The sequence below is a fragment of the Burkholderia sp. PU8-34 genome (assembly GCF_053427725.1).
The window spans coordinates 228,121-284,442 of the sequence record NZ_JBSAXC010000002.1 but is presented as its reverse complement, the minus strand read 5'-3'; the positions used below and the strand labels follow the sequence as shown (position 1 = coordinate 284,442).

At 67.5% G+C, this 56,322-nt stretch carries 54 protein-coding genes (2 of these 54 cut by a window edge); 13 read left to right on the top strand and 41 right to left on the bottom strand.

All coding sequences use genetic code 11. The features are described from left to right. Positions 1-976 carry the 5' portion of a type VI secretion system Vgr family protein gene (locus ACV22Z_RS05995; RefSeq protein WP_448075405.1) on the bottom strand. It extends 1,880 nt beyond the left edge of the window, so the window shows 976 of its 2,856 coding nt (coding positions 1-976); it begins with the start codon at positions 974-976; its stop codon lies off the left edge, out of view. Between the two features lie 625 nt (positions 977-1,601). On the opposite strand from ACV22Z_RS05995, the gene ACV22Z_RS05990 reads away from it, so the two are divergent. Further along, positions 1,602-2,033: a hypothetical protein gene (locus tag ACV22Z_RS05990; protein WP_448075404.1), complete on the top strand. Its 432-nt coding sequence runs from the start codon at positions 1,602-1,604 to the stop codon at positions 2,031-2,033. Between the two features lie 64 nt (positions 2,034-2,097). Here ACV22Z_RS05990 and ppx read toward each other — a convergent pair whose 3' ends face one another. After that, positions 2,098-3,612 (bottom strand): exopolyphosphatase, encoded by a 1,515-nt coding sequence (gene ppx / locus ACV22Z_RS05985; RefSeq protein WP_448075403.1) that lies wholly within the window; start codon positions 3,610-3,612, stop codon positions 2,098-2,100. 275 nt (positions 3,613-3,887) lie between these two features. Here ppx and ppk1 point away from each other — a divergent pair, with 275 nt between their 5' ends. Next, entirely contained in the window at positions 3,888-5,951 is a 2,064-nt protein-coding gene (gene ppk1 / locus ACV22Z_RS05980) for a polyphosphate kinase 1 (RefSeq protein ID WP_448075402.1), read from the top strand. Positions 5,952-6,179: 228 nt separating this feature from the next. Here the strand turns inward: ppk1 and phoR are convergent, their stop codons facing one another. The 11 genes from phoR to ACV22Z_RS05925 all read right to left on the bottom strand — a co-directional run bounded on the left by phoR (position 6,180) and on the right by ACV22Z_RS05925 (position 18,458). Then, on the bottom strand, positions 6,180-7,499 hold the full coding sequence (gene phoR, locus ACV22Z_RS05975) for a phosphate regulon sensor histidine kinase PhoR (protein WP_448075401.1): 1,320 nt from the start codon (positions 7,497-7,499) through the stop codon (positions 6,180-6,182). Between the two features lie 85 nt (positions 7,500-7,584). Then, the gene (phoB, locus tag ACV22Z_RS05970) at positions 7,585-8,286 is read right to left on the bottom strand and encodes a phosphate regulon transcriptional regulator PhoB (protein ID WP_059566937.1); all 702 of its coding nucleotides are present in this window, start codon (positions 8,284-8,286) and stop codon (positions 7,585-7,587) included. 32 nt (positions 8,287-8,318) lie between these two features. Then, positions 8,319-9,023, bottom strand: a complete 705-nt coding sequence (gene phoU, locus ACV22Z_RS05965) for a phosphate signaling complex protein PhoU (RefSeq protein WP_448075400.1) — start codon at positions 9,021-9,023, stop codon at positions 8,319-8,321. An 18-nt stretch (positions 9,024-9,041) separates the two neighbouring features. Continuing rightward, positions 9,042-9,890, bottom strand: coding sequence for a phosphate ABC transporter ATP-binding protein PstB (gene pstB, locus ACV22Z_RS05960; RefSeq protein WP_448075399.1), 849 nt, complete (start codon positions 9,888-9,890; stop codon positions 9,042-9,044). A 15-nt stretch (positions 9,891-9,905) separates the two neighbouring features. Next, entirely contained in the window at positions 9,906-10,799 is an 894-nt protein-coding gene (pstA, locus tag ACV22Z_RS05955; RefSeq protein WP_448075398.1) for a phosphate ABC transporter permease PstA, read from the bottom strand. Beyond that, entirely contained in the window at positions 10,796-11,782 is a 987-nt protein-coding gene (gene pstC / locus ACV22Z_RS05950; protein WP_448075397.1) for a phosphate ABC transporter permease PstC, read from the bottom strand. The genes pstA and pstC overlap by 4 nt, the downstream gene beginning before the upstream one ends. Positions 11,783-11,876: 94 nt before the next feature. Further along, on the bottom strand, positions 11,877-12,908 hold the full coding sequence (gene pstS / locus ACV22Z_RS05945) for a phosphate ABC transporter substrate-binding protein PstS (protein ID WP_448075396.1): 1,032 nt from the start codon (positions 12,906-12,908) through the stop codon (positions 11,877-11,879). Positions 12,909-13,384: 476 nt separating this feature from the next. After that, a complete protein-coding gene (glmM, locus tag ACV22Z_RS05940; protein WP_448075395.1) occupies positions 13,385-14,740 on the bottom strand; it encodes a phosphoglucosamine mutase in 1,356 nt (451 codons plus the stop codon). A 25-nt stretch (positions 14,741-14,765) separates the two neighbouring features. Then, a complete protein-coding gene (gene folP, locus ACV22Z_RS05935) occupies positions 14,766-15,665 on the bottom strand; it encodes a dihydropteroate synthase (RefSeq protein WP_448075394.1) in 900 nt (299 codons plus the stop codon). Between the two features lie 71 nt (positions 15,666-15,736). Beyond that, complete coding sequence (ftsH, locus tag ACV22Z_RS05930; protein ID WP_448075393.1) at positions 15,737-17,632, bottom strand: ATP-dependent zinc metalloprotease FtsH; 1,896 nt, start codon at positions 17,630-17,632, stop codon at positions 15,737-15,739. Between the two features lie 163 nt (positions 17,633-17,795). Beyond that, on the bottom strand, positions 17,796-18,458 hold the full coding sequence (locus ACV22Z_RS05925; protein ID WP_448075392.1) for an RlmE family RNA methyltransferase: 663 nt from the start codon (positions 18,456-18,458) through the stop codon (positions 17,796-17,798). 178 nt (positions 18,459-18,636) lie between these two features. On the opposite strand from ACV22Z_RS05925, the gene ACV22Z_RS05920 reads away from it, so the two are divergent. Next, entirely contained in the window at positions 18,637-19,164 is a 528-nt protein-coding gene (locus ACV22Z_RS05920) for a YhbY family RNA-binding protein (protein WP_448075391.1), read from the top strand. 60 nt (positions 19,165-19,224) lie between these two features. Here ACV22Z_RS05920 and ACV22Z_RS05915 read toward each other — a convergent pair whose 3' ends face one another. The 8 genes from ACV22Z_RS05915 to gloB all read right to left on the bottom strand — a co-directional run bounded on the left by ACV22Z_RS05915 (position 19,225) and on the right by gloB (position 29,905). Beyond that, positions 19,225-19,683: a DUF4149 domain-containing protein gene (locus ACV22Z_RS05915; protein WP_448075390.1), complete on the bottom strand. Its 459-nt coding sequence runs from the start codon at positions 19,681-19,683 to the stop codon at positions 19,225-19,227. Between the two features lie 14 nt (positions 19,684-19,697). After that, positions 19,698-20,174, bottom strand: a complete 477-nt coding sequence (gene greA, locus ACV22Z_RS05910; protein WP_448075389.1) for a transcription elongation factor GreA — start codon at positions 20,172-20,174, stop codon at positions 19,698-19,700. 118 nt (positions 20,175-20,292) lie between these two features. After that, positions 20,293-23,547 carry a carbamoyl-phosphate synthase large subunit gene (gene carB, locus ACV22Z_RS05905; protein ID WP_448075388.1) on the bottom strand — a complete coding sequence of 1,085 codons (3,255 nt, stop codon included), beginning with the start codon at positions 23,545-23,547 and terminating at the stop codon, positions 20,293-20,295. Positions 23,548-23,596: 49 nt separating this feature from the next. Then, positions 23,597-24,265: a leucine efflux protein LeuE gene (leuE, locus tag ACV22Z_RS05900; RefSeq protein WP_448075387.1), complete on the bottom strand. Its 669-nt coding sequence runs from the start codon at positions 24,263-24,265 to the stop codon at positions 23,597-23,599. A gap of 27 nt (positions 24,266-24,292) precedes the next feature. Continuing rightward, positions 24,293-25,438: a glutamine-hydrolyzing carbamoyl-phosphate synthase small subunit gene (gene carA / locus ACV22Z_RS05895; RefSeq protein ID WP_448075386.1), complete on the bottom strand. Its 1,146-nt coding sequence runs from the start codon at positions 25,436-25,438 to the stop codon at positions 24,293-24,295. A 541-nt stretch (positions 25,439-25,979) separates the two neighbouring features. Then, positions 25,980-27,206, bottom strand: a complete 1,227-nt coding sequence (locus ACV22Z_RS05890) for an MFS transporter (protein ID WP_448075385.1) — start codon at positions 27,204-27,206, stop codon at positions 25,980-25,982. A gap of 129 nt (positions 27,207-27,335) precedes the next feature. Further along, complete coding sequence (locus ACV22Z_RS05885) at positions 27,336-28,901, bottom strand: transglycosylase SLT domain-containing protein (protein WP_448075384.1); 1,566 nt, start codon at positions 28,899-28,901, stop codon at positions 27,336-27,338. Positions 28,902-29,053: 152 nt separating this feature from the next. Further along, entirely contained in the window at positions 29,054-29,905 is an 852-nt protein-coding gene (gene gloB / locus ACV22Z_RS05880) for a hydroxyacylglutathione hydrolase (protein ID WP_448075383.1), read from the bottom strand. A gap of 18 nt (positions 29,906-29,923) precedes the next feature. On the opposite strand from gloB, the gene ACV22Z_RS05875 reads away from it, so the two are divergent. The 3 genes from ACV22Z_RS05875 to dnaQ are packed head-to-tail and all read left to right on the top strand — an operon-like array spanning position 29,924 to position 31,933. Further along, positions 29,924-30,736, top strand: a complete 813-nt coding sequence (locus ACV22Z_RS05875) for a class I SAM-dependent methyltransferase (RefSeq protein WP_448075382.1) — start codon at positions 29,924-29,926, stop codon at positions 30,734-30,736. After that, positions 30,733-31,176, top strand: a complete 444-nt coding sequence (rnhA, locus tag ACV22Z_RS05870; RefSeq protein ID WP_448075381.1) for a ribonuclease HI — start codon at positions 30,733-30,735, stop codon at positions 31,174-31,176. Before ACV22Z_RS05875 ends, rnhA begins: the two co-directional genes overlap by 4 nt. 28 nt (positions 31,177-31,204) lie before the next feature. After that, positions 31,205-31,933: a DNA polymerase III subunit epsilon gene (dnaQ, locus tag ACV22Z_RS05865; RefSeq protein WP_448075380.1), complete on the top strand. Its 729-nt coding sequence runs from the start codon at positions 31,205-31,207 to the stop codon at positions 31,931-31,933. A gap of 24 nt (positions 31,934-31,957) precedes the next feature. Here dnaQ and ACV22Z_RS05860 read toward each other — a convergent pair whose 3' ends face one another. Beyond that, positions 31,958-32,290, bottom strand: a complete 333-nt coding sequence (locus ACV22Z_RS05860; protein ID WP_448075379.1) for a YnfA family protein — start codon at positions 32,288-32,290, stop codon at positions 31,958-31,960. 567 nt (positions 32,291-32,857) lie between these two features. On the opposite strand from ACV22Z_RS05860, the gene proP reads away from it, so the two are divergent. Then, the gene (gene proP, locus ACV22Z_RS05855) at positions 32,858-34,336 is read left to right on the top strand and encodes a glycine betaine/L-proline transporter ProP (RefSeq protein ID WP_448075378.1); all 1,479 of its coding nucleotides are present in this window, start codon (positions 32,858-32,860) and stop codon (positions 34,334-34,336) included. Between the two features lie 253 nt (positions 34,337-34,589). Here the strand turns inward: proP and ACV22Z_RS05850 are convergent, their stop codons facing one another. After that, positions 34,590-34,796 (bottom strand): hypothetical protein, encoded by a 207-nt coding sequence (locus ACV22Z_RS05850; RefSeq protein ID WP_448075377.1) that lies wholly within the window; start codon positions 34,794-34,796, stop codon positions 34,590-34,592. A 229-nt stretch (positions 34,797-35,025) separates the two neighbouring features. Then, the gene (locus ACV22Z_RS05845) at positions 35,026-35,655 is read right to left on the bottom strand and encodes a glutathione S-transferase family protein (RefSeq protein ID WP_448075376.1); all 630 of its coding nucleotides are present in this window, start codon (positions 35,653-35,655) and stop codon (positions 35,026-35,028) included. A 223-nt stretch (positions 35,656-35,878) separates the two neighbouring features. Between ACV22Z_RS05845 and phaZ the strand changes: the two genes are divergently transcribed. After that, on the top strand, positions 35,879-37,102 hold the full coding sequence (gene phaZ, locus ACV22Z_RS05840) for a polyhydroxyalkanoate depolymerase (protein WP_448075375.1): 1,224 nt from the start codon (positions 35,879-35,881) through the stop codon (positions 37,100-37,102). Between the two features lie 29 nt (positions 37,103-37,131). On the opposite strand, the gene ACV22Z_RS05835 is transcribed toward phaZ, so the two are convergent. The 11 genes from ACV22Z_RS05835 to madL form a co-directional block, all read right to left on the bottom strand. Next, complete coding sequence (locus ACV22Z_RS05835) at positions 37,132-37,800, bottom strand: phosphoribosyltransferase (RefSeq protein WP_448075374.1); 669 nt, start codon at positions 37,798-37,800, stop codon at positions 37,132-37,134. A gap of 226 nt (positions 37,801-38,026) precedes the next feature. Further along, positions 38,027-38,566 (bottom strand): phospholipase D-like domain-containing protein, encoded by a 540-nt coding sequence (locus tag ACV22Z_RS05830; protein ID WP_448075373.1) that lies wholly within the window; start codon positions 38,564-38,566, stop codon positions 38,027-38,029. A 114-nt stretch (positions 38,567-38,680) separates the two neighbouring features. Continuing rightward, positions 38,681-39,613, bottom strand: a complete 933-nt coding sequence (gene mdcH, locus ACV22Z_RS05825; protein WP_448075372.1) for a malonate decarboxylase subunit epsilon — start codon at positions 39,611-39,613, stop codon at positions 38,681-38,683. Continuing rightward, on the bottom strand, positions 39,610-40,485 hold the full coding sequence (mdcB, locus tag ACV22Z_RS05820) for a triphosphoribosyl-dephospho-CoA synthase MdcB (RefSeq protein ID WP_448075822.1): 876 nt from the start codon (positions 40,483-40,485) through the stop codon (positions 39,610-39,612). The genes mdcH and mdcB overlap by 4 nt, the downstream gene beginning before the upstream one ends. An 11-nt stretch (positions 40,486-40,496) precedes the next feature. Further along, positions 40,497-41,159: a malonate decarboxylase holo-[acyl-carrier-protein] synthase gene (gene mdcG / locus ACV22Z_RS05815; protein ID WP_448075371.1), complete on the bottom strand. Its 663-nt coding sequence runs from the start codon at positions 41,157-41,159 to the stop codon at positions 40,497-40,499. Further along, positions 41,146-41,853, bottom strand: coding sequence for a biotin-independent malonate decarboxylase subunit gamma (mdcE, locus tag ACV22Z_RS05810; RefSeq protein ID WP_448075370.1), 708 nt, complete (start codon positions 41,851-41,853; stop codon positions 41,146-41,148). Before mdcE ends, mdcG begins: the two co-directional genes overlap by 14 nt. Then, positions 41,840-42,829: a biotin-independent malonate decarboxylase subunit beta gene (locus tag ACV22Z_RS05805; protein WP_448075369.1), complete on the bottom strand. Its 990-nt coding sequence runs from the start codon at positions 42,827-42,829 to the stop codon at positions 41,840-41,842. The genes mdcE and ACV22Z_RS05805 overlap by 14 nt, the downstream gene beginning before the upstream one ends. Further along, positions 42,826-43,143 carry a malonate decarboxylase acyl carrier protein gene (gene mdcC, locus ACV22Z_RS05800; RefSeq protein ID WP_448075368.1) on the bottom strand — a complete coding sequence of 106 codons (318 nt, stop codon included), beginning with the start codon at positions 43,141-43,143 and terminating at the stop codon, positions 42,826-42,828. The genes ACV22Z_RS05805 and mdcC overlap by 4 nt, the downstream gene beginning before the upstream one ends. A gap of 11 nt (positions 43,144-43,154) precedes the next feature. Continuing rightward, positions 43,155-44,801, bottom strand: a complete 1,647-nt coding sequence (gene mdcA / locus ACV22Z_RS05795) for a malonate decarboxylase subunit alpha (RefSeq protein WP_448075367.1) — start codon at positions 44,799-44,801, stop codon at positions 43,155-43,157. A gap of 223 nt (positions 44,802-45,024) precedes the next feature. Next, positions 45,025-45,792: a malonate transporter subunit MadM gene (gene madM / locus ACV22Z_RS05790; protein ID WP_448075366.1), complete on the bottom strand. Its 768-nt coding sequence runs from the start codon at positions 45,790-45,792 to the stop codon at positions 45,025-45,027. 12 nt (positions 45,793-45,804) lie between these two features. Then, positions 45,805-46,200 carry a malonate transporter subunit MadL gene (gene madL / locus ACV22Z_RS05785; RefSeq protein WP_448075365.1) on the bottom strand — a complete coding sequence of 132 codons (396 nt, stop codon included), beginning with the start codon at positions 46,198-46,200 and terminating at the stop codon, positions 45,805-45,807. 200 nt (positions 46,201-46,400) lie between these two features. On the opposite strand from madL, the gene ACV22Z_RS05780 reads away from it, so the two are divergent. Beyond that, positions 46,401-47,249, top strand: coding sequence for a LysR substrate-binding domain-containing protein (locus ACV22Z_RS05780; RefSeq protein ID WP_448075364.1), 849 nt, complete (start codon positions 46,401-46,403; stop codon positions 47,247-47,249). Positions 47,250-47,308: 59 nt separating this feature from the next. Here the strand turns inward: ACV22Z_RS05780 and ACV22Z_RS05775 are convergent, their stop codons facing one another. The 3 genes from ACV22Z_RS05775 to ACV22Z_RS05765 all read right to left on the bottom strand — a co-directional run bounded on the left by ACV22Z_RS05775 (position 47,309) and on the right by ACV22Z_RS05765 (position 49,554). Beyond that, positions 47,309-48,298, bottom strand: coding sequence for a 3-hydroxyacyl-CoA dehydrogenase NAD-binding domain-containing protein (locus ACV22Z_RS05775; protein WP_448075363.1), 990 nt, complete (start codon positions 48,296-48,298; stop codon positions 47,309-47,311). Positions 48,299-48,394: 96 nt separating this feature from the next. Next, positions 48,395-48,739 carry a TFIIB-type zinc ribbon-containing protein gene (locus ACV22Z_RS05770; RefSeq protein WP_448075362.1) on the bottom strand — a complete coding sequence of 115 codons (345 nt, stop codon included), beginning with the start codon at positions 48,737-48,739 and terminating at the stop codon, positions 48,395-48,397. A gap of 56 nt (positions 48,740-48,795) precedes the next feature. Continuing rightward, positions 48,796-49,554 (bottom strand): TerC family protein, encoded by a 759-nt coding sequence (locus tag ACV22Z_RS05765; protein WP_448075361.1) that lies wholly within the window; start codon positions 49,552-49,554, stop codon positions 48,796-48,798. 118 nt (positions 49,555-49,672) lie between these two features. Here ACV22Z_RS05765 and ACV22Z_RS05760 point away from each other — a divergent pair, with 118 nt between their 5' ends. Then, positions 49,673-50,557, top strand: a complete 885-nt coding sequence (locus ACV22Z_RS05760) for a LysR family transcriptional regulator (protein ID WP_448075360.1) — start codon at positions 49,673-49,675, stop codon at positions 50,555-50,557. A 207-nt stretch (positions 50,558-50,764) separates the two neighbouring features. Further along, positions 50,765-51,946, top strand: a complete 1,182-nt coding sequence (locus ACV22Z_RS05755; protein WP_448075359.1) for a DUF2242 domain-containing protein — start codon at positions 50,765-50,767, stop codon at positions 51,944-51,946. Positions 51,947-52,061: 115 nt separating this feature from the next. Here ACV22Z_RS05755 and ACV22Z_RS05750 read toward each other — a convergent pair whose 3' ends face one another. Beyond that, positions 52,062-52,982 carry a pyridoxal-phosphate dependent enzyme gene (locus ACV22Z_RS05750; RefSeq protein WP_448075358.1) on the bottom strand — a complete coding sequence of 307 codons (921 nt, stop codon included), beginning with the start codon at positions 52,980-52,982 and terminating at the stop codon, positions 52,062-52,064. A gap of 155 nt (positions 52,983-53,137) precedes the next feature. On the opposite strand from ACV22Z_RS05750, the gene ACV22Z_RS05745 reads away from it, so the two are divergent. Continuing rightward, positions 53,138-54,037 (top strand): LysR family transcriptional regulator, encoded by a 900-nt coding sequence (locus tag ACV22Z_RS05745; protein WP_448075357.1) that lies wholly within the window; start codon positions 53,138-53,140, stop codon positions 54,035-54,037. 40 nt (positions 54,038-54,077) lie between these two features. Here ACV22Z_RS05745 and ACV22Z_RS05740 read toward each other — a convergent pair whose 3' ends face one another. Next, positions 54,078-54,215: a hypothetical protein gene (locus tag ACV22Z_RS05740; RefSeq protein ID WP_448075356.1), complete on the bottom strand. Its 138-nt coding sequence runs from the start codon at positions 54,213-54,215 to the stop codon at positions 54,078-54,080. Between the two features lie 723 nt (positions 54,216-54,938). Here ACV22Z_RS05740 and ACV22Z_RS05735 point away from each other — a divergent pair. Continuing rightward, positions 54,939-55,844, top strand: coding sequence for a LysR family transcriptional regulator (locus ACV22Z_RS05735; RefSeq protein ID WP_448075355.1), 906 nt, complete (start codon positions 54,939-54,941; stop codon positions 55,842-55,844). Positions 55,845-56,181: 337 nt separating this feature from the next. Here the strand turns inward: ACV22Z_RS05735 and ACV22Z_RS05730 are convergent, their stop codons facing one another. Next, positions 56,182-56,322, bottom strand: partial view of a histone deacetylase family protein gene (locus ACV22Z_RS05730; RefSeq protein ID WP_448075354.1) — the 3' portion only. The gene runs 882 nt beyond the window's last position; only the last 141 of its 1,023 coding nucleotides appear in the window; its start codon lies off the right edge, out of view; it ends in the stop codon at positions 56,182-56,184.

The window sequence follows — 56,322 nt, the reverse complement described above, 5'->3', positions numbered from 1 at the left end:
GCACGAAGCGGCGGCCGGCGTCGATAGGGCGAACCCCGCCCACGCCGAAGAATCGCTTCGCTCGTGACTCCCATTCCTCCAGGTGTACCTTCGACAGATGCTCACCACGGTTGTGGTCCAAAAACGTATAGGCGCCGGTGTATTCGTAGACTTCAGCCTGTTCCGGCAGATTCCCTTGACCAGACATCGTCGGTAAGGTCGTGCCTTTGGGATCGACAAGGGGCGCTGGCGCCTTGTAGTCGAACGTGCGCGTCGTATGAACGGTACTCTGCAATGTCCGCGAACCCACCCACTGCGTAAATGCATCCGTTTCGCTACGCGCACCTGCCCTGGAGAAGCCGACCGGATTGGGCGACATCTCATCGAGCGCGTAAATGTCGTCGGTCACGACGAGCCTGTGCGACTTCCCGTCCTCGTCGTGTCGCCAGAAGCCGAACAGCCCCTCCTCCTCCATCAATCGATGGACAAAATTCCAGTCGGTCTCACTCTGGCGACAGTACGAGCGCGGCGGCAATGGCTTCAGCAACGCGAATTCGAACTGCCCTCGCGCTTGCGGATGCGCATTGAATACGTCTGCAATGATGGCGTCGACGCTCTTGTCCTGCCAATACCGCATGTCGCTGCGGAATTTGAGGAAATGCATCCATGAAGCGAAAGCCAATTGATAGCTTGAAAGACTACCGTCAGCGCCAAGCCTGCGAGCCGTGTGAATGTATCCGTTGATCGGCAAATAGGACTTGTTCGCTTGCTGAATCCAGAGCGTTATCGGTTGGGCGATCAGCGTCTTGAGTTCAATATCGCCTGCCGTGGACACCATGTCGAGCGTGACACTGAAGTCACGGCCGAGCTCGGAACAGGTCACGGCCCGGCGTGGCACGAGCGCGTTCTCAGGCAACGACGGGATGCTCGCCTTGAGCAGGCGGTCTTGCTGGATCAGGCCGCCACGAATCGCCTGAGCCACTTCGGTCATGTTCATTCGTTATTCATCTTCTTCTTTTTTTGCGAGCCTGCTGCGGCCCGCACTCTCCCGGGAACGGCCCCCGGTTATATCGCCGCAATTCCAGCGGCGTCGCCAATTCATCAGAATGTACCTTGATCGTGAAAACAACAATATGGTCTGACAAAAATTGATACACAAATCTTCATGAAAGCGCGCCCGGCATCCGTTGATTTTATTAATATTCGATTTACCAAACATTTATCTTTCCAATTCATTTCATGAAATCGGAAGTGGCGTAAGGTTTTAACCCAGGCGGGAATCAAATTGCGTGACGACTCCGTGAAGAGCTGCGCGCTTCATTAATGGACGAAGCGACGATGCGCACAAGCCTGGACGACGCCATCGAACGATCGACGGCGAAACGCAAGCGCGCTGCCGGGGAATCCAACGGATGCGAAGGAACAGTACGAGCGACAGATGAAGGAACTGCAGCAGGCGTAGGGCGAAGCGATGCTGGCGCTACGCGCAAGGAAAATCAGGTTCCGCCGGGTCATTTCACATACGGTGACCGGCAGCCCCTCGGCTCCGGACCGAACATTCCCCCACCGCGAAATACCGCGCAACACGCGATAATATCCGGCAACAAGACCATCACCACCGCATGAAGAACCTTCTTCTGTCCGCCCTCTTCAGCGCGCTGCTGGCACTGGCGGCACCGGGCATCGCGTCCGCCAAGTCGCTCGATGCGGCGCTCGACTGCCATTCGAACGGCCACGCGTTCGTGGCGCCGTTGCTCGCCGCCGGCGACATTCAGTCAGAGCCGATGCACGTCGAAGCGAATTCGGTCAATGCATTCCACACCGAACACCCGCTGACGGCCTACGGTTTCGGCGTCTACGTCGTGCTCGGCTTTCAGGCGAACGACCCGATTTTCCGCCAGGGCAGCGGCACGCCGATCGGCGATTGGGCTTACGGCGTCGTGGTGAAGGGCACGAAGAGCGCCGTCGAGGCGGCCGTGCGCAAGGCTGGCAGCGACGCGACCGTCAAGCAGGCGTTCCCGTTTCTCACCGCGATCGTCTGCGCGTCGGACTGACCGGTTCGACGCAGGCGGGCCGGACGCCGGTCGCGCCTGACCGGCCCTGCCATCGTGTCCTCGCTCATGCCCCCGTATAGACGACTCGATACGGAATACCGACCTTCTCCCATTCCGCCGCCTCCTGGCTGAGGCTGTAATCGGTCAGCGGATTCTGCTCGACCCATGCGCTCGGCAGGCGCACTTCATACCCGCCCTTTTTCATCTGCGAAACCGAGATGTCCGGCAGCCCCGCATCGGTACGGCGCCGGCACAGCAGCGCGGCCAGGCGCAGACAGAACAGCAGCGGCCACTCGACCTCGCGCGCCTGCGACAGCTTGCCGAGCTTGCCCGCGTGGCCGAGCACGAGCGCAGCAAGCCGCGCCTGGTCGGTACGCGAGAAACCCGGCATGTCCGCATTGCTCGCGATGTACGCGGAATGCTTGTGATACGCGCTGTGCGAAATCGACAGGCCGATCTCGTGCAACGCTGCGGCCCAGCCGAGGAACATCCTGCTTTCGATGCGGCGTTCTTCGTCGGGCTCCTCGAGCTGGTCGTAGAACCGCACCGCCAATCCGGCGATCCGTTCGGCCTGCGCACGATCGACGCCATAGCGGCGCGAGAAGCCCTCGACGGTCACCGCCCGCATGTCCTCGTGCTGCGCCCGGCCGAGCAGGTCGTACAGCACGCCGAGACGCAGCGCGCCGTCGGTCGTGTCGACATAATCGATGCCGAGCTCCTCGAACACCGCGAGCATGATCGCAAGGCCGCCCGCCAGCACCGGTATGCGGTCGGGCTTCAGCGCGACGAGCTTCAGCCGGTTGACGTTCTCGGACTTGATCAGCGCACGCTTCAGCCGCTCGAGGCCGCCGCGGGAAATCCCGTGCGAAATGCCGGGATCGTTGAAGCCGTTCGCCTCGACGAGCTCCGCGAGCGCGCGCGCGGTGCCCGACGAACCGATCGCCTGGTCCCAGCCCGCCTTCTTGTAGTCGCTCGAGATGATCTGGATCTCGCGCTTCGCGGCGAGTTCGGCCTGCCGCATCGTGTATTCGTCGACGTTGCCGGCCGGGAAGAATGCGCGGCTGTGGCTCACGCAGCCGATGTACAGGCTTTCCATGACGAGCGGCGTGTAGTGCGAGCCGATGATGAATTCGGTCGAGCCGCCGCCGATGTCGACGACGAGCCGCTTGCCCGCGCTCGCCGGCACCGAGTGCGCGGCACCCGCATAGATCAGGCGGGCCTCTTCGCGACCCGCGATCACTTCGATCGGAAACCCGAGCGCCGCCTCCGCCTCGCCGAGGAATTCGCCCGCGTTTTTCGCGACACGCAGCGTGTTGGTCGCCACCGCGCGCACGTGATCCGGATGGAAATCGCGCAGCCGTTCGCCGAACCGCTTGAGCGCCTCCCAGCCACGCTCCTGCGACGCGCGATCGAGCATCTTGTCGCGCGACAGGCCCGCGGCCAGCCGCACCGGCTCGCGCAGCGCGTCGACAGGATAGATCTGGCTGCCCGCAGGCGTCTCCTCGATGCGTCCGACGATAAGCCGGAAGCTGTTCGAGCCGAGATCCACGGCAGCCAGCAAGTGGGGGGTTGTAACCATCAGAAGGGGGCTCCGTGCGCGGTCACGCGCGGCAGTCTGCAGCCGCGCGGCAGTCATTCAAAGGCGACATTTTAAGCGTGGAACGCTTGCCGGTGTCACGTTCGCCGGGCATGCAGACAGCAGAATTGTATATAGGCGAAACATTTATGAGACGAAAGGTTTCCAGCGTAGAATTTGCCGGACCATAACGATTATTGTCATTTGCACGTCATCGCACCGTGAGAGTTTCCGAGCGTCCTTTCGAGTCCTTGCCCGACCAGCCCCCTTCTCTGCCGATGTCCGTTCGTTACCCGCTTCTCAATCGTGAACTCGGCATCCTGGGATTCAACGAGCGCGTCCTCGCACAAGCGGCCGACCCGCATGTGCCGCTGCTCGAGCGCCTGCGCTTCATCTGCATCACGAGCAGCAACCTCGACGAGTTTTTCGAAGTCCGGATGGCCGGCCTGCAGGAGCAGATCCGCGACAATCCCGGCGCGCTGACGCCGGACGGCATGTCGTTACAGCACGCTTACGATCTCGTCGTCGAGCGCGCGCAGCGTCTCGTGCATCGTCAATACACGATGCTGCACGACACGGTGCTGCCGGCGCTCGAGCACGAAGGCATCTACTTCCACAGCAGCGACACGTGGAACGACGAGCAGACCGAATGGGCTCGGCGCTACTTCTTCGACGAACTGCTGCCGGTGCTGACGCCGATCGGCCTCGATCCCGCGCACCCGTTCCCGCGCGTGCTGAACAAGAGCCTGAACTTCGTCGTCGAGCTCGAGGGCCGCGACGCATTCGGCCGCCAGGCCGTGATGGGCATCGTGCAGGCGCCGCGCGCGCTGCCGCGCGTGGTGCGCATGCCGCATGCGCTGTCCGGCTTCGAGCACGGCTTCGTGCTGCTGAGCTCGTTCATGCAGCGCTTCGTCGGCGAGCTGTTTCCGCAGCTCACCGTGAAGAGCTGCAACCAGTTCCGCATCACGCGCAACAGCGAACTGTTCGTCGACGAAGACGAAATCACCAACCTGCGCGTCGCGCTGCAGGGCGAACTGCCCGCGCGCCACCTCGGCAATGCGGTGCGCCTCGAAGTGTCCGCCGACACGCCGGCGCACATCGTTCGGCGCCTGCTCGAGGAAAGCGGGCTCGACGAGAAGGATTGCTATCGCGTGATCGGTTCGGTGAACCTCGTGCGGCTGATGCAGATCCCCGATCTCGTCGACCGGCCGGACCTGAAGTTCGCGCCGTTCACCGCATCGATTCCGCCGGCGATCGCGAATGCGGCGACGTTGTTCGATGCGATCGACGATGGCGACATCCTGCTGCATCACCCGTACGAAAGCTTCCAGCCTGTGCTCGAATTGCTGCAGCAGGCGGCGAAGGACCCGAGCGTCGTCGCGATCAAGCAGACGATCTATCGCACGGGCACCGATTCGCCGCTGATGGACGCGCTGATGGAAGCGGCACGCAACGGCAAGGAAGTGACGGTCGTCGTCGAGCTGCTCGCGCGCTTCGACGAGGAAACCAACATCAACTGGGCGTCGCAGCTCGAAGCGGTGGGCGCGCATGTCGTGTACGGCGTCGTCGGGCACAAGTGCCACGCGAAGATGATGCTGATCGTGCGGCGCGTCGTGCAAGCCGGCAAGGCGTCGCTGCGCCGCTACGTGCACCTCGGCACCGGCAACTACCATCCGCGCACCGCGCGCCTCTATACGGACTTCGGGCTGATGACGGCCGACCAGAAGATCTGCGAGGACGTGCATCACGTGTTCCAGCAGCTCACCGGCATCGGCGGCGAGCTGACGCTGAACGAGCTGTGGCAGTCGCCGTTCACGCTGCATCCGCGCATCATCGACGCGATCCGCGCCGAGACCGACAACGCGCGTGCGGGCAAGCGCGCGCGCATCGTCGCGAAGATGAACGCGCTGCTCGAGCCGTCGGTGATCGCGGCGCTGTACGAAGCATCGCAGGCCGGCGTGAAGGTCGACCTGATCGTGCGCGGCGTCTGCGCGCTGAAGCCGGGCGTGCCGGGGCTGTCGGAGAACATCACCGTGCGCTCGATCGTCGGCCGCTTCCTCGAGCATCACCGGATCTACTATTTCCATGCGAACGGCGCCGAGGACGTCTACCTGTCGAGCGCGGACTGGATGGACCGCAACCTGTTCCGCCGCGTCGAAGTCGCATTCCCGATTCGCGAGCGCAAGCTGAAGCGCCGCGTGATCGCGGAAGGCCTGTCGGTGTTCCTCGCGGACAACCAGTCGTCGTGGTCGATGCACAGCGACGGCCACTACCGGCGCCGCCGCGTGGGCAAGGCGACGCGCAACGCGCAGCTCGGGCTGCTCGCGAAGTTCTGTTCGTGACGCCCCAAGCCGCGATAACGCCGCCGTAATGCATGGCGCGCGGCGACGCGCCACCATGAAAAAAGCACAGCCATAATTGAAAGGGCTGAGTCCCGTGCAATACAGAACTCAGCCCTTGGGCGCCTGGCTTTTAACTGTCCAACTTCGCGGGGCACAGTTCATCGAGCTGTGCTTTTTTGTGCACAGACGGACGCGCACCGGCATCCGGCGCACGCCCCTGCCATCTCATCAGGCTTCGTACGCCGCCGGCTTCACGGTGACGGTCCGCAACGCGGGAAAGCGCGCGGTGAACGTGCTGCCGCGCCCTTCCTCGCTCTGGATGTACAGATGCGCGTCGTGCCGCTGCAGCACATGCTTGACGATCGCGAGCCCGAGCCCCGTGCCGCCCGTATCGCGCGAACGGCTGCGGTCGACGCGATAGAAGCGCTCGGTCAGCCGCGGCAGATCGGCGGCCGGGATGCCGAACCCGCTGTCCGTCACCGAGAACACGGCCTGCGAACCCTCGCGGCGCCACGACACCAGAATCTTGCCGCCCTCCGGCGTATAGCGGATCGCATTCGTGACGAGATTCGCGAACGCGCTGAAGACTTCCGTCTGCGCGCCGGCAACCGCAAGCGTGTCGTCGACCGAAAACCCGATATCGTGATGCCCGTTCGACAGCGATTGCGCGTCTTCCTTCAGATGGTCGAACACGGAGCGCATGTCGATCGCGTGATCGGCCGCCGGCTTGCTCTCGCCTTCGAGCTTCGCGAGCACCAGCAGGTCGGTGACGATATGGCGCATCCGCGACGCCTGCTGCTCCATCAGGTCGAGATAGCGCGCGCGGTCTTCCTCGTTGAGCGGCAGCTCGCGCATCGTTTCGAGAAAACCCGACAGCACGGTGAGCGGCGTCTTCAGCTCGTGCGACACGTTCGCGACGAAGTCGCGCCGCATCGCGTCGGTACGCTCGAGCTCGGTGATGTCCTGCGTCAGCAGCAGCTTGCGGTTCTCGCCGTACGGGAACACCTGCACGGCGAGTACGTTCTGCCGCGCATCGCCCATCCCGTGCATCACGAGCATCTCGTCGTAGTGCTGAGAATTCAGGTAGCGGACGAAATCCGGATGCCGGACCAGGTTGGTGATGTGCTGGCGCAGGTCGCGCTTGGCGTCGAGGCCGAAATGCACTTCGGCAATCGCGTTGCACCACTCGATCTGGTCGTGGTCGTCGAGCATCGCGACGCCGTTCGGCGACGCCTGGATCGCCTGGATGAAGCGCGAATGCTGCTGCTCGACCTGCCGTACCTGCGCGTGCCATTGCTTCGCGAGCTTGTGCAGCCGGTAGTAGATTTCGCCCCAGATGCCCGGCGCGCTCGGCACTTCGCCATACACCGGCGCGTCGAGCAGGCGCCACAGGCGCTGCGTGTGGAAGGTGCTGAAAAAGCCCTGGGTGACCAGCATCACGACCGCGAACGCGAGCCCCGCGGTCGGGCCGGCAATGAAGCCGACCAGTACGCTGATCAGCACGAGCAACACGAGCGACACGATGAAGCGCGCCCAGATGATGTTCATGATTCAGCGTCCGAAAAGTTGAAAAGCCTGCTGCGGCGCGCGATGCGCCGCCCTTGCACAACGTACGTTAAGTACCTGACGCGTATTATGCGTGCTTCGCAAGCCGGTAACCGCTGCCGCGGACCGTTTCGATCATCGCGTCGCAACCGGCCGGCTTCAGGGCCGCGCGCAAGCGCTTGATATGCACGTCGACGGTGCGTTCTTCGACGAACACGTGATCGCCCCATACCTGGTCGAGCAGTTGCGTTCGGCTGTGCACGCGCTCCGGATGCGTCATGAAGAAGTGCAGCAGGCGGAACTCGGTCGGGCCGAGATCGAGCTTGATCTCGCTGCCTTCCGCGTGCGCGGCGACCCGATGCGTCGCCGGGTCGAGACGCAGCCCGTTGATCGACACGACGTCCTCGGTCAGCTGCGGCGCACGGCGGCGCAGCACGGCCTTGATGCGTGCCATCAGTTCCTTCGGCGAGAACGGCTTCGTCACATAGTCGTCCGCGCCGATCTCGAGGCCGAGCACCTTGTCCTGCTCGTCACCGCGCGCGGTCAGCATGATGATCGGGATGTGCTTGGTGCGCTCGTTGTTGCGCAGGTCGCGCGCGAACGCGATGCCGGACTTGCCCGGCAGCATCCAGTCGAGCAGCACGAGATCGGGCAGCACGTCGCTGATCAGGTTCGCCGCCTGCTCCGCGTTGTACGCGCGGATCGGGCAGTGTCCGGCATGCTGGAGATTCACCGAGATCAACTCGGATATCGCGGGTTCGTCTTCGATGACGAGAATGTTGCTGGGCATCGGCACCTCTGTTCCTTGGAGCGAAGTTCGCTTTAACTGTTGGCTTCGCGATCGAGCGTGTCGCGCGGCTGGTGCCGCACATCGGTGCCCTTCACGATGTAGATGATGAACTCGGCGATGTTCTTCGCGTGGTCACCGATCCGTTCGATCGCCTTCGCGATGAACAGGTATTCGAGGCCGACCGAGATCGTGCGCGGATCTTCCTGCATGTACGACACGAGCTTGCGCACGAACGCGCGGAATTCCTGGTCGATCTCCTTGTCGTCCTTGACGATCTGCGCGGCGGCGACCGTGTCGAGACGCGCGAACGCGTCGAGCGCGCGGCGCAGGATCGTCACGGCCATCTCGCCGGACACCTTGATCTCGGCGATGTTGACCGCGCGCGCGGCCGGCTCGTCGACCAGGCGGCGCACGCGTTTCGCGATCTTCTCCGCCTCGTCGCCGGCGCGCTCGAGGTTCGTAATCGTTTTCGAAATCGACATCAAAAGACGCAGGTCGCGCGCGGCAGGCTGGCGCAGCGCGATGATGTTGCCGCATTCCTGGTCGATGTCGACTTCCATCGTGTTCAGGATCTCTTCGTTCGCGATCACCTTTTCGGCCGCGTTGCGGTCGAATTCGTTGAGCGCGTGCATCGCGCCGATGATCTGCGCCTCGACGAGCCCGCCCATCTCCAGCACCTTCGACGACACGGCATTGAGATCGGCGTCGAACTGACTCGACAAATGTTTATCCGACATGGCTGTTGTTCTCCGTCATCAACCGAAACGGCCGGTGATGTAGTCTTCCGTTTCCTTGCGTACCGGCTTGATGAAGATCTTCTCGGTTTCGCCGAACTCGATCAGTTCGCCCAGGTACATGTAGGCCGTGTAATCCGAGCAGCGCGCCGCCTGCTGCATGTTGTGCGTGACGATCACGACCGTGTAGTCGCTCTTCAGCTCCGCGATCAGTTCCTCGATGCGGCCCGTCGAAATCGGGTCGAGCGCCGAGCACGGTTCGTCGAGCAGCAGCACTTCCGGACGGATCGCGATGCCGCGCGCGATGCACAGACGCTGCTGCTGGCCGCCCGACAGGCCGTAGCCGCTCTGGCCGAGCTTGTCCTTCACTTCGGTCCACAGCGCGGCCTTCGTCAGCGCCCACTCGACGCGGTCGTCCATTTCCGAGCGCGTGAGCTTCTCGAACATCTTCACGCCGAACGCGATGTTGTCGTAGATCGACATCGGGAACGGCGTCGGCTTCTGGAACACCATGCCGACCCGCGCGCGCAACAGCGAGATGTCGCGCTTCGTGGTCAGCAGGTTCTCGCCGTCCATCAGGATCTCGCCTTCGGCGCGCTGCTCCGGATAGAGCGCATACATCTTGTTGAACGTGCGCAGCAGCGTCGACTTGCCGCAACCCGACGGGCCGATGAACGCGGTCACCTTGCCTTCCGGAATGCGCATGTTGATGTTCTTCAGCGCATGGAACTTGTTGTAGAAGAAGTTGAGGTTGTTGACCTCGATCTTCGCGTTCAGCGGCTCGAGCGGACGGCCGTCCGCGGCGCCGTGCGTACCGGCCGGTGCAGCGACGCGTTCGATGGGATTCAGGTGGCTTTCTGCCATATTCATCGGATTGCTCCGCCGTTACTGTTTCGAAAAGATCGAGCGCGCCAGGATGTTCAGTCCGAGCACTCCGAGCGTAATCAGGAACACGCCCGCCCAAGCGAGCGACTGCCATTCCGCGAACGGGCTCATCGCGAACTTGAAGATCGTGACGGGCAGGTTCGCCATCGGCTGGCTCATGTTCCACGAGAAGAACTGGTTCGACAGCGCGGTGAACAGCAGCGGCGCCGTTTCACCGGCGATCCGCGCGACTGCGAGCAGCACGCCGGTCATGATCCCGCCGAGCGACGCGCGCAGCGTGATCTTGATCACCATCCGCCATTTCGGCGTGCCGAGCGCGAACGCCGCTTCGCGCAGTGCGTTCGGCACGAGCTTCAGCATGTTCTCGGTCGTGCGGATCACGATCGGAATCTGCAGCAGCGCGAGCGCGATGACGCCCGCCCAGCCGCTGAAACGGCCGGACTTCGCGACGACGAGCGCGTAGACGAACAGGCCCACGACGATCGACGGTGCCGACAGCAGGATGTCGTTGATGAAGCGGATCGTGCTCGCGAGCGGGTTCTTCTTGCCGTACTCGGCGAGGTAGACGCCCGCCATGACGCCGATCGGCGTGCCGACCAGCGTGCCGAAGCCGACCAGCAGCAGGCTGCCGACGATCGCATTCGCAAGGCCGCCACCCTCGGTGTTCGGCGGCGGAGTCGATTCGGTGAACAGTTGCAGCGACAGCCCGCCGATGCCGAGGCGCAACGTCGTGTAGAGGATCCACACGAGCCACATCAGGCCGAACACCATCGCGCCGAGCGACGCGGTGAGCGCGATCGCGTTGGTGATCTTGCGCTTGCGCTGCAGCCGCGCACGCATCGCGTCGAGGACGGCGCCATCGGGGCCCGGGAAGTTCATGACGGGCTGGCTCATTTCGCACCCTCACCTTTTTCGAGACGCAGCAGCAGCAGCTTGGAAATCGCCAGCACGATGAACGTGATCACGAACAGGATCAGACCCAGCTCCATCAGCGCCGACGTGTGCAGGCCGGGCGACGCCTCGGCGAACTCGTTTGCGAGCGCCGACGTGATGCTGTTGCCCGGAGAGAACAGCGACACGTTGTCCAGCAGGTTCGTGTTGCCGATCACGAACGTGACCGCCATCGTTTCGCCGAGCGCGCGGCCGAGGCCGAGCATCACGCCGCCGATCACGCCGGTCTTCGTATAGGGCAGCACGATCTTCCACATCACTTCCCACGTCGTGCAGCCGATCCCGTACGCCGATTCCTTCAGCAGCACGGGCGTGACTTCGAACACATCGCGCATCACCGACGCGATGTACGGGATGATCATGATCGCGAGGATCACGCCGGCGGCGAGAATGCCGATGCCGATCGGCGGGCCGGCGAACAGCGCGCCGAGCACCGGCACGCCGTCGAACAGGCGGCCGATCGGCTTCTGGAAATAGGTGGCGAAGATCGGTGCGAACACGAGCAGGCCCCACATCCCGTAGACGATCGACGGAATCGCGGCGAGCAGCTCGATCGCAATGCCGAGCGGGCGACGCAGCCACACGGGCGACAGCTCGGTGAGGAACAGCGCAATGCCGAAGCTGACGGGCACGGCAATCAGCAGCGCGATGAGCGACGTCACGATGGTGCCGTAGATCGGCACGAGTGCGCCGTAGACATCCGAATTGGGATCCCATTCGGATTGCCACAGAAAGGCGAAGCCGAACTTCTGGATGGTCGGCATCGACGAGATGATCAGCGAGACGATGATGCCGCCGAGCAGCAGCAGCGTCACGATCGCGGCGAGCCGCGCGAGGCCGCCGAACAGGACGTCCCCGGTGCGGCTCGGCGCGCGTTGCTGCGCGCCCTCGGAGGACCGGGAAGACACGTATGGGATATCAGACATGGTTGCCTGTTTTTGAACGCCGGGCGCCGTAACGCCCGGCCTTACTGCACACGCTGCCCGGCCGGCTCGGCCGGACAGCGAACCGCTGCAACGCTTACTCGGCGATCGGCTTGCCTGCCGAGTCCGTCACCTTCGCCTTCCACTGCTTGCGGATCTCGGCCGTGACTGCCGGCGGCAGCGAGATGTAGTCGAGGCTGTCAGCAGCCTTCTCGCCGTTCTTGAACGCCCAGTCGAAGAACTTCAGCGTTTCCGCGCCCTGCGCCGGCTTGTCCTGCTTCGCGTGCAGCAGCACGAACGTCGCGCCGACGACCGGCCATGCGTCCTTGCCCGGCTCGTCCGTCAGGATCTGGTAGAACGACTTCGACCAGTTCGCGCTCGCGGCTGCCGCCTTGAACGTTTCGGTCTTCGGTTCGACGACCGCGCCCGACGTGTTCTTCAGGGCCGTGTAGACCATGCCGTTCTTCTTCGCGTACGCCCACTCGACGTAGCCGATCGCGCCCGGCAGACGCTGCACGAATGCCGCGACGCCGTCGTTGCCCTTGCCGCCCGTGCCCGTCGGCCAGTTGACCGTCGTGCCTTCGCCGACCTTCGACTTCCACTCGCCGTTGACCTTCGACAGGTAGTTCGTCCAGATGAAGCTCGTGCCCGAGCCGTCAGCACGGCGCACGACTGCGATGTCGGTATCCGGCAGCTTGACCTTCGGGTTCAGCGCGGCGATCGCCGGGTCGTTCCACTTCTTGATCTTGCCGAGGTAGATGTCGCCGAGCACCTGGCCCGACAGCGTCAGTTCACCGGCCTTCACGCCCGGCACGTTGACGACCGGCACGATGCCGCCGACTACCGTCGGGAACTGGAACAGGCCTTCCTTCGCGAGTTCGTCGTCCTTCAGCGGCGCGTCCGAACCGGCAAAATCGACCGTCTTCGCGATGATCTGCTTCATGCCACCCGACGAGCCGATGCCTTGGTAGTTGATCTTCGCGCCGCCGGCCTGCTGATAATCGGCAGCCCATTTCGTATACATCGGCATGGCGAAGGTGCTGCCTGCGCCCGTGATGTCGGCGGCGTGCGCAGCGACGGCGAAAAGCGCGCCAGCCAGGCCAGCAATCGCGGTTTGCATCAATTTCATGAGACCTCCAGAGTGTGAGCGGATGACTACGGCACCGCGAAGGTTAGGGGCTCCTCATGACGGTAATGTGACAATCGATGAAACTGGCGTGACAGTAACATGACTGGTTGAAAGGCAACAGCGGAGGGGAGAATGCGCGTGCCGGGAATGCGCTGGCACGGTCAGAGTCGGCAAGAATTGCCGGGAAGGGAAAGGCGGAAACAGCGCCGCTGCGGCAAGCGCGGGCAAATTGTACCTGATCGGCGTGCGCGCGATGCCATCCGCTATGGCGCTGGAACAGCGGGCCGGCGGTCAGTCTGGCGGGGTCGGAAGCGATCTCCGCGTCGTGCGGCGCCGCGCATACTCGAAGCGGCAATGCGGAGCCGGGGCCGGGGCCGGCGCCGGCGCGCCGCGTGGCGCCCGCCGGGACCGCTCCCCGGTTGCAGCAAGCCTGGGCGGCGCGGCAACGGGATACGCCGCCCCACCCCATGCCCGGATCAGGCCGTCGCAGCGCGCACCGCGTCGGCGATCGCCTCGGCATGGCGGTTCGCGTCCGCGCCCTGCTGCGCCTCGACCATCACGCGCAGCACGGGCTCCGTGCCCGACGCGCGAATCAGCACGCGGCCGCTGCCGGCCAGCGCCTTTTCCGCGTCGTCGATCGCCGCGCGGATCGATGCGTTGCCCTTCCAGTCCGCGCCGGGCTTCATCCGCACGTTGATCAGCTTTTGCGGGAACAGCGTCACGCCTTCCAGCATCTGCGCGAGCGTGCGGCCGCTGCGCTTCAGCGCGGCCAGTACCAGCAGCGCCGACACGATGCCGTCGCCGGTCGTGTGCCGGTCGAGCGACAGGATGTGGCCCGACCCTTCCGCGCCCAGTTGCCAGCCGCGTTCGCGCAGCTGCTCCAGCACGTAGCGGTCGCCGACCGCCGCCCGGACGAACTGCACGCCCTCGCGCTGCAGCGCGACTTCAACGGCGAGATTCGTCATCAGCGTTCCCACCGCCCCTTCGACTCGACCGTTAGTTGCAACTCGATCCTTGACGAGGACGTACAGCAGCTCGTCGCCGTTGAACAGCCGCCCGGACGCATCGACGACCTGCAGGCGGTCCGCATCGCCGTCGAGCGCGATCCCGAGATCGGCATGGTTCGCGCGCACCGCGCGCACGAGCGCATCGGGCGCGGTCGCGCCGACGCCGTCGTTGATGTTGAAGCCGTTCGGCGCCACGCCGATCGGAATCACGTCCGCGCCCAGCTCGTGGAACACGTGCGGTGCGACCTGGTAAGCGGCGCCATGCGCGCAGTCGACGACGAGCTTCATCCCGCGCAGGTCGAATGCCGCCGGGAACGTGCTCTTGCAGAACTCGATGTAGCGGCCGGCCGCATCGTCGAGACGACGCGCCTTGCCGAGTCCGTCGGACGGGGCGCATTCGAGCGGCTTGGCGAGCCACGCCTCGATCGCGGCTTCGGTCTCGTCCGGCAGCTTGTTGCCGTCCGCCGAGAAGAACTTGATGCCGTTGTCGTGATACGGGTTGTGCGACGCACTGATCACGACACCCGCCGACAGGCGCAGTGCGCGCGTCAGGTACGCGACGCCCGGCGTCGGCATCGGGCCGGCCAGCATCACGTCGACGCCCGCTGCCGAAAAGCCCGCCTCCAGCGCAGCCTCGAGCATGTAGCCCGACACGCGCGTGTCCTTGCCGATCAGCACCGTCGGGCGCGTTCCCGCTGCGACGTCGGCCGAGCCGGCCAGCACCTTGCCCGCCGCGTAGCCGAGCCGCAATACGAAATCGGGCGTGATCGGCGCTTCACCGACCGTGCCGCGAATGCCGTCCGTGCCGAAATATCGACGTCCCATAACGATTCTTCCTCCCAGTTTTGACTTATTGATGCCGCGCGGCCCCCCGCACGGCCTCCCATATTTTCAGTGCATCGACAGTCTGCGCGACGTCGTGCACGCGCACGATCGCGGCGCCCCGCTCCACCGCGCACAGCGCGGCCGCGACGCTCGCCGCGACACGCTCCGTCGGCGGCTTGCCGCCGATCACCGCGCCGAGCATCGATTTGCGCGACATCCCCGCGAGAATCGGATATGGCCGACCGTCGGGCCGCACGGGCGCCGTCTCCGGCAACGCCGCGAGCAGCGCATAGTTGTGTTCGACGACGGCCTTGCCGAACCCGAAGCCGGGATCGACGCAGATCCGTTCCGCCGCAATGCCCGCGTCCGTCAGCGCGTGTGCACGCGCGGCGAGGAAGTCCCGCACGTCGGTGACCACGTCGCGATAATCGGGCTCGTGCACCTGCATCGTCTGCGGCTCGCCGAGCATGTGCATCGCACAGAGGCCGCTGTTGCCGTCGCGCACGGCCTCGATCGCACCGCGCTGGCGAAAGCCCCAGATGTCGTTGATCAGGTCCGCGCCGGCGGCCAGCGCCGCGCGCATCACGGCCGGCTTGTATGTATCGATCGACAGCGGCACGTTCAACGGCCGCAATGCGTCGATCAGCGGAATCACGCGCGCGAGTTCTTCGTCGAGCGGCACCGGCGGCGCGCCCGGACGGGTCGATTCGCCGCCGATGTCGAGGATGTCGGCGCCTTCGGCGAGCATCCGCTCGGCCTGGCGCAGCGCATCGTCGCGAGCCAGGAAGCGGCCGCCGTCGGAAAATGAATCGGGTGTCGCGTTCAGGATGCCCATCACGAGCGGGCGCCCGAACGTCAGCGTGAAGCGGCCGCACTGGAGCGGCGCAGGAATGAATGCGGGAGAAACGGAGTCGGACACGAGCAACCAGCGTGTAAGGAATGCAAAACGGGCCGGTGTGAAGCCACACCAGCCCGTGAACGGCACTACTGCGAAAATTATGCCGGCGATGCGGGCGCCGTGGCGCTGCCCGGCTTGACCTCGGCGCCGCTGCCGCCCGACGACGGATCGCCGCCAATGGTCGGCGAGCTCTTCGGCGAGCGCGGCGGACGCCCTTCCATGATGTCGTTGATCTGATCGGCGTCGATCGTCTCCCACTCCATCAGCGCGGCCGTCATCGCTTCGACCTTGTCGCGGTTCTCTTCGAGCAGGCGGCGTGCGAGGCCGTACTGCTCGTCGAGCACGCGGCGGATTTCCGCATCGACCTTCTGCTGCGTCGCTTCCGAGATCGTCCGCGTGAAGCCGCGGCCGAACGGGCTGGCTTCGTTCTCGTCGTCGACGTAGACCATCGGCCCGAGCGCGTCGGTCATGCCGAACCGGGCAACCATCGCGCGCGCCGTCTGCGTCGCCTTGTTGAAGTCGTCCGATGCGCCGGTGCTGATCAGGTTCAGGAACAGCTCCTCGGCCACGCGGCCGCCGAACAGGATCGCGAGGCGGTCGAGCAGGTAATCCTTCGAATACGTCTCGTTGTCATGCTCCGGCAGCTGCCACGTGACGCCCAGCGCACGGCCGCGCGGGATGATCGTGACCTTGTGCACCGGATCGGCCTTCGGCAGCAGCTTCGCGATCACCGCATGGCCCGACTCGTGGTACGCCGTCGCGCGCTTCGCTTCCTCGCGGATCACCGCCGACTTGCGCTCCGGACCCATGAAGATCTTGTCCTTCGCGTCCTCGAAGTCCTGCATCTCGACGATCCGCTTGCCGCGGCGGGCGGCGAACAGCGCGGCCTCGTTGACGAGGTTCGCGAGATCCGCACCCGAGAAGCCCGGCGTGCCGCGTGCGATCACTGCCGCGTCGACGTCGTTCGCGATCGGCACCTTGCGCAGGTGGACGCGCATGATCTGCTCGCGGCCGCGGATGTCCGGCAGGCCGACATAGACCTGACGGTCGAAACGGCCCGGACGCAGCAGCGCCTTGTCGAGCACGTCGGAACGGTTGGTCGCGGCGATCACGATCACGCCCGAATTCGCCTCGAAGCCGTCCATCTCGACGAGCATCTGGTTCAGCGTCTGTTCGCGCTCGTCGTTTCCGCCGCCCATGCCGGCGCCGCGATGACGGCCGACCGCGTCGATTTCGTCGATGAACACGATGCACGGCGCATGCTTCTTCGCCTGCTCGAACATGTCGCGCACGCGGGCCGCGCCGACGCCGACGAACATTTCGACGAAGTCCGAACCCGAGATGCTGAAGAACGGCACCTTCGCTTCACCCGCGATCGCACGAGCCAGCAGCGTCTTGCCGGTACCCGGAGGCCCGACCAGCAGCACGCCGCGCGGAATGCGGCCGCCGAGTTTCTGGAATTTCTGCGGATCGCGCAGGAAGTCGACGAGCTCGGACACTTCTTCCTTCGCTTCGTCGCAGCCCGCGACGTCGGAGAAGTTGACCGCGTTGGTGTTCTCGTCGATCAGCCGCGCACGCGATTTGCCGAACGAGAACGCGCCGCCTTTGCCGCCCCCCTGCATCTGCCGCATCATGTAGAACCAGAAACCGATGATCAGGATCGTCGGCCCGAGGTAATACAGCGCGGACATCAGCGCGTTCGGCTCGTCGTCGGCCTTGCCGCTGACCTGCACGCCATACTTCATCAGGTCGCCGACCATCCAAATGTCGCCGGGCGACACGATCTGGTATTTCTGGCCATCGGCCGGAGTGACGGTGAGGTTGCGCCCCTGCACGACGACATTCTTGACCTTGCCGTTCTTGGCGTCGTCCATGAACTGCGAATAGGACACGCCTTCCTGGACGCGGGGCTTGTCGAACTGCTTGAACACGGTAAACAGCACCAGTGCGATCACCAGCCACACTGCTGCTTTCGAAAACATGTTGTTGTTCAAAGCACCACTCCTTCACTCGTAGACGAGCGCCTACATCTTCCTTGCGGCGCTCCTCAGGCATTCTAATCCAGTCCGACCACCCCCGCCATAAGCATTGACAACCGCCGCGATAGCGAATGGCTTGCCTGGCAAGGGCCGGAGCCCGTTTGCGGTCCCTGGTCCGTCAGCGCGGATGCTTCAGGTGCCGCCCCAAAATGAACGTCTCGGACGATTTGTCGCGGGACGCCTTGGGCTTGCGCGGCGCGACCGTCTTGAACTGCTGTTTGAATTTCTCGACAATCTGGCTGTAGCCGCTGCCGTGGAAGCACTTCACCAGCAGCGCGCCTTCCGGCTTCAGGTGATTCTGCGCGAAATCGAGCGCGAGATCACACACGTGCTCGATGCGCGCCGCGTCCGCGGAGGCGACCCCCGACAGGTTGGGGGCCATGTCGGAAATTACAAGGTCCACCTCGCGCCCTTCGAGGACGGCCTCCAGTTGATGCAGCACCTCGTCCTCGCGGAAGTCGCCCTGGATGAAGTGCACGTCGGCGATCGGCTCCATCGGCAGCATGTCGAGCGCGACGATCGTGCCGTCGATCCCGCCCTCGCGCGCCATGTCGCGCTTCTTGCCCTGCGCGAGCTTGTTGCGCGCGTACTGGCTCCAGCTGCCTGGCGCCGCGCCGAGATCGACGATCACCTGGCCCGGACGGATCAGCTTGTCCTGCTCGTCGATTTCCTTCAGCTTGTACGCGGCGCGCGCGCGATAGCCTTCCCGCTGCGCCATTTTGACGTACGGGTCGTTGATGTGGTCATGCAGCCAGTGCTGGTTGAAGCGGTTCTTTGCCATTCGAGAGAGAGATTACTGCCATTTGCTTCGTGAAGCCGCGCTTTTGGCGGATAATACGCGTCTTCTTCGCGCGGCTGCGGCCTCAATCAGGCCCACGCCGCGATTTTACGTGGTTTCGGCGCGCGGCTGATGCGGCATATGCCCGTGTTGCGCGCCCCTATTTTGAATTCGACATTCCATGCCCGCCCTTTCGCTTTCTCCCGCCGAGCGCTCCGCGCTGCGCTCCCAGGCCCATGCGCTCAAGCCGGTCGTGCTGATCGGCGCCGAAGGGCTCACCGACGCCGTGCTGAAGGAAATCAAGGTGCACCTCGACGCGCACCAGCTGATCAAGATCCGCGTGTTCGGCGACGAGCGCGACGCGCGCATCGCGATCTACGACGAGATCTGCGACCGGCTGAGCGCCGCGCCGATCCAGCATATCGGCAAGCTGCTCGTGATCTGGAAGCCCGAGGCAGTTGCCCCGGCGCCGGCCCGCGGCCGTCGTGCCGGCACGCTGCCGAGCGCGGCCGAAGCCGCCGACGACAAGAAAGGCCGCGCACCGCGCACCGTCAAGGTCGTCAAGGTGTCGCCGAACGCGAGCCCGGTGCGCCGTCCGAAGCCGCAGAAGGTGACGGTGCGCGGCAACGAGCGCGTGACCGCCGGCGGCACCGTCAAGCGCGCGAAAAAGCGTCAGGCGAGCACGAAGCGCCCGTTCCAGGACAAGTAAGCCGTCGATGTGCCGGGCCGGCGCTCCGCGCCGCCCGGTGTCCGCCGGCCCGCGCGGCGCTCACGCGTCGCGCGCCGGCAGCCTCCAGATCAGCATCAGTCCCAGCACGCTCTCGACCAGGTAGAACAGGCTCGAGACGCCGTGCAACATGCCGAAGCGCTTCGCGTACGGCGAGTTCGCGATATCGGTGCCAGCATCCATCGCGGCCACCCGCAGCGCATTCATGAACGGCTGCAGCGCGAAATACCCGATCAGCACGCAAGCGACCATCGCCGCGAGAATCCAGCGCACGCGGCGGTATTCGTCGACGCCGCGCCGCACCTGCTGGTTCGACAGCGCGAGCAGCAGCACGCCGCACACCGCACCGAGAATCGCCTCGATGCGAAACAGCTGCGCGGCGACCGAGCCGGCCGTCATCCGCTCGAGCGTATTGAACAGCACGGGCGCGACTGCATACCCGATCGTCAGCAGGCTGCCGACCCACACGGCCGACAGCAGGCGGAACACGCGATGCGGCATCGTGTCGCCCCGCTTCAGATGTAGCTGACCGAGATGATTTCGTACTCGCGCACGCCGCTCGGCGCCTGCACGGCCGCGACGTCGCCTTCGGACTTGCCGATCAGCGCGCGTGCGATCGGCGAGCTGACCGAGATCAGGCCATGATCGATGTCGGCTTCGTCGTCGCCGACGATCTGGTACTTGACGGTGTCGCCCGATTCGAGATCTTCCAGTTCAACCGTTGCCGCGAACACCACGCGGCCGTCCGCGTCCACCGCGGTCGGGTCGATGATCTGCGCGGCCGACAGCTTCGATTCGAGTTCCGCGATACGACCCTCGATGAAACCCTGCTTTTCCTTCGCGGCATCGTATTCGGCGTTTTCAGACAGGTCGCCCTGCGCGCGAGCCTCCGCAATCGCATTGATCACGGCAGGCCGCTCGACGGACTTGAGACGCTGCAATTCATCGCGCAGTTGTTCTGCGCCACGCTTTGTCAACGGAATGGTGCTCATAAACGGCTCAATCGCTAAAAACGGCTATAAAAAAAATCACCGCGATTAAGCGCATTCCCGGCTGACCGGGAACGCCGCTTAATCGCGGCACGTATTGCTTCGACAGGTAACTGACTGCTTAGTTTAGGCGAGCGTGAAGACCTTGTAAATCATAGACTTCCAGGTCCTTCAGGTAGCGCAAGCCTTCGACCGCCGCGCGCGCGCCGGACATCGTCGTGTAGTACGTGACCTTGTGCGCCTGCGCGCTCATGCGGATCGAACGCGAGTCGGCAATCGCCTGGCGCGTCTCGTCGACCGTCGTGAACACGAGCGCGATCTCGCCGTTCCTGATCATGTCGACGATGTGCGGACGACCTTCCTTCACCTTGTTGACGACCTTCACCGGCACGCCGGCCGCTTCGATCGCGGCAGCCGTGCCCTTGGTCGCGACGATCGGATAGCCGAGGTCATGCAGCATGCGCGCGACTTCGACCGCCTTCGGCTTGTCCGCATCCATCACGGTCAGCAGCACCGTGCCCGATTCCGGCAGGCGCGAACCTGCCGCGAGCTGCGACTTGAACAGCGCCTCGCCGAACGTCTGGCCGACACCCATCACTTCGCCGGTCGAACGCATCTCCGGCCCGAGCACCGGGTCGACGGTCGGGAACTTCACGAACGGGAACACCGCTTCCTTCACGCTGAAGTACGGCGGCTCGACTTCCTTCGTCACGCCCTGCTGCGCGAGCTTCTGGCCGACCATCGCGCGCGCCGCGATCTTCGCGAGCGGCAGGCTGGTTGCCTTCGACACGTACGGCACCGTGCGCGATGCGCGCGGGTTCACTTCCAGCACGTAGATGATGTCCTGCTTCGAACCGTCCGCCTGCGGCACCTGCTGGATCGCGAACTGCACGTTCATCAGGCCGACCACGTTCAGCGCCTTCGCCATCGCGCCCGTCTGGCGCTTCAGCTCGGCGACGGTTTCCTTCGACAGCGAGTACGGCGGCAGCGAGCATGCCGAGTCGCCCGAGTGGACGCCCGCCTGCTCGATGTGCTCCATCACGCCGCCGATGAACACGGCGTCGCCGTCGCAGATGCAGTCGACGTCGCATTCGATCGCGTCGTTCAGGAAGCGGTCGAGCAGCACCGGCGAATCGTTCGACACCTTCACGGCCTCGCGCATGTAGCGCTCGAGGTCGCGCGGCTCGTGGACGATTTCCATTGCGCGGCCGCCGAGCACGTACGACGGACGCACGACGAGCGGGTAGCCGATTTCGGCCGCCAGCGCGAGCGCTTCGTCTTCGGCACGCGCGGTGCGGTTCGGCGGCTGGCGCAGGCCGAGGTCCTGCAGCAGCTTCTGGAAGCGTTCGCGGTCTTCGGCCGCATCGATCATGTCCGGCGACGTGCCGACGATCGGCACGCCGTGCGCCTCGAGGTCGAGCGCGAGCTTCAGCGGCGTCTGGCCGCCGTACTGGACGATCACGCCGACCGGCTTTTCCTTGTCGACGATCTCGAGCACGTCTTCGAGCGTCAGCGGCTCGAAGTACAGGCGGTCGGACGTGTCGTAGTCGGTCGACACCGTTTCCGGGTTGCAGTTGACCATGATCGTTTCATAGCCGTCCTCGCGCATCGCGAGTGCCGCGTGCACGCAGCAGTAGTCGAACTCGATGCCCTGGCCGATCCGGTTCGGGCCGCCGCCCAGCACCATGATCTTCTTGTTGTTGGTCGGCTGCGCCTCGCACTCTTCCTCGTAGGTCGAGTACATGTAGGCCGTCTTCGTCGCGAACTCGGCCGCGCAGGTGTCGACGCGCTTGTAGACCGGGCGCACGTTCAGCTCGAGACGGCGCGCGCGCACGTCGGCCGGCGTCGCGCCGAGCAGCTTCGCGAGGCGGCGGTCGGAAAAGCCGCTCTGCTTCAGGTAGCGCAGCTCGTCGAACGACAGCGACGCAACCGCGCGGCCCGCGAGCGCCTTTTCCTTCTGGATGATCTGCTCGATCTGCGCGAGGAACCACGGGTCGATCGCCGTTTCCGCGAAGATTTCCTCGGCCGTCATGCCGATGCGGAATGCATCGCCGACGTACCAGATGCGGTCCGGGCCCGGCTCGTGGATCTCGATCGCGATCTCGTCGCGGTCGGTCGACTTCTCGTCGAGGCCATCCACGCCGACTTCGAGGCCGCGCAGCGCCTTCTGGAACGATTCCTGGAACGTGCGGCCGATCGCCATCACTTCGCCGACCGACTTCATCTGCGTCGTCAGGCGCGAATCGGCTTCACGGAATTTCTCGAACGCGAAGCGCGGGATCTTCGTGACGACGTAGTCGATCGTCGGCTCGAACGACGCCGGGGTCTGGCCGCCGGTGATTTCGTTCTTCAGCTCGTCGAGCGTGTAGCCGACGGCCAGCTTTGCCGCGACCTTCGCGATCGGGAAGCCGGTCGCCTTCGATGCGAGCGCCGACGAACGCGACACGCGCGGGTTCATCTCGATGACGACCATGCGGCCGTCCTTCGGGTTGATCGAGAACTGCACGTTCGAGCCGCCCGTGTCGACGCCGATCTCGCGCAGCACCGCGAGCGACGCGTTACGCAGGATCTGGTATTCCTTGTCGGTGAGCGTCTGCGCCGGCGCGACCGTGATCGAGTCGCCGGTGTGCACGCCCATCGGGTCGAGGTTCTCGATCGAGCAGACGATGATGCAGTTGTCGGCGCGGTCGCGCACGACTTCCATCTCGTATTCCTTCCAGCCGAGCAGCGATTCCTCGATCAGCAGCTCGCGCGTCGGAGAGAGATCGAGGCCGCGCCTGCAGATCTCTTCGAACTCTTCGCGGTTGTACGCGATGCCGCCGCCCGAGCCGCCGAGCGTGAACGACGGACGGATCACGACCGGGTAGCCGCTGCCGCCCGTCTCCGCCATGATCTCGGCGTGCACCTGGGTCGCCTCTTCCATCGAATGCGCAACGCCCGACTTCGCTGAGCCGAGACCGATCTTGGTCATCGCGTCCTTGAACTTCTGGCGGTCTTCCGCCTTGTCGATCGCTTCCGGCGATGCGCCGATCAGCTCGACGCCGAACTTCTCGAGCACGCCGTGGTGATGCAGGTCGAGCGCGCAGTTCAGCGCGGTCTGGCCGCCCATCGTCGGCAGGATCGCGTCCGGGCGCTCCTTCTCGATGATGCGTGCGACGACTTCCCACGTGATCGGCTCGATGTAGGTCACGTCGGCCGTGTTCGGGTCGGTCATGATCGTCGCCGGGTTGCTGTTGACGAGAATGACCTTGTAGCCTTCCTCACGCAGTGCCTTGCACGCCTGCGCGCCCGAATAGTCGAACTCGCACGCCTGGCCGATGATGATCGGGCCGGCGCCGATGATGAGGATGCTGTTGATGTCTGTGCGTTTTGGCATGGCTTGATAATTCAATAAGTAATCGTTGTCGTGTGGCGGCCGGCTGCGCTCAGCCCATCGTCGCGAGCGCGAGCTTCACGGAAAAACCGATGAACAGGCCGCCCACGCTGCTCGCCGCGCCTGCCGCGAGCTTGCGGCGGCGGCGGAAATGCTCGGCGAGCCGTGCACCCGCGAAGATCAGCGTGCTCAGGTACAGGAAGCTCGCGCACTGCGCGATCGCCCCGAGCACGAAGAACGGCAGCGCGGGATGCGGGAACGCCGGGTCGACGAACTGGATGAAAAACGAGATGAAGAACAGGATCGCCTTCGGATTCAGGAGGCTCACGACCAGCGCCTTGCGGAACGGCTTGTCGCCGTCGACCGCGCGCGGCGCTTCGACAGCCGCGCCGGCCGCGCCGGCCGGCGCGCGCAGCTTGCGCCACGCGCCGCGCAGCATGCCGGTGCCGATGTAGAGCAGATACGCGGCACCGCCGTACTTGACGACGGAGAACAGCAGCGGATTCGCCTTCAGCAGCGACGCGACGCCGGCCGCGGACAGCACCATCAGCACGGTGTCGCCGACGAACACGCCGCAGGCCGCGCGATAGCCGGCCTTCACGCCGCGCTGCGCCGCGAGCGACAGCACGTACATCGAATTCGGCCCCGGCAGCAGGATGATGAAGATCACGCCGAACACGTAGGTCCAGAGATCCGTGATGCCGAGTGCATGACCGAACATGATGCGAGCCTCCCGTGCTTCAGTCAGTTAAGCGCTGCGCTGCTTCGCCGCGTCCATCAGCGCGGTGAAGCGGTCGAACAGATAGCCGATATCGTGCGGGCCGGGCGACGCTTCCGGGTGGCCCTGGAAGCAGAATGCCGGCTTGTCGGTCAGTTCGAAGCCCTGCAGCGTGCCGTCGAACAGCGACACGTGCGTCACGCGCGCGTTGGCCGGCAGCGAGTCGGCGTCGACCGCGAAGCCATGGTTCTGCGACGTGATCACCACGCGGCCGTCGCCGAGATCCTTGACCGGGTGGTTCGCGCCATGGTGGCCCGTCTTCATCTTGAGCGTCTTGCCGCCGACCGCCAGACCCATGATCTGGTGGCCGAGGCAGATGCCGAAAGTCGGCACGCCGCGCTCGATGAACTCCTTTGCCGCCGCGATCGCGTAGTCGCACGGCTCCGGATCGCCGGGGCCGTTCGACAGGAAGATGCCGTCCGGATTCAGCGCGAGCGCTTCCGCCGCGCTCGCCTGCGCCGGCAGCACCGTCACGTGGCAGCCGCGCTCGGCGAGCATGCGCAGGATGTTGTACTTGACGCCGAAGTCGTACGCGACGACGCGGTACTTCGGCGCTTCCTGCATCCCGTAGCCGCTGCCGAGCTTCCATTCGCTCTGCTTCCATTCGAACGGCTTCGTGGTCGACACGACCTTCGCGAGATCCATGCCCGCGAGGCCCGGGAACGAGCGCGCGAGCTCGATCGCCTTCGCCTCGTCGTCCGAGCCCGCGAGGATGCAGCCGTTCTGCGCGCCCTTGTCGCGCAGGATGCGGGTCAGCTTGCGGGTATCGATGCCGGCGATCGCGACGACGCCTTCGTCGCGCAGGTAATCGCCGAGCGTGCGGTCCATGCGGAAGTTCGACGCGAGTGCGGGCAGATCGCGGACGATCAGGCCGGCGGCATGGACTTTCGTGGCTTCGACATCCTCGGCGTTGACGCCGACGTTGCCGATATGCGGATAGGTGAGCGTGACGATCTGGCGCGCGTAGCTCGGGTCAGTCAGGATTTCCTGATAGCCGGTGATCGCGGTGTTGAACACGACTTCGCCGATCGTATGGCCAGCGGCCCCGATCGAATAACCACGAAAGACCGTGCCGTCGGCAAGTGCGAGCAAAGCGGGAGAAAAAGACGGCAACACGGGAGGCTCCTTGGGGAACACCCTGCTGCCGACCTGTCTACCCTGCCGCGCGAGCGCCGCGCTGCGTAGGCGCGCGCGGTCGCTAGCTGGACACGGCCTGCGTTGTCGACGCGCGAACCCGGCGCGGCGCGCACGAGGCTTCGCGGCATCGCCCGGCAAGCGGCGTGCGGCGGATGAACGGGATGAGTGAGGTAGGCGCTAGGGTGCGAGGTTGATCAGCACAAACTTTCAAATTATAGCTTGAAAATGGCCCTATCTTCAATCGATCTGGCCGTTGTTTCCACCAAGGTGGCCGCGTCTTCCGATCGACGAAGCCGCCTCGGTCCCATTGACGACGTGGCCCGCCCCAGTCGACCGCGATGAACCGGCCGGACGAATCGGCGGTGGCCGCCGCGCATTGCAGCCCGATTGCAGCCCCGCTTCGGGCCCGCTTCGGGCCCGCGTCGAACCCGCTTCGGGCCCGCGTCGAACCCGCTTCGAGCCCGCTTCGGACACATTGCGGCCCCATTTCCGGAACTGCGCCACGCTCCAGCGTACCCCTCTATCGGCTTGCTTGACCAGTGGCTGCCGCCCGCGCGGGCCACAGGTACCACACCGCGCTGGCGAGTTGCAGCGCGAGCAGCATGGCCCAGGCGCTCAGGTGCGCGGCGGCCGGATAGCGGCCGTCGACCGCCGGCCAGTGCGACAGCACTGCGCCGATGCCGATCTGGAACGCGAAGATCAGCAGGAAGATGACCAGCGTGAGCGTCGTGTTCGCGCGCCCGATCAGGTGCACCGGAAAGTGTCCGGCCATGACCGCGTAAGTCAGGATGCCGACCCCGCCGAACATCCCGTACGCGGCCCACAGAACCGCCGCCGGCAGCGGCACGCGCGCGACGATCGCGAATTGCGTCGCGACGAACAGCGCCATCCCGACGCCGCAGAACGCGTACACGGACACGCCGCGCCGCTCCAGCGCACGCGCCGCGGCGCCGAAGCCGACGCAGCCGGCCATCATCGCGAAGCCGAGCACCGACACGAGGCGCGCGGCGTGCGACGCGTCGAGCCCGGCGACGTCGCGCAGGTACGGCCCGACCCACAGCGACTGCATCGCATAGAACACGCCCTGCGTGACGACAGAGAACGATGCGATCTTCCAGAACGCACGGCTCGACAGGATGTGCCAGGTGCCCTTGAACTGGCTGACGATGCCGCCCTGATGACGGACCTGCTTCACGTCGGGAGCGCCGAACCAGATCGCGGCCGCGACCGCGAGCGTCATCACCGCGAGCCCGCCGCACACCGCGCGCCAGCTCGTCCAGCCGAGCAGCCAGTTGAGCGGCGAACCGACCACGACGCCGCCGAGCCCGCCGACCGCCATCACGAGCCCGTTGACGAGCGGCAGCCGGCCGATCGGGAAATGCTCGGCGAGCGCCTTGAACGCCGCACCGAGACAGACGGACACGCCGACGCCGATCAGCAGCCGGCCGGCCATCATCGTGCCGAGTCCGTGCGCGGCGCCGAACACCGCGGCGCCCGCGGCGGCGAACAGCAGCATGCCGGCCGCGACACGGCGCGAGCCGATATGGTCGAGCAGCACGCCGGCCGGAATCTGCGCGCCGGCGAAGCCGAGGAAATAGAGACTGGTGAGCAGGCCGAGATCGGCGGCCGACAGCCCGAGTTCGTGCGTGACGAATGGCGCGAAGCCGAGATTGACGCCGCGAAACACATAGGACACGAAATACCCGATCGCGAACAATCCGAGCACCCTCACCTGCACCAGCGACATTGCCCCTCCTTCCGATACCATCCGGCCCGCACAACGCGCAGAAACGAAAACGCCGTCACCTCGGTGACGGCGTTTTCATCAGATGATATAGCATCCGGGTGGCGCGGGTGGCCGCGCCGGGCGGCCCGCTTACTTCTTCTTGCCCTTGTGCGTCGCGGCGGCCTTCGGCGCGGCCTTTGCCGGTGCGCCCTTGGCTTTCGCTGCCGACTTCGCGGCACCGCGCTTCGCCTTGCCGCCCGTCGACAGGCTCGCACGCTCGATATGCCCGCCGCCGACCGACGTCGCGATCTTTTCCGGACCAGGTTCCGCGGGCACCGCGCGGCCGACCGGCACGTGCAGCACGAGCGTCTGGCCCGGCATCACGAGATCGCGGTGCGTACGGTTCCATGCCTTCAGCTGACCGACCGACACGCCATAACGGCCTGCGATCGCCGCCATCGCCTGTTTGCGGCGCACGCGGATCAGCATCTTGCGCGTGTCGGGCACGTCCGGCTCCATCGCCAGCACGCCGTTTTCCGCGACGTCCGCGCTGATGTCCTCGTCGTCGTCGTTGCCGCGCGGCACGACGATCGTCGAACCGGGCTTCAGGCGCATGCCGGCCGGAATCTTGTTCACCGACATCAGCGTGTCCGCATCGACGCCGATCTTCTCGGCGATCGCCGCCGGGCGCGCGCGCTCGGTGACGGTATACGTCGTCCACGTCGACAGCTGCCCGTCGTACGACTTCAGGCTCTTCTCGAATGCCGACGCATTGTCGAACGGCAGCAGGATCTGCGGCTCGGTCGCGCCGAGGATCACCGGCTTCGAGAACGACGGGTTCAGTGACCTGAATTCGTCGAGCGGCAGGTTCGCGAGCTTCGCGGCGACCGTCACGTCGATGTCGCGCGATGTGGTGACCGTCACGAAATACGGGTGGTTCGGGATGTCCGGCAGCGCGAGGCCGAACTGCTGCGGGTTCGCGATGATGTTCTTCACCGCCTGCAGCTTCGGCACGTAGTTGCGCGTCTCGTTCGGCATCCGCAGGCTCTGGTAGTCGGTCGGCAGGCCGGCCGCCTGGTTGCGCGCGATCGCGCGCTGCACATTGCCCTCGCCCCAGTTGTACGCGGCGAGCGCAAGATACCAGTCGCCGAACATGTCATGCAGGCGCGACAGGTAGTCGAGCGCCGCGCTCGTCGACGCGAGCACGTCGCGCCGCTCGTCCTGCCACATGTTCCGCTTCAGGTTGTACGTGCGGCCGGTGCCCGGCATGAACTGCCACATGCCCGCGGCCTTCGCGACCGACAGCGCCTGCGGGTTGTAGGCCGATTCGATGAACGGCAGCAGCGCGAGCTCGGTCGGCATGTGGCGCGCCTCGAGTTCCTCGACGATGTGGTACAGATACTTCTGCGAGCGCTCGGTCATGCGCTGCACGTAATCGGGACGCTGCGTGTACCACGTGGTCTGCATGTCGACGAGGTCGCTCTGCAGGTCGGGCATCTGGAAACCGCGGCGGATGCGCGCCCAAAGATCGGTGTCGGCACTGGTCAGATCGCCGACGGACTGCTTGTCGACGTCGACGGTTTCTTTGGCGGTGGCGGATTTGCGGAGGTAGGTGGCGGCGTCCGCCTGGGGATCGGCGGCGGAATTGGCGACAGGCCCCTGGCTCGCACATGCGGCGAGCAGCAGGACCAACATCGCACTCAATAAAAATCGCATGAAAATCTCGGGTTCCGACGGCTGGAAATTGCTGGCGATACTACGGAAGTGCGTGCTTCACGTCAATAAAAACACCGAAAACTCAGTGAAATCTGATATTTGGTGCAATTTTTACAGACTCTGGATGAGCTTTGGAGTCCTCCCGAAAAACGTCATCGGAACCGGTTTTTCCACTCGCGCATCAGCGTGAATGCCTTAAGGCGATCCGGCACCGATTCGTGCAGCTGCGCTTCGAGCGTCGCGTGAATCGCGGCGCTGTCGGAACGCATGAACGGATTGACCGCGCGCTCGTGCGCGATCGTCGTCGGCAGCGTCGGCACCCCGCGCGCGCGGCGCGCGGCCGCCTCGTCGCGCCAGGCCGCGAGCGCCGCGTTGCCGGGCTCGCAGGCGAGCGCGAAGCGGATGTTCGACAACGTGTATTCGTGCGCGCAGTGCACGCGCGTGTCGCCGGGCAGCGCCGCGAGCGCGTCGAGCGACGCGAGCATCTGCGCGGGCGTGCCTTCGAACAGGCGGCCGCAGCCGCACGAGAACAGCGTGTCGCCGCAGAACACGTGCGGCGCGGCCGCGCCTTGACCGGCCGCGCCTTGACCGGCCGTGCCTCGGCTGGCCGCGCCTTGACCGGCCGCCTGGAAGTACGCGATGTGGCCGCGCGTGTGGCCCGGCACGTCGAGCACGTCGAACGTCAGCGCGGGCGCGCGAAGCGTCACGCGGTCACCGCCCGCGAGCGGGTGCGTGACGACGCCGATCGCCTCGGCCGCCGGGCCGTAGACGGCGAGCGGCGCATCGTCCGGTTGGCCAGCGATGAGGTCGGCGACACCGCCGACATGGTCGGCATGGTGGTGCGTGAGTAAAATAGCGGTCAACCGCCAGCCTCTTTCGGAGAGAATCCGGCGCACCGGAGCGGCTTCGCCCGGATCGACGGCGATCGCATCGCTGCCGTCCGACACGAGCCAGATGTAGTTGTCCTCGAATGCCGGTACCGGCACGTATTCCAGCTCGTTCATGGGCGCGCAATCATTGCTATGTCTGATCGACAAATTATAGACTGGCCAGCCTGGACCGAATCGCCGCCCGGCCGCTACGTGCTGGGCTGGGAGCAGGCGCAACTCGACCGCTTCGTGTCGGACGTATTCGGGTTCCACGCGCTGCAGCTCGGCCTGCCGCAACTCGACGCATTGCGCGAGAACCGCATGCCGTACCGCGGCCTCGTGCTCGATCCGGCGAGCGGCGCGAGCGCGCCCTACCAGTATCCGTGGGCGCGCGAAGCGCACGCGCCGGAGCATGCGCCGGCCGGTCGCAGCACCACGTGGTGCGATCTGCTCGACCTGCCGTTCGAATCGCAGAGCGTCGATCTGATCGTGATGCCGCACACGCTCGAATTCACGTCCGACCCGCACCGCCTGTTGCGCGAGGCCGAACGCGTGCTGATGCCGGAAGGCCAGCTCGTGATCACCGGCTTCAACTCCCTCAGCCTGTGGGGGATGCGGCAATCGTTCGGCAAAATGGCGAACCGGCCGTTCGTGCCGTCCGCGCGCGACCAGATCGCGTTCATCCGGCTGAAGGACTGGATCAAGCTGCTCGGCTTCGATCTCGAGCGCGGCCGCTTCGGCTGCTACCGGCCGCCGCTCGTCTCCGACAAATGGCTCGCCCGCTTCGGCTTCATGGAAGCCGCGGGCGACCGCTGGTGGCCGATCTTCGGCGCCGTCTACATGGTGACGGCCGTCAAGCGCGTGCGCGGCATGCGCCTCGTCGGCCAGATCAGGATGAAGAAGCCCGTGCTCGCGCCGGGCCTCGCGCCGGCGGCCTCCCCGACCACCCATCAAGAACGTTCATGACAACCGACACCATCGACATCTACACCGACGGCGCCTGCAAGGGCAATCCCGGCCCCGGCGGCTGGGGCGCGCTGATGCGCTACGGCGACCGCGAGAAGGAGCTGTTCGGCGGCGAGCCGAACACGACCAACAACCGCATGGAGCTGATGGGCGTGATCGCCGCGCTCGAAGCGCTGAAGCGCCCGTGCCGCGTGATCGTGCACACCGATTCGCAGTACGTGCAGAAAGGCATCAGCGAGTGGATTCACGGCTGGAAGAAGAAGGGCTGGATCACCGCATCGAAGACGCCCGTGAAGAATGCCGACCTGTGGAAGCGCCTCGACGCGCTCGTCGCGCAACATGAAGTCGAATGGCGCTGGGTGAAGGGCCACGCCGGCCACCCGGAGAACGAGCGCGCGGACGCGCTCGCGAACCGTGGCGTCGAATCGCTCGCGGCCTGACCCCTTTCGTTTCCCCTGTTTTCCCGACATGCGCCAGATCATTCTCGATACCGAAACCACCGGCCTGAACGCCCGCACGGGCGACCGCCTCATCGAAATCGGCTGCGTCGAGCTGCTGAACCGGCGGCTCACCGGCAACAACCTGCACTTCTACGTGAACCCCGAGCGCGACAGCGATCCGGGCGCACTCGCCGTGCACGGCCTCACGACCGAGTTCCTGAGCGACAAGCCGAAGTTCGCGGAGGTCGCCGACCAGATCCGCGACTTCGTCAAGGACGCCGAGCTGATCATCCACAATGCACCGTTCGACCTCGGCTTCCTCGACGCCGAATTCGCGCTGCTCGGCCTGCCGCCCTTCACCGAGCATTGCGGGGGCGTGATCGACACGCTCGTGCAGGCGAAGCAGATGTTCCCCGGCAAGCGCAATTCGCTCGACGCACTGTGCGACCGCTTCGGCATCAGCAACGCGCACCGGACGCTGCACGGCGCACTGCTCGACTCGGAGCTGCTCGCCGAGGTCTACCTCGCGATGACGCGCGGCCAGGACAGCCTCGTGATCGACATGCTCGACGACGACTCGGCCGACGGTGGCGGCGCGAACGGCCAGCGCGTGTCGCTCGCGTCGCTCGACCTGCCGGTGCTGGCCGCGAGCGACGACGAGCTCGCCGCGCACCACGCGCAACTCGACGAGCTCGACAAGTCGGTCAAGGGCACGTGCGTGTGGCGCCAGACGGCCGCGGCGGGCGACGCGTCGTGATCCCGTCGTGCTGCGGCCGAACGCTCACGTGCGCGGCTGCAGCGCGATGACAGCCATGCCGGCCAGCGCGAGCGCCGCGCCGGCGGCGTCCCAGCGCGTCAGCGCGACACCGTCGACCGCGCGCAGCCACACCAGCGCGACCGCGATGTACATCCCGCCGTACGCCGCATAGGTGCGCCCGGCCGCGCTCGGGTGCAGCGTCAGCAGCCACGCGAACAGCGCGAGCGACAGCGCGGCGGGCACCAGCAGCCAGACCGGCCGCCCCGCCTTCAGCACGAGCCACGGCAGGTAGCAGCCGACGATTTCGGCCAGCGCGGTGGCGGCGAACAGCGCCGCGATCTTCATCAGTTCGGTCATCCGGATTCTCGTCTTTTCAGCCTGCGTTTCGCGGCAGGCACGCCCCCGATACAGCCCCATATCGACCTCAAATCAGCCGCAAATCGCCTCCGTTACGCGCCGCCGATCATACCCGAGCGAGCCCCGCCACACGGGCGCCTCCCGGCAATCCACCCGACAATTTGCACGATCGTCTGCCATCGTGCTAACATGTCGCCTGTTTCAACATTCAATCTCTGTCATTTCGATTTTGAGAGAAGTCCGTTCGCGCGCTGCGCGGCGTTGCTTCGATCGAAATTGCACCCACAGGAAAGCGCGCCCGTCGGGCCTGCTTTTCTCGTTTCGCCGCCCTTCCGGGGCGTCTGCCGGAGCACCGGATCCCGGTTCGCATCGGCTGCCGCACGCATCACGCGGCCCCTTCTTCATGAGCGCCAAGTCGCGACGGCCCGCCGGGCCCGCGTCGAAGCAGCCCCTTTTTCGCAGTAAGCGCTTAATGGCCTGCCCCGACGCACCGCGTGCGACACCGCGCTTGCCGGCAAACCGTGTCGGACGGCCCACCGTCCGGCGCAGTCAAAGGAGTGCAAGACCTTGACCGCAACACACGTCAGCCCGACCGCTGCCTCTTCCACGCCGTCCGACGGCGCCCCGCTCGTCGCCGACGACATCACCGTCGTCGACCAGAGTCTCCTCAAGCGCGCCGTCAGCGCGATGGCCATCGGCAATGCGATGGAATGGTTCGACTTCGGCGTCTACAGCTACATCGCCGTCACGCTCGGCAAGGTGTTCTTCCCGTCCAGCAGCCCGTCCGCGCAACTGCTCGCGACCTTCGGCACGTTCGCCGCGGCGTTCCTCGTGCGCCCGCTCGGCGGCATGGTGTTCGGCCCGCTCGGCGACCGCATCGGCCGCCAGCGCGTGCTCGCCGCGACGATGATCATGATGGCCGTCGGCACGTTCGCGATCGGCCTGATCCCGAGCTATGCATCGATCGGCATCATGGCGCCCGTGCTGCTGCTCGTCGCCCGCCTCGTGCAGGGCTTCTCGACGGGCGGTGAATACGGCGGCGCCGCCACCTTCATCGCCGAATTCTCGACCGACAAGCGCCGCGGTTTCATGGGCAGCTTCCTCGAGTTCGGCACGCTGATCGGCTACGTGCTGGGCGCGGGCGTCGTCGCGCTGCTCACCGCGTCGCTGTCGCAGGAAGCGCTGCTGTCGTGGGGCTGGCGCGTGCCGTTCCTGATCGCGGGCCCGCTCGGCCTGATCGGGCTCTATATCCGGATGAAGCTCGAGGAAACCCCGGCGTTCAAGCGCCAGGCCGAAGCCCGCGAAGCGCAGGACAAGGCCGTGCCGAAGGCACGCTTCCGCGAGACGCTGTTCGCCAACTGGCGCCCGCTGCTGCTGTGTGTCGGCCTCGTGCTGATCTTCAACGTGACCGACTACATGGTGCTGTCGTACCTGCCGAGCTTCATGTCGTCGACGCTGCACTTCGACGAATCGCACAGCCTCGTGCTGGTGCTTCTCGTGATGATCCTGATGATGCCGATGACGCTCGCCGCCGGCCGCCTGTCCGACAAGGTCGGCCGCAAGCCCGTGATGCTCGCCGGCTGCGTCGGCCTGCTGGTGCTGTCGATCCCGGCGATGATGCTGATCCACGCCGGCACCACGGCGGCCGTGTTCGGCGGCCTGCTGATGCTCGGCGTGCTGCTGTCGTGCTTCACCGGCGTGATGCCGTCGGCGCTGCCGGCGCTGTTCCCGACCGAGATCCGCTACGGCGCGCTCGCGATCGGCTTCAACGTGTCGGTGTCGCTGTTCGGCGGCACGACGCCGCTCGTCACCGCCTGGCTCGTCGACGTGACCGGCAACCTGATGATGCCCGCGTACTACATGATGGGCGCGGCCGTGATCGGCATCGTGTCGGTTGTCGCGCTCGCCGAAACCGCGCGCCAGCCGTTGCCGGGCTCGCCTCCCGCCGTCGCGACGCGCCGCGAGGCACATCAGCTCGCGCGCCGGCTGCGCGACGACGAAGATGATTCGGACGTGTACGTCGTGGTGTCCACCGCGCGTGCTTAAGTGCCGTGCTTAAGTGCCGTGCTTAAGTGCCGTGCACAAGTTCGGTGCATAGGCGCCCACGCATAGGTGCCCGCGCATAGGTGCCGTGCATAGGTGCCGTGCAAAGGTGCCCGTGCATAGACGCCGGCAAACGTCTGCGGAAACAAAAAACCCCGACAGTGCCGGGGTTTCATCGAATGGCCGGTCGCCCGGCCCGACAGCCCGACCGGCTTGCGCTGGCCGGGCTTTTTTCATCGTTGCGGGACCCCCGCGCTCATGCTTGCGCCTCGCAATGACGGCAGAAGAGCAGCGCACGCGAGCGCGACACCGCCGCCTGCGCGCCGCGCGCCGCGACGATCAGGCCGACCTGGCCGAGATTGAAATCGCGCTCGACCATCAGCTGCGTCAGCGCGGCAAGCGGCAACACGACGGACGGGTGAAACAGGCTCGATTCGATCAGGGCTTTCATCATCGACTCCATCTGGCAATGCGGTATTCGATGGAGTGAATTCTAGGGATCGCGGGCGCCCGGATAAATCTCGCGAAAACGAAGTCACTTGTCGGCTGGAGTAAATAATCGCGATGCCGGCACCCAGGACGGCGGGCGCTCAGGCGACGACGCCAGTCCGCCGCCGGTGCCGGGCACGGCCCGCGGGTGGGCGGCCGGGCCGTGGTGCGCGTCCGGCAACCCGCCCGGACGTGCGCAGGCGCTACGCGAGCGGCGTCTCGACGAAGGCCGGCAGCGCCTCCGCACGTGTGGAATGCGCAACGAGCGCCGGATATCGGGCCGGATCGATGCGGGCCAGCGCCTGATAGTCGGCCGTCATGAACTGCGTGAAGCGCCACGCGACCGCGACCGTCACGTCGGCCTGCATCACGCGCGCGCCGCCGAGCCAGCCGTCCACGCCCGCGACGTGCCGCTCCAGTTCGCCATACGCGGCCTCGAGCTGGCCGAGCACGCGGTCGAGCCACGGCTGGTGCAGCTTGTCGGCCGGGCGCAGCCCGTGCTCGTAGACGACCTGCACCGTCTTCTCGGCCGCCGCCAGCGCGAAACCGATCGGCACGAGCGCGCGCAGCCGCGCGTCCGGCGCTTCGGGCAACAGGCGCCGCTCCGGCGCGACGAGGTGATCGAGGTAGTCGACGATCAGGGACGAATCGATCAGCGTCGCCCCATCGTCGGTGACGAGCGTCGGTGCCTTCACGACCGGGTTGACCGCCTTGAACGTGTCGAATTGCCGGAACACCGACACCGACTGGTGTTCGAACGGCAGGTCGAGCAGCTTCGCCGAGATGGCGGCCCGCCGCACGAACGGGGAATCCAGCATGCCGATCAGCTTCATCGCAATACGCTCCGCTTGAGGGAATGGGACCGACGACTGTAGCAGCGTCAGGCGGACGTGCCTAGAAGGGTCTGTTCATACGAATGAGGGCTTGCGCACGCACGTTGCGGGCCGGCCCGGGGAAATCTCCCGCCACGCCCCTTCCGCGTCAAAAACGCCTCCCCGCCGCACGCCAACAATGACCATAATGCAGATTCGCCCCACCGTCCTCCGAAGGTCCGCCATGTGGTATGCCCTCGTCGAACAGCAGCGGCAATGGCTGCGCGCGTGGCGCGCGACGACCCGGTACGCGCTCGACGCGTGGCCGGCAGCCACGCTGCCGCACGCCGCATCCGCGTGCTATGCGGACCTGTTCGAGCCCCTGCTCGGCCCGACCGCCGAGCCGCCGCCGTTCGCGATCGGGCCGCTCGTCCGCGACGGCCGCAGCGACGAAGTCGCCGAGCAGTGCATCGCCCAAACGCCGTTCTGCGGGCTGCGCCGCTTTTCGCGCCCGCATGCGGAACGCATCGTGCTGCTGTGCGCGCCGCTCGCCGGCCACGCGGCCGTGATGATGCGGGAGACCGTCGAGACGCTGCTCGCCGACGGCGACGTCTGCGTGACCGACTGGGCGAACGCGCGCGACGTACCGCCCGACGCGGGCCGCTTCGGCCTCGACGAATACGTGACGATGCTCGACGGCTTCATCGACCTGCTCGCGCGCGACGGCCGCCCGCTGCACGTCGTCGCCGTCTGCCAGGCGACGTTCCCCGCGCTCGGCGCGCTCGCGCTGCGCGCGCAGCGCGGCCTCGCGCCGCCCGCCAGCGTGACGCTGATCGGCGGCCCGCTCGATGCGCGGCTCAACCCGAGCGCGCTCGGCGTCGCGGCCGCGTCCCATTCGCTCGACTGGTGCCGCCGCCATCTGATCGACGTGGTGCCGGCCAGCTTCGCCGGACGGGGCCGCGCCGTGTTTCCGACCTACCTGCAGCAGGCCGAGATCGCGATCGTCTATCCGCACCGCTATCTGTCGCTGATCGACTGCTACGCGCAGGCAGCGCTGCGGCTCGACGCGGACGACATCGCGCAAGCGCGGCGCGCGCTGCGCGAATACACGGCGCTTCTCGACATGCCGGCCGAATACTTCCTCGACACCGTCGACATCGTGTTCCAGCGCGCGTGCCTTGCAAACCGCACGTGGCGCGTCGCGGGTGTGCCCGTCGATCCGGACGCGCTGGGCGGCACCGCGCTGCTGACCGTCGAAGGCACGCGCGATGCGGTCACAGGCGCCGGGCAGACGCACGCGGCGCATGCGCTCTGCGGCGCGCTCGCGCCGGGCGAACGGCATCGTCTCGACGTTGAAGGCTGCGATCACTACGGGTTGTTTACCGGCGCGCGCTGGAAAGACGACGTGCATCCGGTGCTCGAGACTGTCTTCGCGCAGGCCGAGGCCGGCCGCTCGACGCGGCATTGAACAAGCCTCAGGCGGGCATCAAGCGGGGATCAAGCGGAGGTCGTTTGTCCGTCCTGCGCGCCGCGCGCCGCATCCAGCAGCACGTGCACCTCGTCGTCGCTCGTCTGCTCGAAATGCAGGTAGAACTGGCTGATCCCGAAAAACGACAGCGGGTGCAACACCGCGACGAACGCGTCGGCAAGATCGTCGAACCGGCGCTGCGCGCCGGCCGGCGCGACGGGCGCCGCCGCCACCACGCGCGCCGGGTGGCGCTCGCGCAGCGACTGCAGCGCGACGCGCATCGACGCGCCCGTCGCGATGCCGTCGTCGACGACGATCACCGTGCGCCCTTCGACCGGCACCGGCGGCCGCGCGCCGCGGTACTGCGCCTCGCGGCGCTGAAGTTCGACGGTTTCGCGCGCGATCACGTCGGCGAGCTGCGCGTCCGTCACGCTCATCGACTCGATGACGGAGCGTTGCAGATAGATCGCGCCGCCGGTCGCGATCGCGCCCATCGCGAGTTCAGGGTCGTATGGCACGCCGAGCTTGCGCACGACCAGCACGTCGAGCGGCGCGCGCAGCGCACGCGCCACCGGAAACGCGACCGGCACGCCGCCGCGTGGCAACGCCAGCACGACGATGTCGGTACGCCCCGTGTATTGCTGCAGCGCGTCCGCGAGCTGGCGGCCCGCATCGGCGCGGTCGACGAAACGATCCATCACGCTCGCCCCCTTCCGTTCGCCGGCGTCGCCTCATGCACGCGCGACGGCCACCTGTGCCGCGTTCACGCCGACATTACGTCAATGAGCATGGTGCATGCGATCCGCCATTTCAAGCGGCGCGAATGGTGCGTGATGCAGGTACGTTCTGCCGGTGATGCCCGTGGGATACGATCGGCCACCGGTCGGCACGCGTCACGCATCGCACCCGGCTTCCGGAGCCGCGTCAGAGCCCGCCCGCCTGCCGGTACAGGCGCCAGAACGACTGCGCATAGGATTGCGCGAGTTCGGGCGCACGATGAAACACGTTCACCGTCTCGGCATGCGTCGGAGCGCCTTCGGTCAGCGTCGTCAGCGCGACGCTGTCGTCGACGATCACGAAGCGCGGCGCAGGATCGTCGTGCCGCGTGTCGATCGCGACGTCGATGCCGGCGGATTTCAGATAGCCTGCGCCGCTGTACTTGCCCGCGCGCGCCGACCGGACCAGCACGACACGCACTTCGACCCCGCGCGCGCGCGCATCGCGCAGCGCGCCGGCGACCGCCGGCGGCACATACGCGTAACCGGCCAGCAGCACACGGCGCTGCGCCTGCTGGATCAGGTCGACGGTTGCGTCGGCCGCAGCGTTGTCATACGAAAAATACGCACCGACGGATGCGGCGTCGGACGGAATCCGGGCCGCGTGGGCGGTCGCCGCGCAGCACAGCGCGGTCAAGAGGAAAGCGGTGGAAGCGGGGAAGGCGGCGGGTCTCATGGCGGGCGCCATTGTAGCGACGCCAATTCGCGTGGCAAGCACGCGCTGCGCCGCTGCTGCGCCGGCGCAACAGCCCGCGACGGAAGCACGCCTAAAGCACGCCGTGCCACACCGGCGCGGGCGCGCTCAGCCGGCCGCGACGCGCTCGAGCCAGCTCGTCGCGCCGTCGAGCGAGCGGAAATCGGCGAGGCTGCGCGCCGGCAGCGCCGGATACGCGCGCTGCGCCATCTCCGCGAGCGCGCTGCCGGGGCCGAGCTCGAGAAACGCGGTCGCGCCCGCCTCCACACAGCCCGCAAGACAGGCCGACCATTCGACCGGCTCGGCAATCTGGCGCGCAAGCTTGTCGAGGCCGTCGTCCACGTCGAGCACCGACGCGCCGTCGATGCCCGAGAACAGCCGTGCACCCGGCAACGGCCGCCGCACGCGCACCGCGCGCAGCGACGCACGAAACGCCGGCACGGCCGACGCGAGCCGGACCGTATGCGACGCGATCCGCACGCACACGGGCGCGACCCGCTGGGCACCGTCCCGCGCGGCGTCCGCGGCCACGGCGTCGACGCCGTCGCGCCGGCCAGCGATCACGAACGCGTCGCCGGGGCTCGCAATCGCGATCGCCGCGTCGTGGTCCGCGCACAGCCGCCCCAGGTGGTCACGCGACAGGCCGCGCACGAATGCCATCCCTTCTTCGCCACCGCTCGCGGCATCCATCGCGCGGGCCCGCGCGTCGCAAAGCTCGAGCGCGTCGTGCGGATCGATCAGGCCCGCCACGCTCCACGACGCGACTTCGCCGACGCTGTAGCCCGCGACGCAGCGCCGGCGCGGCCACGCGCGATCGAGCAGCGCCGCGGCCGCGACGGCCTGCAGCGTGCACAGGATCTGCGCCGCGCGGTTCTCGCGCAGCGCGTCCGGCGCGGCGTGCCGCACCCACGTGCGCGGATCCTCGCCGAGCAGCCGGCCTGCATGCGCGAAAAGCGCTTCCGCTTCCGGCACGCTGTCCGTCAGGTGGAACATGTCGGCGCGCTGGCCGCCCTGCCCCGAACACAGGATCGCGAGCGTCATCGCACGGCCTCCTGCCGTTCCAGCGCGTCGACGAACACGCTCATCGCGAGCAGGTCGGCCGCGCCGCCAGGGCTCAGCCGCTGCGCGACGAACGCGCGATGCACGTCGGCCGCGCGGCTGCGCCAGCCGGGTGCCCGCACGCCGCCGCGCGCGACGAACGCGCGCGCGGCGGCCTGCGCGTAATCGAGGCCAGCCTGCCCGCCTCGGTGCAGCAGGTTCGTATCGTCGAGCGCCGCGATCAGCGCGAAGCACGCATCGACGCGCGCCGCTTCGGCATCGCCCGGCACGTCGCGCGCCGCGCGCCGCAGCGCGGGCAGCCCGACGCGATAGACGGTTGCGAAGCCGCCGGCCGCTTCGCCGCGCGCGCCGCCGACGCCGTAGCGGCGGCTCGCGCGCTCGCCGTGGCTGCCGGGCAGCCGCGGCCCGCCGAGAATATCGGCGCCCCAGCGGCGCGCGACGAACGCGCCGAGCGTCAGGTCAGGCGCCACCGCGCCCTGCACGCCGCGCCGGCCCGCGGCCGCGCACAGCAGCCCGAGCCCGAAGATCGCGCCGCGGTGGGTATTGACGCCGCCCGTCGCGGCAAGCATCGCGTGCTCGGCGCGCAGCCCGATCTTGCGCAACGCGGCCATTTCCGCATCGCGCGCGCCCGCGTCGGCCAGCTCCGCGAAATACGGCCGCAGCACGGCGGCGCTGCGCGCGAACGTCGACGCGTCCATGTCCGCGTGACTGCCCGTGTCGACGTGGCTGACGAGGCCGGGCTTCGGATAGGTGTCGATCTCGAGCAGCAGGCTCTGCTCCGCGAGCGCGGCAATGCGTGTCGCATTCAATTGCTGCGCCGCATCCGATCGCGGCGCCGGCAGCGTGCGCAGCATCGCGAGCGCGCTCATCGCCCGGCTCCGGCGAGGAAGGCTGCGGCCGTGCCGAGCGCAACGCCGTCGGCCGTTTTCACGGCGACCTCCGGCAACCCCGCATGCAGCTCGCGCCAGTTGGCGCCGGCGCCGTCGTCGCGCAGCAGTTCGCCGTCGACACGCATCGGTGCACGCGCGTCGATCGCCGCGAGCCCGTCGAGCAGCGTCGCCGCATGTGCGGGGGCCGGCACGGCAAACATCACGTCGAGATCGGATGAATCGGTCAGGTAACGCTCTCCCGTCAACGCCTGCCACGCGAGGCTGCCGAACACGCTGCCCGCGACGCCGCAGCGCGCGCCGAGCGCATCCAGCTCGCGCAACGGCTGCCGCCACGCGGCCGGCGCGGCATCGAGCACCGCGGCGAACGCCGGCGGCGCGCCGACGGACGCGAGCGCATCGGCGTCGACGTTCAACGCGATGCGCCGCTTGCCGGCCGACGGCGGCAGCGGCATTCCGAGCGGCACGCCGGCTTCGCCTGGCAGCGTGCGGCGCACGACGAGCGGCCAGCCGCGCTCCGCCCATCGGCGCGCCGGCGCGTCGGCCGCGAGCGCCGCATCGCGCGCGAACAGCGCCGCCCACCCCGCCGCCGTCAGCGTGACGAGGGTGTGGCGGCGCAGCGGCGCGTCAGCGGACGGCACGCGCGAGCTCATACACGCGCTGCGCGACGTCGGCCGCGACCGGACGGCCGCGCGCCGCGCGCCGGTCAACGCGATCGACCGGCTTGTCGAGCCACTCGGCGACCTGCGCGTCGAGCCCGCGGGCCGGATCGAGCACCGCGTCGACCGCGCCCATCTTCACGAGGTTGTCGAGCCCCGGCGCGAACACCGGCGTCGAGCGCGCCTTCTCCTTCAGCACGTCGAGCGGCAGCTTGGTCACGCGCGACATCGACGGCAGGTCCATCACTTCCGGATCGGCGCCCGGCACCGCGAGCAGCGCGCGCGTCGCAAGCGCGGTCGCGATGAACGCGCCGGCGGCCGTGTGGCCGTACAGCAGGCCGATCGTCCGGTGGCCGGCGAGATCCGCGTGCATCAGGCACTTCGCGAGATGCGACAGGCCTTCGTTCAGGCCCAGCAACTCGTCGCGCTTGCTCATCCGCTGGCTGTCGCTGTCGACCAGCACGAGGATCGGCGTCGCGCCGCCGCGCTCGAGCGTGCCGAGCACATGCGACGCCAGCGTCAGCGCCTCGTCGATGCCGAACGGCAGGCGGTCGGTTACGCCGATCACGTCGACGCGCGTGCCGGCCAGTTCCGCGTGACCGGACAGCAGGCTGCCGTTGCGCGCGATCGCGTGGCCGTGCGGGAACAGCGAGGCGAGGACTTCATCGAGCGTCATGCGAGGGCTCCTGGAGTTGGTCGGCCAGCGCGGCGAACGTGTCGTCGGGCATGCCGGGAATCGCTTCCGGCGCGCTCGCGCCGAGTGCGCGCCACACGTCGCGCGCGTCATCGCACGCACCGAAGCGCACGACACGCGCTTCGAGCCGCGCCTGCTCGGCGCGCAGCATCGCCGCATCGAACGCCGGCGCCGCACCGATCAGCTCGAGCGCAGCTGCACGGAAGGCGTCCGGCGTATCGGCGACATAGCGGTCCGCGCCGCCGATCAGCCGCCGGTGCTTGCCGCCCATCGTGCGCCAGATCAGCGCGCGGTCCTTCGCGTCGAATTCCTCGACGCCGCGATTGGTTTCGATCACTTCGGGGCCGGACACGCTGATGCGCCCCTGCTCCGACACCGCGAGCGCCGAACAGCACGCGGCGAGCAACCCACCGCCGCCGTAGCAGCCCGCGCGCCCGCCGATCAGGCCGACCACCGGCACGCCGGCCGCGCGCGCATCGACGAGCGCACGCATGATCTCGGCGATCGCGAGCTCGCCCGCGTTCGCTTCCTGCAGCCGCACGCCTCCCGTGTCGAACAGGATCAGCACCGGCACCGAACCCAGCTCGCGCGCGGCGCGCAACAGGCCCGTGAGCTTCGCGCCATGCACTTCGCCGAACGCGCCGCCCATGAAGCGGCCTTCCTGCGCGGCGACCAGCACCGGCTTGCCGTCGAGCAGGCCGCGCCCGACGATCATCCCGTCGTCGAATTGCTGCGGCAGGTCGAACAGCGGCAGATGCGGGCTCGTCACGCGCTCGGCCGGCCCGAGGAATTCGGTAAAGCTGCCGGCATCGAGCAGCCCGTCGATGCGCTGCCGCGCGGACGCCTCGTACCAGCTCGACGCGTTCGCGACGAACGCCGGCGCGTCGCGGGTCACGCCGGCCGGGCCGTCTGCCCGTTCGTCGGGCAGCGAATGAATGTGCGTGCGGGGGCTGGTCATGCTGCCTCCCCTTCGATCGCGCGCACGGCCTGCGCGAGCCGCAGCGACACCATGTCGGGCCGCGCGCCGCCGTCGTTGACGGACAGCTTCAGGCCGCCCGGCGCGCGGCGCTCGACGAAATCGGCGAGCACCGCCTGCCAGACCGCGCCGAAGCCGACCGCCGCGGTGCGGATGTCGATCTCGCATTCGTTGCCGGGCAGCACCCGCTCGACGAGCACCTCGAGATTGCCGGACGCGACCACACCGACGAGCGCCGTGGCCAGCTCGCCCTTCGCGCGCGCACGCGCGGTGAAGCGATAGTTCAACTGTTCCATTGCCCTGTTCCTTACCAGTTGCGGAACCGCGCCGGCGGCGCGTACAGCCCGCCCGACCAGTGCACGAGATCCTTGATCGAGCGCGCGGCGAGCCAGCGGCGGTCGGCGTCGAGCGGATCGATGCCGAGATCCTCCGGGCGCCGGATCACGCCGCGCTCGCGCAGCCGCTCGACCATTTTCCGGTCGCGGCCGCGGCCGACTTCCGTATAGCCGGCGACGCCGCGGATCGCGTGCTCGCGCTCGTCCCGGTCGCGGCACAGCAGCAGGTTCGCGATGCCTTCCTCGGTGACGATGTGCGTGACGTCGTCGCCGTACACCATGATCGGCGCGAGATCGAGCTGCAGCTTGTCGGCAAGCTTAAGCGCATCGAGCTTCTCGACGAACATCGGCACGTTCTTGTCGCCGAAGGTCTCGCCGATCTGCACGACGAGCTTGCGGCCGCGCCTGAGCGCCGCCGGCGTGTCGGGGTCGGCTTCCTCGCCGGCCTTCAGCCACGGCTCGCTCGGATGACGCCGGCCGCGCGCGTCGCTGCCCATGTTCGGCGCGCCGCCGAAGCCCGCGATCCGTTCGGCCGTTACCGTCGACGAATGGCCGGACAGGTCGATCTGCAGCGTCGAGCCGATGAACATGTCGCACGCGTAGAGGCCCGCCGTCTGGCAGAACGCGCGGTTCGAGCGCAGCGAGCCGTCGGGGCCCGTGAACCACACGTCGGAGCGCGCGCGAATGTAGTCGTCCATCCCGACTTCGGAACCGAAGCAGTGGATCTGCTCGACCCAGCCCGATTCGATCGCGGGAATCAGCGTCGGATGCGGATTCAGCGCCCAGTGTGTGCAGACCTTGCCCTTCAGGCCGAGCTTCTCGCCGTAGGTCGGCAGCAGCAGCTCGATCGCCGCGGTGTTGAAGCCGATCCCGTGGTTCAGCCGCTTGATCCCGTACGGCTGGTAGATCCCCTTCAACGCGAGCATCGCGGTCAGGATCTGTGTTTCGGTGATCGCGGCCGGGTCGCGCGTGAACAGCGGCTCGACGTAGAACGGCCGGCCGGCCTCGACGACGAAATGCACGCGGTCGCCCGGGATGTCGACGCGCGGCACCTTGTCGACGATGCGGTCGACCTGCGCGATCACGATGCCGTCCTTGAACGCCGTGGCCTCGACGACGGTCGGCGTGTCCTCGGTGTTCGGGCCCGTGTACAGGTTGCCGTCCGCATCGGCGCTGACCGCCGCGATCAGCGCGACGTGCGGCGTGAGGTCGATGAAGTAGCGCGCGAACAGCTCGAGATACGTGTGCACCGCGCCGAGCGCGATCTTGCCGCCGAACAGCAGCTTCGCGATGCGCTGTGATTGCGGACCCGAGTATGCGAAATCGAGGCGCTTCGCGATGCCGCGCTCGAACACGTCGAGGTGCTCGGGCAGCACGACGCCCGACTGCACCATGTGCAGGTCGTGCACCTTCGCGCTGTCGACGTCGGCGAGCGCCACCGCAAGCAGGTCCGCCTGCTTCTGGTTGTCGCCTTCGAGGCAGACCCGGTCGCCGGGCCGCAGCACCGCTTCCAGCAATGCCACGGCGTCGCGCGCATCGACCCGCTTGCCCTGCGCATGGTGCGCGCCGGCCGCGAGGCGTGCATCGCGCGCGAGTCGCGCGTGATTCCATCCCGTCATAGAGTTCTCCCGCTTCGATGGTTCAGCGGCATTCTAAGCCGGGCGCCGCCGCCGATTGATGATGTTGTCCGATGCGACTCAGAGGTCGCCGCGATGGATGCAGTTCGTGCGCGCCAGCGCGCCGGACGTTCCGTCGCCGCCCGGCCGTGCGCGTTCGCGGGTTCGCGGGTTCGCGGGTTCGCCGGTTCGCCGGTTCGCCGGTTCGCCGCACCGATGATCCGGCTCATGCGCCGACCAGCGCGCGCGTCGTGAAGAACAGCACCGACGGCCCGAGCAGGCAGCCGACGCCCGTATGGAACGTCGCGACGAGCGCGCCATACGGCACGAGCCGGCGATCGGTCGCGGCGAGGCCCGCGCTGACGCCGCTCACGGTGCCCGCGAGGCCGCCGAAGATCATCGCGGAACGCGGCGTCTTCAGCCCCATGAAATTGGCGGCGAGCGGCGTGCCGACCATCACGATGATGGCCTTGACGAGCCCCGTCGCGATGCTGAGCGCGATCACGTCCGAGCTCGCGCCGATCGCGGCGCCGGTGACAGGCCCGACGATGTAGGTGACGGCGCCCGCGCCGATCGTCGTCATGCTGACCGCGTCGGTATAGCCGAACGCCCGCGCGACGCACGCGCCGACGATGAACGGCAGCACGGTACCGAGCAGCAGCGACAGCACGCCGACCAGCCCGGCTTTTTTCGCCTCGGCCGGCTGCACTTCGAACGCGGTCGCGACGATCGCGAAATCGCGCAGCATCGCGCCGCCCATCAGGCCGACGCCAGCGAACAGCGGCACGTCGGCAATCCCCTTCTCGCCGCCGGTGAACGCGCCGCCGACGTACGCGAGCGCGAGGCCGATCAGGATCGCGATCGCGGAGCCGTGCACGCGGCCGAACGTCAGCTTGCGCGACATGATCGACGCGATCCACGTGATCAGGCCGACCAACGCGAACGACGCGACGAGGCCGTTATGGGCAACCGTCTTTTCGAGCATCTGCAGCATGGCGGCCTCCCGTCACTGTTCGTCGAATTGCGGCACGCCGGCGAACGCCGTGTCGTCGCGGCCGGTGCGCGCGAGCACCGCGATGCAGCCGGCGCAGAGCACGGCCGCGCCGAGCGCGGCGAGCAGCGCGACCGGCCCGCCCTTCAGCGCGGCGAGCACGTTCTGGTTCGCTGCCATCGCGACCACGACCGGGATGTACATCGCGCCCCAGAACCCGACGCCCGCCTCGGTCTCCTTCGGCAGCCAGCCGCGGCGGTGCAGGGTCAGGCGCAGGCCGATCAGCAGCAGCATCGCGATGCCGACGCCGCCGACGTTGGTCTTCACGCCGATCGCGGTGCCGAGCAGGTCGCCGAGGAACAGTCCGGCCAGATGGCAGAACGCGAGCAATGCGGTTCCGTAGATGATCACGAGTCGTCTCCTGTGCAGTCTCTCCCGGCGGCTCGTCGTGCGAGCGCATTCTCGGGCGGTCGATGGGATGATGCGGTTTCGGGTCCGCGCCCGGATGCCGTAGACTGCCTGCAGCAGCCGCACCAAGGCGTGATCCGATACTAGCGCCGCAAAATCCGGCCATTTATGAAGTTGTCGAAACCGATTCAGTGGGTTTAGCAATGCGTCCGTTACCGCCCGAGCTGCTGCGCAGCTTCGTCGCCGTCGCCCAGTCCGGCAGCTTCACCGCCGCGTCCGAGCGCGTGAGCCTGTCGCAGTCCACCGTCAGCCAGCACATCCGCCGCCTCGAGGAACTGCTCGACCGGCCGCTGTTCGAGCGCGACACGCGCAACGTGCGCCTGTCGCAGCACGGCGACGCGCTGTTCCGCTACGCGGTGCGCATCCTCGAACTGATGGACGAAGCGGTCACGTCAGTGTGCGGCCCGCCGCTGTCGGGCAAGGTGCGGATCGCGATGTCGGAGGATTTCGCGTCGGCCCACCTGACCGCCGCGCTCGCGAGCTTCGTGCAGCGCAACCCGGAAGTCGAGCTGGCGATCGCGACCGGCCTGTCCGGCGACCTGTTCGACGCGCTCGACGAAGGGCGGCACGACCTCGTGTTCGCGAAACGGATCGCGGGCAGCCGGCGCGGCCGCGTGATCCGCCGCGAGCCGCTCTACTGGTGCACCGGCCCCGATTCGCGGATCACCGGCCATGAAGCCGTGCTGCCGCTTGCGCTGCATCCGGAGCCGAGCGTGTCGCGGCGCCGGGTGCTGGAATCGCTCGAGGCAGCCGGCCGGCCATACCGGATCGCGGTGGTGAGCAGCAGCGTCGCGGTGCTGCGCGCGGCCGCCAGCGCGGGGCTCGGGATCAGCGCGTTCGCGGGCTACGTGATCCCCGCCGGGCTCGCGCGGCTCGACGCGGGGCTGCCGGAACTCGGCGAGCTCGAGTACGTGATCGATCGCCCCGCGGCAGCGTCGCGCTCGACGCTTGCGCTCGAGGCGACGCTGATTGCGGCAGCGGCGGATCTGTAGAGCCTGTGAGCCTGTAGACCCCGTAGACCCTGTAGAGACGGCGACGGCGACGCGCGCCGTCAGGGCAGGAAACTGCGCCGCCGCGCGTCGATCAGCTCGACGAGCAGCCGGTCGCGCTCGGCGGCGAGCGACTGCATCGACCGCTCGCCCTGGATCGCGCGGAGTTCGTCGATCAGCTTGCGGTCGACGTCCGGATCGAACGACGGCGCGCCGAGATCGTCCCACCAGCTCGTCATCGGGCCCGACAGATGCTCGAGGAAATGCGCGATCCCGCCCGCGCCGCCGCCGAGGTGATAGGTCAGGCACTGCCCCATCAGCGCCCAGCGCAAGCCAGGCCCCCACGCGACCGCCTTGTCGGCGTCGGCGACGCTCACGACACCTTCGCCGACGAGGTGATACACCTCGCGGAACAGCGCCGCCGCGAGCCGGTTCGCGACGTGCCCCGCCATCTCCTTGTTCAGGACGATCGTCTCCTTGCCGAGCGCGTCGTAGAACGCCTTCACGCGCGCGATCACGCCCGGGGCCGTCGCCGTGCCGCCGACCAGCTCGACGAGCGGAATCAGGTGCGGCGGATTGAACGGATGCGCGATCAGGCAGCGCTCCGGATGCTTCGCGCAGGCGGTCTGGATTTCGGACATCTGGAGGCCCGACGAGCTCGATGCGATCGGCACGCGCGCGGGCAGCATGTCGTCCATCCGGCGATACAGCTCGCGCTTCAGGTCGAGCCGCTCGGGGCCGTTCTCCTGCACGAAATCGACGCCGTCGAGCGCACGCGCGAGATCGGCGTCGAATGCAAGCCGCTGCGTCAGCGCCGCGGCTTCGTCGCCGAGAAGCGGGGCGAGAAACGCCGCGAGCGCGTCGCGCAGCCGCGCGTCAGCCTGCGGCGCAGGGTCGGTCGCGACGACGTCGAATCCCTTTGACAGGTAGAAAGCCGCCCAGCTCGCGCCGATCACGCCGGCGCCGACGATCGCGATACGCCGGATATCCGTGTTCGTGTTCGTGTTCGTGTTCGTGTTCGTGTTCGTGTTTATCTCCGCGTTTGTATTCATTTCGTCTCCGTGGATATCGCGGCGATTGTCGCATCGAACCGCGCGGCGGCGCGTTGACGTGCGTCGCCACGCGCGGGCTTGCACGGGGCGCACGGTTCAATCGAAATCGAAGATGTCGAACACCGACTTCTTGCGGCGGTGCGGCTCGTGCCGGCGATCGTCGTCGTGCGGCCGCCGGTCGCGGCCCCACGCATCGTCGTGGCCGCGATGCGTCGGCGTGTCGCGCTGCAGGGGCGCGTCGTGGCCGCGATGCGCGGACGTGTCGCGCTGCACGGGCGCGTCGTGGCGGCGGGCCGGCGTATCGTCGGCGCTGCGCGCGATCAGCTTGTCGAGCTCGCCGCGATCGAGCCACACGCCGCGGCACTCGGGGCAATAGTCGATCTCGATCGACTGACGTTCGGCAAGCAGCAGGTCGGGCGTCTTGCAGACCGGGCATTTCATGATGCGTCTCCTTTGTGTGACCGGCGCCGGTGAGGAACCGGAATCGTGCTGCGCGTTCAGCGGCCGGATGCATGGGCCACGCGCTTCGCCTTCGCGCGCCGCGCCAGCATGTTCATGCCCTCGACGAACGCCGAGAACGCCATCGCCGCGTAGATGTAGCCCTTCGGCACGTGCGAGCCGAAGCCTTCGGCGATCAGCGTCATGCCGATCACGACGAGGAACGACAGCGCGAGCATCACGACGGTCGGGTTGCGGTCGATGAAGCGCGCGAGCGGCTGCGCGGCGAACAGCATCACGGTCACGGCGGCGATCACCGCGACGAACATGATCGGGATGTGCTCGGTCATGCCGATCGCGGTCACGATGCTGTCGATCGAGAACACGATGTCGAGCATCAGGATCTGGCCGACCGCCGCCCACACCGTCAAGCTGCCCGCGCCGTTCGTCGCGGCGGCGTCGCCGCCGCCGTCGCGCGACACGTGGTGATGGATTTCGGTGGTCGCCTTCCAGACGAGGAACAGGCCGCCCGACAGCAGGATCATGTCGCGCCACGAGAACGCGTGGTCGAACAGCGAGAACACGGGCTCGGTCAGGCGCGCGATCCACGCGACGGTGCCGAGCAGCGCGAGCCGCATCACGAGCGCGAGGCCGATGCCGAGCCGTTGCGTGCGCGCGCGCTGCGCTTCGGGCAGCTTGTTGCTGAGGATCGAGATGAAGATCAGGTTGTCGATGCCGAGCACGACTTCCATCACGGCGAGCGTCAGGAGCGCCGCCCAGACGGCGGGATCGGCGGCAAGCGTCAGCAGGTAGTCCATGAAGTTCCGGAAGTAAGGTGGAAAGCCCGATGATCGCCGCCGCCACGTTTCGGAAAAATCAGCGAGAATCTGATTTTCAGTTCGGTTTTTCCGAAGTCATTTCCGAAGAGACGCATCGATGCTGAATTTCCGACATCTGTTCTACTTCTGGGTCGTCGTGAAGGAAGGCGGCTTCGCGCGCGCGGCCGAGCGGCTCGACATGGCGGTGCAGACGATCAGCGCGCAGGTGCGTGAGCTGGAGAAGGCGCTCGGGCACCAATTGCTGAAGCCGGCCGGGCGTGGCGTCGCGATGACCGACGCGGGCCAGGCCGCATACGCGCGCGCGGAGGAAATCTTCGAGATCGGGCGGCTGATTCCCGACGAGGTGCGCGCGGCCGCGAGCCAGCCGACGGTGCGGCTCGCGGTCGGCCTGTCGGACGGCATCTCGAAGCTGGCCGCCCACGCGATCCTCGCGCCGGTGCTCGGCACGCCCGCGCTCAGGCTGCTGTGCCACGAAGGTGAGCACGACGCGCTGCTCGCCGAACTCGCGCTGCATCATCTCGATCTCGTGCTTGCGGGCCAGGGCGCGCCGTCCAACGCGAACCTGCGCGTGACGAGCGAGCGGCTCGTCGCGTCGCCGGTCGACTGGTACGGGCCCGCGGCGCTCGTCACGCAGGCGGCGCGGCAGCGCTTTCCGCAGAGTCTCGCCGAGCTGCCGCTGCTGCTGCCGACCGCGCATTCGGCGCTGCGCGCGCGCCTCGACCGCTGGCTGGAGTCGGAGCGGATCGTGCCGCGCATCGCGGGCGAATTCGAGGACAGCGCGCTGATGGCGGTATTCGCGGCGCGCGGCCTCGGCGTGTTTCCGTTGAGCGAGCTGGGGGCGAACGACGCGTCGCTGTTGCGGGGCCTGAGGCGGCTCGGGCGGGCCGCCGACGTGACCGAGGAGATCCATGCGATCCGCTCGCGGCGCGGCGAACATCATCCGCTGACGTCGCAACTGCTTGCCGTGGCCCGCGGCGCATGATCGCTCGGGGCCAGTCCCCGCCAGTCCACGCCGATATCGGCGGCTGAAGCGAGCGCGCCATCAAACGAAACTATAATAGCGCCCCGGCCCTGCGAGTTTGCCTCGCGCCCACCGCCGGCCGCGCCCGTGCGCGGCGGCATCGATCCGACCCTCGCGCCATGCGCGCAGCGACGGCGCGGCAGCAGGCCGTGCCTTTTGAAAGACGCCATGCACAACCGATTTCGCCTGTTTTCCGTTTCGTGCGCGCTCGCGGCCATGACCGTGCTGGCGGCGTGCTCGTCGCCGCCCAAGCCGATCTACCAGCAGGAACAGTTCGACGCGACGAGCAGCCCGTACGCCCGCTCGTTCCATGCAAAATCCGACGCAACCTGCGAAGCCGCGCGCCGCGCGCTGCTGAGCCAGGGCTACGTCGCGTCGTCGTCGCGTTCCGATACGGTTGACGGCAGCAAGAACTTCCAGCCGAACAACGACATGCACGTGGTGATCGAATTCCACGTCGTGTGCGCGGACGCGAACGCGGACGGCACGTCGAGCATCGCGTACGTGAACGCGGTGCAGGATCGCTACACGCTGAAGAAGTCGAACACGTCCGCGAGCGTCGGGCTCAGCGTGTTCGGTTCGCTGTCGCTACCGATCGGCTCGAGCGACGACGCGCTCGTCAAGACCGCGAGCGAGACGATTCCGGCCGGCGTGTTCTACGAGCGCTTCTTCAACCTCGTCGACCACTTCCTGAAGATCGATCCGACCCACCGCGACCGCGCGACCGTGAAGGCCGCGGAGAAGGAACCCGTCACGCCGCTGCCCGAGCCCGCGCCGACGCCGCAGGGCGAGCCGATGAAGATGACGACGCCGATCGTGCCGACGCCGCCCGCGCCGCCGGTACCGGCCGCAGCCGCGGCCGCGCCGGTGTCCGCGGCGTCCGCTGTCGCGGTGCCGTCGGCGCGGGCCGCCGTCGTGCCGGCACCGGCATCGGGCGCTGCCGCGATCCCGGTTGCGGCATCGGCGCCGGTTGCGGCCACCGCCTCCACGCCGGCGTCGGGTTCGGTGTCGACGGCCGCGCCGGCGGCAGCGTCGTCGGCTGTGCATGCCACGACACCGTCGACCACGGCGCCCCCCGCTCACGCACCGGCAACGCCGGCCGCCGCCGCACCCGCTTCGGCAGCGGCGCCTGCGTCCGCTCCCGTTCCGGCTCCGGCGGCCGCACCGACCACCGCGCCGGCACCGGCCTCCGCGGCCGCACCTGCGTCCGCCCCCGTTTCGGGGCCGACGGACGTCCCTGCCGCCGCACCCGTGTCAGCCGCCGCGCCTGCGCCCGCCAGCGGATCGGCGACCGCACCGGCAACGACCGCACCGGTAACGACCACGCCGCTCACGACCACACCGGTATGACGGCCCCGGCCGAGCGCCATTTGCGCAATGACACGGAACACCGGGCCTCCCGCGTCGGGCTGCAACCTCTCTCCGTCTCACGGCGCATACGCCACTTCGAACGAAGCGCCCGCCTTCATCGAAGCCGGTCGTGCAGCGCCAGCAGATTCGCAACCGTCGTCGTCACGCCACCGCAGACGATCACCGCGATGCTCGACGCGGCAGCCAGCGCCGGCACCGGCTCGTCGAGCGCGGCCAGCGCGGCGCCGCACGCGGGCTCCACGACGATCCGGTGCTCGTCGAGAAACCGCAGCGATGCCGCCACCGCCGCCGCGTCGGACACGACGACGGTGTGGATCGCATGCCGCGTCGCCCACTCGACGGCCGCATCGCACGGACGCTTCGCGCCGAGCGACGTGGCAACGCTCGTGATCTCCGGCAACACGACGGGCCGCCCCTGCGCGACCGAACGCGCGTAACTGTCCGCGCCCGCCGTCTCCACCGCGACGACCGGCACGTCGGCCCAGCCGTTGCGCACGAGGCCTTCCAGCACGCCGCACAACAGGCCGCCGCCGCCGACCGCTACCACGATCGCGCCGGGCTTCGGCCCGGCCGCCGCCATTTCGTCGATCATCGTCGCGTGCCCGTGCCACAGCACCGGATCGTCGAACGGATGCACGAACGCGTCATCCGGACCGGCGATCGACTGCGCGTACGCATTCGCTTCAGCCCACGACGCGCCGTGCACGACCAGTTCGGCGCCCTCGACGCGGATCAGGTCCCGGGCGCGCGCGGACGTGCTGTCCGGTACGACGACGACGACCGGCACGCCAAGTTCGCGTCCGCACCACGCGACCGCGATGCCCGCGTTGCCGCCCGACGACGACACGAAGCGACGCGCGCCGGCCGCGCGCCGCGCTTCGCACACCGCGCCGACACCGCGCAACTTGAACGAACCGGACGGCTGCATCGCCTCGAGCTTGAGCAGCACGTCTTTGCCGAGCCGGCGGGAGACGGCCGGCGAGCGGATATAGGGAGTCTGGATGTGGAGCGGCATGGGACGAAGCGTGAAGGATTGGACGACCGCCCGCGGCTCGCGCGGGCCGGCAATGAAGGCATTCATCGTACGCCGCGCCCGTCATGCCTTCCAATACCATCGGATGCCGGCTGCTATGCTTGTCAGGTATATCCACTGGACAGGAATGGCCCCGCATGCGTCAGGTCGAATTGCGTCATCTGCGTTACTTCGTGGCGGTTGCCGAGGCGGGCAGCGTGATGGCGGGCGCGCGAGCGGTCGGGATCGTCCAGCCCGCGCTGTCCCGGCAGATCCGCGAACTCGAGGACGCAATCGGCACCCCGCTGCTGATCCGCCGCGCAACCGGGGTCGAACTCACGGCAGCCGGCGCGAGCTTCCTGCGGGATGCGACGCGCCTGCTTGCGGACCTGCGCGACAGCCGCGAACGCGCACTGCGCAGCGCGGCGGGCGAACTCGGCGAGCTGCGTCTCGGCGTGCTGCCGAACTACCTGCCGCTTCCCGTCGTGTCGAACGTCCTCAAGGCGTTCCGGGATGCCTGTCCGCACGTGAAGCCGTCGATCGCGCCGCTGCTGTCGGCCGAGCAGGCGGCGGCCATGGCGCGCGGCCAGCTCGACGGCGGCATCATGGCGTGGCGCCAGGATGAAGCGCCGCACCTGTCGGGCGTGCGGCTGCTGCGCGACCGGTTCGTGCTCGCGATGCCCGCGGCGCCGGGCAGCCGCGTGCACGCCCCCCGTTCGCTCGCCGCGCTCGCGAACGAACCGTTCGTCTGGTTCGATCCGCAGCGCTCCGCCGCGCACCATCGATTCCTGACCGAACAATGCCGGCGCGCCGGTTTCACGCCGCGCATCGCCCAGGTCGGCAGCGACATCCCGACGCTGATCGGGCTCGTCGCGGCCGGCATGGGCTGCGCGTTCGTGCCGGAAAGCGCGGCGCCGTCCTGTCCGCCCACGGTGCGGCTCGCCGCGCTCGATGCGCTGGCCGACCGTTTCGACGTCGAGTTCGTGTACGACGGCAACGCTGCCGCGCCGGTCGTGCGGCAGTTTCTCGCCGCGCTGCGCACAGCCGGCCATCCGTGATGCGTGCGGACGCACGACGGTGTGACGACGGCCGGCGCCGTCAACTGAGGAACATCATCATCAGATGCCGCAGCAAATCGGGGATCTCCTGCACGACATACCGGAGATCCACCCCCGACACGTAGAGCAGCACCGACAGCGGGCCTAGCCACAATAGCGCAACGACCAACTCCCTCATTCTCGTTCTCCCGACGGCGAGGCGACGCCACCCCCGACATTGCGTCACCGCCGAACCTGCCCCGAATGATGGATTCGTTCTGTTCGATCGCGGCAGCCGCAAGTGCGGCACCGCCACGCCAAGCCGCGCGGGTCCCGGTTTCGAGAGCGCCTGCAGTCGCAAGCGCTGCCGGATACAGACGCAGACGCGCGAAATCCGCATACGCCACCGCATGCGTTGCTCAAGACCGTTTCACCCAACTTGTTCGTAGCAGATTTCGTGCCATTGGCCCGGGGGCCAGCATCGACGCGCCTGATCCACCGCGCCCGCCGGGTGCAGCGCAGCGGCGTGCGGCCGATCGGTTTCCTGCCTGAAACAAACGGCCACAAACGGGCCGCTCGTAGCGCGAAAGCACGCCATCCGGCGGGACTCCGCCGCGTCGGAACACACGGAATCACCCACGATCTCCCCCGTCCCGGCGGGCGTTCCTGACAAACCTGACATCGAGTGCGCGCCACGACGACGCGTCCCGCGAACGCCGCAAGCTTTCAAAAACGTTTCACGAACGAAACGCAAGCGATTCCATGGCGATCGGCCGCTGCCCGGCCGACGCCGTACGCCATGCTTCGCGTTGAGCGCCGCGCCAGTAGCGGGCCGACGTCGGTCCGACCGGCGCCGGCCACGATGTCACGCGATCCGGCGCGATAATACGCGCCAGCACAGCACCGAAAGCGAGGCGCATCGATGGATCGGCTGGCAACAATGGAAACCTACGTGAGCGTGGTGGAAGCCGGATCGTTCTCGGCGGCGGCGAAACGGCTCGACCTCGGCCAGCCCGCGGTATCGAAGTCGATCGCACAGCTCGAGGCGTGGCTGGGCACGCGCCTGCTGCTGCGCACGACCCGCGGCATCACGACGACCGACGCGGGCCAGCGCTTCTACGAGCACGCCAAACGCGCGATCGACGAAGCGCTCGAGGCCGAACAGTCGGTGCGGGATGCGTCGGCGAGCCTGTCGGGACGTCTGCGCGTATCGGCAGCGGTCACATTCGCGCGGCTGCACGTCCTTCCCGCACTGAAGGCCTTCATGGCGCAACACCCCGCGCTCGACGTCGACGTGCTGCTCGACGACCGCAACATCGACCTGCTCGAGGAGGGCATCGACGTCGCGCTGCGGATGGGCGCGCTCGACGACAGCGCGACGATGACCGCGCGCCGCATCGCGCAAAGCCCGCGCCGCGTCGTCGGCACGCCTGCGTATTTCGACGCCGCCGGCCGGCCGCGGTCGCCCGCCGATCTGAGCCGGCACCAGGCGATCGTCTATTCGGTGCGCGGCGGCGGCGACGCGTGGTCGTTCGAGCGCAACGGCAGCACGGTCTCGGTCGCGGTGTCGGGCAGGCTGCGCGTCAGCGCCGCGGAAGGCATGCGGACCGCCGTGCTGAATCACATGGGCGTCGCGGTCGCGTCCGAATGGATGTTCGCGCCGGAGCTGGCCGACGGCACGGTCGAGGCCGTGCTGGCCGACTGGCGGCTGCCGGCCGTCGACCTGTGGGCCGTGTTCCCGTCCGGCCGGCTCGTGACGTCGAAGGCGCGCGCGTTCGTCGCGTTCGTCGAGCAGGCGCTCGGCACGGAGCCGCCCCGCACGGGCTGACGCGCAGCGGCTTGCCGGGCGTTCGGTGCCCGCCCCCAGTCGGCGCCAGCGTGCCGCCCGCCCCACCCGCGGCAGGCGGGCGGCAGGCTTGCCTTCGTTCACCTTACGATGACAGGGTCATCCCGCCGGCGCGACCAGTCGATTTAAATAGACGCCAAAAACGGCCCTTTAACGCCGTTTGAAACCGTAACGACTCGAAATATACTGCGCGCGCATCCAACCCTCGTGCCAAAGAGCGGGTGCATTCGCGCCTCGGTCACGGTCCTCCTGTGACCGAGGCTTTTTTGTCCGCGCACATCCTGGAACGCGCTTCGGCCTGCGTTCAACTTCGGATCAGTCAACGCACGCTGCCGAACCCGCCGAAGAACGCGCGCGCATTCGCGTCGAGACTCTCGAGGTGATACCCGCCCTCCTGCACGATCACCGTCGGCAGCCCGAGCGCGCCGATCGCGTCGCCGAGCCGGCCGAATCCGTCGGT

Coding starts and splice junctions, on each gene's coding strand:
- pstC (WP_448075397.1), bottom strand. CDS start 11,782: ATGTCTGATATCCCATACGTGTCTTCCCGGTCCTCCGAGGGCGCGCAG.
- ACV22Z_RS05860 (WP_448075379.1), bottom strand. CDS start 32,290: ATGACCGAACTGATGAAGATCGCGGCGCTGTTCGCCGCCACCGCGCTG.
- ppx (WP_448075403.1), bottom strand. CDS start 3,612: ATGGTTACAACCCCCCACTTGCTGGCTGCCGTGGATCTCGGCTCGAAC.
- ACV22Z_RS05890 (WP_448075385.1), bottom strand. CDS start 27,206: ATGTCGCTGGTGCAGGTGAGGGTGCTCGGATTGTTCGCGATCGGGTAT.
- pstS (WP_448075396.1), bottom strand. CDS start 12,908: ATGAAATTGATGCAAACCGCGATTGCTGGCCTGGCTGGCGCGCTTTTC.
- madM (WP_448075366.1), bottom strand. CDS start 45,792: ATGCTGCAGATGCTCGAAAAGACGGTTGCCCATAACGGCCTCGTCGCG.
- pstA (WP_448075398.1), bottom strand. CDS start 10,799: ATGAGCCAGCCCGTCATGAACTTCCCGGGCCCCGATGGCGCCGTCCTC.
- ACV22Z_RS05830 (WP_448075373.1), bottom strand. CDS start 38,566: ATGGCGCCCGCCATGAGACCCGCCGCCTTCCCCGCTTCCACCGCTTTC.
- ACV22Z_RS05805 (WP_448075369.1), bottom strand. CDS start 42,829: ATGACCAGCCCCCGCACGCACATTCATTCGCTGCCCGACGAACGGGCA.
- ACV22Z_RS05875 (WP_448075382.1), top strand. CDS start 29,924: ATGTCTGATCGACAAATTATAGACTGGCCAGCCTGGACCGAATCGCCG.
- ACV22Z_RS05835 (WP_448075374.1), bottom strand. CDS start 37,800: ATGGATCGTTTCGTCGACCGCGCCGATGCGGGCCGCCAGCTCGCGGAC.
- ACV22Z_RS05845 (WP_448075376.1), bottom strand. CDS start 35,655: ATGAAGCTGATCGGCATGCTGGATTCCCCGTTCGTGCGGCGGGCCGCC.
- ppk1 (WP_448075402.1), top strand. CDS start 3,888: ATGTCCGTTCGTTACCCGCTTCTCAATCGTGAACTCGGCATCCTGGGA.
- phoR (WP_448075401.1), bottom strand. CDS start 7,499: ATGAACATCATCTGGGCGCGCTTCATCGTGTCGCTCGTGTTGCTCGTG.
- ACV22Z_RS05850 (WP_448075377.1), bottom strand. CDS start 34,796: ATGGAGTCGATGATGAAAGCCCTGATCGAATCGAGCCTGTTTCACCCG.
- ACV22Z_RS05760 (WP_448075360.1), top strand. CDS start 49,673: ATGCTGAATTTCCGACATCTGTTCTACTTCTGGGTCGTCGTGAAGGAA.
- mdcH (WP_448075372.1), bottom strand. CDS start 39,613: ATGACGCTCGCGATCCTGTGTTCGGGGCAGGGCGGCCAGCGCGCCGAC.
- ACV22Z_RS05755 (WP_448075359.1), top strand. CDS start 50,765: ATGCACAACCGATTTCGCCTGTTTTCCGTTTCGTGCGCGCTCGCGGCC.
- ACV22Z_RS05740 (WP_448075356.1), bottom strand. CDS start 54,215: ATGAGGGAGTTGGTCGTTGCGCTATTGTGGCTAGGCCCGCTGTCGGTG.
- mdcA (WP_448075367.1), bottom strand. CDS start 44,801: ATGACGGGATGGAATCACGCGCGACTCGCGCGCGATGCACGCCTCGCG.
- ACV22Z_RS05780 (WP_448075364.1), top strand. CDS start 46,401: ATGCGTCCGTTACCGCCCGAGCTGCTGCGCAGCTTCGTCGCCGTCGCC.
- ACV22Z_RS05750 (WP_448075358.1), bottom strand. CDS start 52,982: ATGCCGCTCCACATCCAGACTCCCTATATCCGCTCGCCGGCCGTCTCC.
- ACV22Z_RS05745 (WP_448075357.1), top strand. CDS start 53,138: ATGCGTCAGGTCGAATTGCGTCATCTGCGTTACTTCGTGGCGGTTGCC.
- greA (WP_448075389.1), bottom strand. CDS start 20,174: ATGAGCACCATTCCGTTGACAAAGCGTGGCGCAGAACAACTGCGCGAT.
- phoB (WP_059566937.1), bottom strand. CDS start 8,286: ATGCCCAGCAACATTCTCGTCATCGAAGACGAACCCGCGATATCCGAG.
- mdcC (WP_448075368.1), bottom strand. CDS start 43,143: ATGGAACAGTTGAACTATCGCTTCACCGCGCGTGCGCGCGCGAAGGGC.
- ACV22Z_RS05765 (WP_448075361.1), bottom strand. CDS start 49,554: ATGGACTACCTGCTGACGCTTGCCGCCGATCCCGCCGTCTGGGCGGCG.
- carB (WP_448075388.1), bottom strand. CDS start 23,547: ATGCCAAAACGCACAGACATCAACAGCATCCTCATCATCGGCGCCGGC.
- ACV22Z_RS05990 (WP_448075404.1), top strand. CDS start 1,602: ATGAAGAACCTTCTTCTGTCCGCCCTCTTCAGCGCGCTGCTGGCACTG.
- rnhA (WP_448075381.1), top strand. CDS start 30,733: ATGACAACCGACACCATCGACATCTACACCGACGGCGCCTGCAAGGGC.
- pstB (WP_448075399.1), bottom strand. CDS start 9,890: ATGAATATGGCAGAAAGCCACCTGAATCCCATCGAACGCGTCGCTGCA.
- mdcE (WP_448075370.1), bottom strand. CDS start 41,853: ATGACGCTCGATGAAGTCCTCGCCTCGCTGTTCCCGCACGGCCACGCG.
- dnaQ (WP_448075380.1), top strand. CDS start 31,205: ATGCGCCAGATCATTCTCGATACCGAAACCACCGGCCTGAACGCCCGC.
- mdcB (WP_448075822.1), bottom strand. CDS start 40,485: ATGCTGCGCACGCTGCCGGCGCCGCGATCGGATGCGGCGCAGCAATTG.
- ACV22Z_RS05885 (WP_448075384.1), bottom strand. CDS start 28,901: ATGCGATTTTTATTGAGTGCGATGTTGGTCCTGCTGCTCGCCGCATGT.
- phaZ (WP_448075375.1), top strand. CDS start 35,879: ATGTGGTATGCCCTCGTCGAACAGCAGCGGCAATGGCTGCGCGCGTGG.
- ACV22Z_RS05770 (WP_448075362.1), bottom strand. CDS start 48,739: ATGAAATGCCCGGTCTGCAAGACGCCCGACCTGCTGCTTGCCGAACGT.
- ACV22Z_RS05920 (WP_448075391.1), top strand. CDS start 18,637: ATGCCCGCCCTTTCGCTTTCTCCCGCCGAGCGCTCCGCGCTGCGCTCC.
- glmM (WP_448075395.1), bottom strand. CDS start 14,740: ATGGGACGTCGATATTTCGGCACGGACGGCATTCGCGGCACGGTCGGT.
- ACV22Z_RS05735 (WP_448075355.1), top strand. CDS start 54,939: ATGGATCGGCTGGCAACAATGGAAACCTACGTGAGCGTGGTGGAAGCC.
- leuE (WP_448075387.1), bottom strand. CDS start 24,265: ATGTTCGGTCATGCACTCGGCATCACGGATCTCTGGACCTACGTGTTC.
- ACV22Z_RS05775 (WP_448075363.1), bottom strand. CDS start 48,298: ATGAATACAAACGCGGAGATAAACACGAACACGAACACGAACACGAAC.
- ACV22Z_RS05915 (WP_448075390.1), bottom strand. CDS start 19,683: ATGCCGCATCGCGTGTTCCGCCTGCTGTCGGCCGTGTGGGTCGGCAGC.
- phoU (WP_448075400.1), bottom strand. CDS start 9,023: ATGTCGGATAAACATTTGTCGAGTCAGTTCGACGCCGATCTCAATGCC.
- ACV22Z_RS05925 (WP_448075392.1), bottom strand. CDS start 18,458: ATGGCAAAGAACCGCTTCAACCAGCACTGGCTGCATGACCACATCAAC.
- gloB (WP_448075383.1), bottom strand. CDS start 29,905: ATGAACGAGCTGGAATACGTGCCGGTACCGGCATTCGAGGACAACTAC.